39 protein-coding genes, 1 tRNA gene and 2 pseudogenes (1 of these 42 running past the window's edge) are annotated in these 57,671 nt (G+C 68.9%); 28 read left to right on the forward strand and 14 right to left on the reverse strand.

The genetic code is table 11. The features are described 5' to 3' along the window. The first annotated feature begins 228 nt into the window (after nt 1–228). From ABZW10_RS14310 to ABZW10_RS14320, 3 genes are all read left to right on the forward strand, one after another. A complete protein-coding gene (locus tag ABZW10_RS14310; protein WP_355364052.1) occupies nt 229–708 on the forward strand; it encodes a MarR family winged helix-turn-helix transcriptional regulator in 480 nt (159 codons plus the stop codon). 228 nt (nt 709–936) lie between these two features. Further along, on the forward strand, nt 937–2,142 hold the full coding sequence (locus ABZW10_RS14315; protein WP_355364423.1) for an MFS transporter: 1,206 nt from the start codon (nt 937–939) through the stop codon (nt 2,140–2,142). A gap of 136 nt (nt 2,143–2,278) precedes the next feature. Beyond that, nucleotides 2,279–2,352: transfer RNA gene (locus ABZW10_RS14320), tRNA-Pro, on the forward strand. 390 nt (nt 2,353–2,742) lie between these two features. Here the strand turns inward: ABZW10_RS14320 and ABZW10_RS14325 are convergent. Beyond that, nucleotides 2,743–3,729 (reverse strand): tyrosine-type recombinase/integrase, encoded by a 987-nt coding sequence (locus tag ABZW10_RS14325; RefSeq protein ID WP_355364055.1) that lies wholly within the window; start codon nt 3,727–3,729, stop codon nt 2,743–2,745. Between the two features lie 873 nt (nt 3,730–4,602). Here ABZW10_RS14325 and ABZW10_RS14330 point away from each other — a divergent pair. Beyond that, nucleotides 4,603–4,734 (forward strand): hypothetical protein, encoded by a 132-nt coding sequence (locus ABZW10_RS14330; RefSeq protein ID WP_355364058.1) that lies wholly within the window; start codon nt 4,603–4,605, stop codon nt 4,732–4,734. A 175-nt stretch (nt 4,735–4,909) separates the two neighbouring features. Here the strand turns inward: ABZW10_RS14330 and ABZW10_RS14335 are convergent, their stop codons facing one another. Beyond that, complete coding sequence (locus tag ABZW10_RS14335; RefSeq protein ID WP_355364061.1) at nt 4,910–8,461, reverse strand: ricin-type beta-trefoil lectin domain protein; 3,552 nt, start codon at nt 8,459–8,461, stop codon at nt 4,910–4,912. Nucleotides 8,462–9,246: 785 nt separating this feature from the next. Between ABZW10_RS14335 and ABZW10_RS14340 the strand changes: the two genes are divergently transcribed. The 5 genes and pseudogenes from ABZW10_RS14340 (at nt 9,247) to ABZW10_RS14360 (ending at nt 19,635) form a co-directional block, all read left to right on the forward strand. Further along, nucleotides 9,247–16,260 carry an RHS repeat-associated core domain-containing protein gene (locus ABZW10_RS14340; protein ID WP_355364064.1) on the forward strand — a complete coding sequence of 2,338 codons (7,014 nt, stop codon included), beginning with the start codon at nt 9,247–9,249 and terminating at the stop codon, nt 16,258–16,260. 12 nt (nt 16,261–16,272) lie between these two features. Next, nucleotides 16,273–16,593 carry a hypothetical protein gene (locus tag ABZW10_RS14345; protein WP_355364067.1) on the forward strand — a complete coding sequence of 107 codons (321 nt, stop codon included), beginning with the start codon at nt 16,273–16,275 and terminating at the stop codon, nt 16,591–16,593. 323 nt (nt 16,594–16,916) lie between these two features. Then, on the forward strand, nt 16,917–18,335 hold the full coding sequence (gene istA / locus ABZW10_RS14350; RefSeq protein ID WP_355364426.1) for an IS21 family transposase: 1,419 nt from the start codon (nt 16,917–16,919) through the stop codon (nt 18,333–18,335). Then, nucleotides 18,332–18,955, forward strand: a pseudogene (istB, locus tag ABZW10_RS14355) (IS21-like element helper ATPase IstB); the annotation flags it as partial. The gene istA and the pseudogene istB, both read left to right, overlap by 4 nt. A 152-nt stretch (nt 18,956–19,107) precedes the next feature. Next, nucleotides 19,108–19,635 carry a hypothetical protein gene (locus tag ABZW10_RS14360; RefSeq protein ID WP_355364070.1) on the forward strand — a complete coding sequence of 176 codons (528 nt, stop codon included), beginning with the start codon at nt 19,108–19,110 and terminating at the stop codon, nt 19,633–19,635. A gap of 1 nt (nt 19,636) precedes the next feature. On the opposite strand, the gene ABZW10_RS14365 is transcribed toward ABZW10_RS14360, so the two are convergent. The 3 genes from ABZW10_RS14365 to ABZW10_RS14375 all read right to left on the reverse strand — a co-directional run bounded on the left by ABZW10_RS14365 (nt 19,637) and on the right by ABZW10_RS14375 (nt 22,668). After that, on the reverse strand, nt 19,637–20,749 hold the full coding sequence (locus tag ABZW10_RS14365) for an integrase (protein ID WP_355364073.1): 1,113 nt from the start codon (nt 20,747–20,749) through the stop codon (nt 19,637–19,639). 540 nt (nt 20,750–21,289) lie between these two features. Further along, nucleotides 21,290–21,607: a helix-turn-helix transcriptional regulator gene (locus ABZW10_RS14370; RefSeq protein WP_355364076.1), complete on the reverse strand. Its 318-nt coding sequence runs from the start codon at nt 21,605–21,607 to the stop codon at nt 21,290–21,292. Next, nucleotides 21,604–22,668, reverse strand: a complete 1,065-nt coding sequence (locus ABZW10_RS14375; RefSeq protein WP_355364079.1) for a site-specific integrase — start codon at nt 22,666–22,668, stop codon at nt 21,604–21,606. Before ABZW10_RS14375 ends, ABZW10_RS14370 begins: the two co-directional genes overlap by 4 nt. Before the next feature lie 145 nt (nt 22,669–22,813). On the opposite strand from ABZW10_RS14375, the pseudogene ABZW10_RS14380 reads away from it, so the two are divergent. After that, nucleotides 22,814–22,963, forward strand: a pseudogene (locus tag ABZW10_RS14380) (ATP-binding protein); the annotation flags it as partial. A 60-nt stretch (nt 22,964–23,023) separates the two neighbouring features. Here the strand turns inward: ABZW10_RS14380 and ABZW10_RS14385 are convergent. Continuing rightward, a complete protein-coding gene (locus tag ABZW10_RS14385; protein ID WP_355364082.1) occupies nt 23,024–23,467 on the reverse strand; it encodes a hypothetical protein in 444 nt (147 codons plus the stop codon). Nucleotides 23,468–24,293: 826 nt separating this feature from the next. Between ABZW10_RS14385 and ABZW10_RS14390 the strand changes: the two genes are divergently transcribed. The 6 genes from ABZW10_RS14390 to ABZW10_RS14415 all read left to right on the forward strand — a co-directional run bounded on the left by ABZW10_RS14390 (nt 24,294) and on the right by ABZW10_RS14415 (nt 35,282). Beyond that, a complete protein-coding gene (locus ABZW10_RS14390) occupies nt 24,294–30,125 on the forward strand; it encodes a SpaA isopeptide-forming pilin-related protein (RefSeq protein WP_355364085.1) in 5,832 nt (1,943 codons plus the stop codon). Nucleotides 30,126–30,549: 424 nt separating this feature from the next. Beyond that, nucleotides 30,550–31,416: an SDR family NAD(P)-dependent oxidoreductase gene (locus tag ABZW10_RS14395; protein ID WP_355364088.1), complete on the forward strand. Its 867-nt coding sequence runs from the start codon at nt 30,550–30,552 to the stop codon at nt 31,414–31,416. Beyond that, nucleotides 31,413–32,135, forward strand: a complete 723-nt coding sequence (locus ABZW10_RS14400) for an HAD-IB family phosphatase (RefSeq protein WP_355364091.1) — start codon at nt 31,413–31,415, stop codon at nt 32,133–32,135. The genes ABZW10_RS14395 and ABZW10_RS14400 overlap by 4 nt, the downstream gene beginning before the upstream one ends. Next, nucleotides 32,135–33,640, forward strand: coding sequence for an NAD(P)/FAD-dependent oxidoreductase (locus tag ABZW10_RS14405; protein WP_355364094.1), 1,506 nt, complete (start codon nt 32,135–32,137; stop codon nt 33,638–33,640). Before ABZW10_RS14400 ends, ABZW10_RS14405 begins: the two co-directional genes overlap by 1 nt. Then, nucleotides 33,637–34,476: an alpha/beta hydrolase gene (locus ABZW10_RS14410; protein ID WP_355364097.1), complete on the forward strand. Its 840-nt coding sequence runs from the start codon at nt 33,637–33,639 to the stop codon at nt 34,474–34,476. The genes ABZW10_RS14405 and ABZW10_RS14410 overlap by 4 nt, the downstream gene beginning before the upstream one ends. Then, nucleotides 34,473–35,282: a methyltransferase domain-containing protein gene (locus ABZW10_RS14415; protein ID WP_355364100.1), complete on the forward strand. Its 810-nt coding sequence runs from the start codon at nt 34,473–34,475 to the stop codon at nt 35,280–35,282. Before ABZW10_RS14410 ends, ABZW10_RS14415 begins: the two co-directional genes overlap by 4 nt. A 358-nt stretch (nt 35,283–35,640) precedes the next feature. On the opposite strand, the gene ABZW10_RS14420 is transcribed toward ABZW10_RS14415, so the two are convergent. Beyond that, nucleotides 35,641–35,856 carry a hypothetical protein gene (locus tag ABZW10_RS14420; RefSeq protein WP_355364103.1) on the reverse strand — a complete coding sequence of 72 codons (216 nt, stop codon included), beginning with the start codon at nt 35,854–35,856 and terminating at the stop codon, nt 35,641–35,643. A 680-nt stretch (nt 35,857–36,536) separates the two neighbouring features. On the opposite strand from ABZW10_RS14420, the gene ABZW10_RS14425 reads away from it, so the two are divergent. The 5 genes from ABZW10_RS14425 (at nt 36,537) to ABZW10_RS14445 (ending at nt 43,663) form a co-directional block, all read left to right on the forward strand. After that, nucleotides 36,537–36,851 carry a DUF6083 domain-containing protein gene (locus ABZW10_RS14425; protein WP_355364106.1) on the forward strand — a complete coding sequence of 105 codons (315 nt, stop codon included), beginning with the start codon at nt 36,537–36,539 and terminating at the stop codon, nt 36,849–36,851. 27 nt (nt 36,852–36,878) lie between these two features. Then, nucleotides 36,879–37,313 carry a hypothetical protein gene (locus tag ABZW10_RS14430; protein WP_355364109.1) on the forward strand — a complete coding sequence of 145 codons (435 nt, stop codon included), beginning with the start codon at nt 36,879–36,881 and terminating at the stop codon, nt 37,311–37,313. A gap of 955 nt (nt 37,314–38,268) precedes the next feature. After that, nucleotides 38,269–40,494 (forward strand): hypothetical protein, encoded by a 2,226-nt coding sequence (locus tag ABZW10_RS14435; protein WP_355364112.1) that lies wholly within the window; start codon nt 38,269–38,271, stop codon nt 40,492–40,494. Nucleotides 40,495–40,715: 221 nt separating this feature from the next. Continuing rightward, complete coding sequence (locus tag ABZW10_RS14440; RefSeq protein ID WP_355364115.1) at nt 40,716–41,720, forward strand: hypothetical protein; 1,005 nt, start codon at nt 40,716–40,718, stop codon at nt 41,718–41,720. Between the two features lie 497 nt (nt 41,721–42,217). Beyond that, nucleotides 42,218–43,663, forward strand: coding sequence for a hypothetical protein (locus tag ABZW10_RS14445; RefSeq protein WP_355364118.1), 1,446 nt, complete (start codon nt 42,218–42,220; stop codon nt 43,661–43,663). Between the two features lie 366 nt (nt 43,664–44,029). Here ABZW10_RS14445 and ABZW10_RS14450 read toward each other — a convergent pair whose 3' ends face one another. The 4 genes from ABZW10_RS14450 to ABZW10_RS14465 form a co-directional block, all read right to left on the reverse strand. After that, nucleotides 44,030–45,631 carry a restriction endonuclease gene (locus tag ABZW10_RS14450; RefSeq protein WP_355364121.1) on the reverse strand — a complete coding sequence of 534 codons (1,602 nt, stop codon included), beginning with the start codon at nt 45,629–45,631 and terminating at the stop codon, nt 44,030–44,032. 383 nt (nt 45,632–46,014) lie between these two features. Then, on the reverse strand, nt 46,015–46,710 hold the full coding sequence (locus tag ABZW10_RS14455; RefSeq protein ID WP_355364124.1) for a restriction endonuclease: 696 nt from the start codon (nt 46,708–46,710) through the stop codon (nt 46,015–46,017). Between the two features lie 222 nt (nt 46,711–46,932). Beyond that, complete coding sequence (locus ABZW10_RS14460) at nt 46,933–47,382, reverse strand: restriction endonuclease (protein WP_355364127.1); 450 nt, start codon at nt 47,380–47,382, stop codon at nt 46,933–46,935. A gap of 53 nt (nt 47,383–47,435) precedes the next feature. Next, nucleotides 47,436–47,642 carry a hypothetical protein gene (locus tag ABZW10_RS14465; RefSeq protein ID WP_355364130.1) on the reverse strand — a complete coding sequence of 69 codons (207 nt, stop codon included), beginning with the start codon at nt 47,640–47,642 and terminating at the stop codon, nt 47,436–47,438. Between the two features lie 512 nt (nt 47,643–48,154). Between ABZW10_RS14465 and ABZW10_RS14470 the strand changes: the two genes are divergently transcribed. The 5 genes from ABZW10_RS14470 to ABZW10_RS14490 all read left to right on the forward strand — a co-directional run bounded on the left by ABZW10_RS14470 (nt 48,155) and on the right by ABZW10_RS14490 (nt 52,951). Then, nucleotides 48,155–48,976, forward strand: coding sequence for a restriction endonuclease (locus ABZW10_RS14470; RefSeq protein ID WP_355364132.1), 822 nt, complete (start codon nt 48,155–48,157; stop codon nt 48,974–48,976). Between the two features lie 182 nt (nt 48,977–49,158). Then, nucleotides 49,159–49,737, forward strand: coding sequence for a hypothetical protein (locus ABZW10_RS14475; protein WP_355364135.1), 579 nt, complete (start codon nt 49,159–49,161; stop codon nt 49,735–49,737). A 20-nt stretch (nt 49,738–49,757) separates the two neighbouring features. Then, entirely contained in the window at nt 49,758–50,639 is an 882-nt protein-coding gene (locus tag ABZW10_RS14480; protein WP_355364138.1) for a hypothetical protein, read from the forward strand. A 213-nt stretch (nt 50,640–50,852) separates the two neighbouring features. Continuing rightward, nucleotides 50,853–52,211, forward strand: coding sequence for an AAA family ATPase (locus ABZW10_RS14485; protein ID WP_355364141.1), 1,359 nt, complete (start codon nt 50,853–50,855; stop codon nt 52,209–52,211). Nucleotides 52,212–52,255: 44 nt separating this feature from the next. Next, nucleotides 52,256–52,951 (forward strand): HNH endonuclease, encoded by a 696-nt coding sequence (locus ABZW10_RS14490; RefSeq protein WP_355364144.1) that lies wholly within the window; start codon nt 52,256–52,258, stop codon nt 52,949–52,951. Between the two features lie 258 nt (nt 52,952–53,209). Here the strand turns inward: ABZW10_RS14490 and ABZW10_RS14495 are convergent, their stop codons facing one another. The 3 genes from ABZW10_RS14495 to ABZW10_RS14505 are packed head-to-tail and all read right to left on the reverse strand — an operon-like array spanning nt 53,210 to nt 53,977. Continuing rightward, on the reverse strand, nt 53,210–53,371 hold the full coding sequence (locus ABZW10_RS14495; protein WP_355364429.1) for a restriction endonuclease: 162 nt from the start codon (nt 53,369–53,371) through the stop codon (nt 53,210–53,212). Between the two features lie 7 nt (nt 53,372–53,378). Continuing rightward, nucleotides 53,379–53,630, reverse strand: coding sequence for a hypothetical protein (locus ABZW10_RS14500; RefSeq protein ID WP_355364147.1), 252 nt, complete (start codon nt 53,628–53,630; stop codon nt 53,379–53,381). 41 nt (nt 53,631–53,671) lie between these two features. Beyond that, nucleotides 53,672–53,977, reverse strand: coding sequence for a hypothetical protein (locus tag ABZW10_RS14505; protein WP_355364150.1), 306 nt, complete (start codon nt 53,975–53,977; stop codon nt 53,672–53,674). Nucleotides 53,978–54,376: 399 nt separating this feature from the next. Between ABZW10_RS14505 and ABZW10_RS14510 the strand changes: the two genes are divergently transcribed. Continuing rightward, a complete protein-coding gene (locus ABZW10_RS14510) occupies nt 54,377–56,623 on the forward strand; it encodes a hypothetical protein (RefSeq protein ID WP_355364153.1) in 2,247 nt (748 codons plus the stop codon). 10 nt (nt 56,624–56,633) lie between these two features. Continuing rightward, a protein-coding gene (locus ABZW10_RS14515) for a hypothetical protein (RefSeq protein WP_355364156.1) crosses the window boundary here: on the forward strand, nt 56,634–57,671 show its 5' portion. Its footprint extends 237 nt past the window's final position; 1,038 of the gene's 1,275 nt are visible here — the first part of the coding sequence; its start codon is at nt 56,634–56,636; its stop codon lies off the right edge, out of view.

Consider the following 57,671-nt stretch of genomic DNA (forward strand, 5'->3'; position numbering starts at 1 on the left):
GGGCCCGCACCCGCACCAGCCACTTCGCAGCACTTCGCCCCGCCGACCACAAGGTCGACGGGGCGAAACAGAGCCCGAATTAGCCAACAGCATCCGTGCGACCACGGTGCGGGCCCCTTCTGCGTGGGGCGGTGACCGGGGTTCGGCGGGGGCCACCGCCCGGGGCTGGTCGAGACACCGGTCGGCGCTACGCTTCGCAGAGGATTTCGTGACGAATGGGAGGTTCGGATGCCCGGCCGGCAGAGCGAAGAACGGGTCGCTGCCGAGGCGGACGCCGGTCCGACGTGGCTGCGGAGCAGCGTCGCGCCGAAACTGCACCTGACCGCGAAGTCCTGCCGGGCGTTCTTCGAGGAGCGCCTCGCGGAGTCGGGGGCGACCTTCGCGGCATGGACGGTGCTGGCCGCCCTGAAGCTGGAGGGTCCGATGATCCAGCGCGCACTCGCCCAGTACCTGAGCATCGAGGGCCCGACACTCTCCCGTCACCTGGAGTCGATGGAGCGGCGCGGCCTGGTCGTGCGCAAGCGCACCGGCGCCGACCGCCGGGCTGCGACCGTGGAGATCGCGCCCGACGGGGAGGAGATGTACAACCGGATCTCCTCCGTCGCGGTCAAGAGCCAGCAGGAGATGCTCAAGGGCCTCAGCGACGGGGAGGTCGCCCGGCTCGCGACGCTGCTGGACCGGATCCTGGAGAACGTCGGACCGCGCTGACGGGACGGGCGGCGGCGGAGTCGCGATCAAGCCGCCGCAAACGCACCCCGGTGTCCGCGGCGCGGGCGGGCGGCGCGACGATGGAGCACTGTGTCGACCAATCATCCTGCCAATTCCGCGGCCGACGGGGACGCACCGCCCACCCCCTCCGACGCCCCCTCCACCGGCCCCTCCGTCGCCCCCTCCCCGGCCTGGTACCGACGGTTTGCCCGTGGTGCCTTCGCCGACCTGAGCCCGCTGCGCGACCACGCCGACTACCGGCGGGTCTGGTTCGGGCAGTCCGTCTCCTCGATCGGCCAGCAGATGACGGCCGTCGCCGTCTCCGTCCAGGTCTACGACCTGACCGGTTCCACCTTCGCGACCGGCCTGGTCGGCCTCTTCTCCCTCGTCCCGCTGGTCGCCTTCGGCCTCTACGGCGGTGCGATCGCCGACACCGCCGACCGTCGCCGCCTCGGCCTGATCGGCGCGGCCGGCCTCGCCGCCGTCTCCGCCGTCCTGGCCGCCCAGGCGCTCGCGGGCCTCGGCCTCGTCGCGGTCCTCTACGCGGCCGTCGCCCTCCAAGCCGGCTTCTTCGCACTCGCCTCGCCCGCCCGCTCGGCGATGATCCCGCGCCTCGTCCCTGCCCGCCAGCTCCCCGCCGCCAACGCCCTGAACACCGTCAGCATGAACCTCGGCCTCACCGTCGGCCCCATGCTCGGCGGCGTCCTCATCGGCGCCTACGGCGTCCAGGTCGCCTACCTCGTCGACACCGTCGCCTTCGGCGCCACGATCTACGCCATGTGGCGCCTGCCCACCATGCTGCCGCTCGGCGAGCGCAAGGGCCGCGCCTCCGTCCTCGACGGCCTCCGCTTCCTGCGCGACCAGCCCAACCTGCGCACCAGCTTCCTCGCCGACCTGGCCGCGATGATCTTCGGCATGCCGCGCGCCCTCTTCCCGGCCCTCGCTGTCACCTTCTACGGCGGCGACGCCCGCACCGTCGGCCTGCTCGCCGCCGCCCCCGCCGTGGGCGCCCTGACCGGCGCCCTCTTCTCCGGCTGGGTCGGCCGCATCAACCGCCAGGGCGCCGCCGTCCTGGCCGCCGTGATCGCCTGGGGCCTGGCCATCGCCGCCTTCGGCCTGGTCCGCAACCTCTGGCTCGGCCTCCTCCTGCTCGCCGCCGCCGGCTGTGCCGACACCATCAGCATGATCTTCCGCAACACGATGATGCAGGTCGCCGCCCCGGACGAGATGCGCGGCCGCCTCCAGGGCGTCTTCATCGTGATCGTCGCCGGCGGCCCCCGCCTCGGCGACTTCGAGTCCGGCGCCATCGCCTCCCTCACCAGCCCGGCCGTCTCCGTCGTCAGCGGCGGCCTCGCCTGCGTCGCCGCCATCCTCCTCCTCGCCGCCCGCCGCCCCGCCTTCCTCCGCTACGACGCCCGCCACCCCACCCCCTGACCCCCACCCCCACAACCCTGCAGCGAGCACCCCCCGACGTGCTGTATTGTTTTCCTCGTCGCCGGGACAACCGGCCGACAAGGTCGAGAAACCCAAAGGCCGAGCCCCCCAGGCTCTGCCCAGGGCCACGAGACCACGGGACGTGGCGCAGCTTGGTAGCGCACTTGACTGGGGGTCAAGGGGTCGCAGGTTCAAATCCTGTCGTCCCGACCGGCTTTTTCGCAGGTCGGAAGCCACTTCTATCAAAACGATAGGAGTGGCTTTTTTCCTTTGGTGGTCGCAATGTGGTCGTGAACGCTCGTTCACATCGCCTCGCCGGGCACGTTTCCGCAGGCCTGGCCCCTCCGACCTGGTCGTGACGGGGCATTTGTTCATTCATCTGGGAACCCGCGTGCCGTCGATCGTGGACTGGTCGACTCTTCGGCGCGGAAACGGTCCCGGATTCGTGGGAAACAGGCATGCCGACGGAACCTGCGGCGTCATCTGTTTCGACGGGCCGCACGTTTATCGGGTGTCAGTTATGAGCCGGGAATACGGTTGCTTGTCGGCCTGGTGGTCGGAGCGCCCAGGAGCGCTGAGCCGTCTGCAGCGGTGGGGCCGTCAGGCCGCTTGGTGGAACGGCGGGTTCGGCAGGCCGGCGTCGTGGGCGGGGGCGTCCGGGTCGTGCCGGGTGTGGGCTTCGACGAGGTGGAGCCTTGCCTCGATGGTGTTCACGGCGGCCCTGGCGACGTCCCAGGTCAGGTGGCTGTAGATGTTCGCGGTGGTCGACAGGGTGGAGTGCCGCAATGTTTTGGAGATGACGGCCATGGAGACGTTGCCCTCCAGGGCGAGGGTGGCGGCGAGGTGGCGCAGGTCGTGGATGGTGACGTGGGGCAGTGCGGCCTGTTCGCGCAGCTCGTGGAAGCGCCGGCGGACGGCGGCGGGGTGGAGGGGCTGGCCGTCGGGGCCCTGGAAGACGTGGCCGTTGACGGTGGCGGTGCTCCGGTCCATGGCGCGCTGGAGGGCTGCGGCGACGCGCTCGGACAGGGGTACCCAGTTGCGGCTCTTCCTGGTCTTGGGCGGGGTGAGGACGAGTTCGTGGTTGTCGACCGCGGAGAGGGTGTGGCGGATGTACATGACGCGGTCATCCAGCCGCACGCACGGGCGCTGGAGGCCGAGTGCCTCGCCCTTGCGCAGTCCGGTGCCGATGATGACCTCGAAGAGGTCGGCGAAGGCGGGGTCGACGTTTCGGCAGTGGGAGAGGAAGGCAACGGCCTGCTCCGCGGTCCAGGGGATGCGTTCGTCGGGGCGGGGCCGGCGCATGGGCAGGGGCTGGGCGGCGTTGAAGGGCAGGCGGTGGGTGCGCACGGCGGTGCCGAGGGCGCTGGAGAGGGTCGCGAGGCAGTGGTAGACGGCCTGGCGTCCGCGGCCGGCGTCGAGCTGCTCGTGGGCGTAGGCGGAGATGTGGTCGTGGGCGAGGTCCTCCAGGCGAAGCTTGCCGAAGACGGGTATCAACTCGCAGAGCACGTAGGTGCGGTAGCGGGCGTAGGTGGTGCGCTTGAGCAGGAACTCCATGCCCTTGAGCCACTTCGTGAGATAGGCGGCCACCGTCTCGTGCGGTCGGCGTCGAACCCCAGCTGCCGCCCTTCGAGGAAGCGCCGCAGCGCCGTCTCGGCATACCACTCGTCCTCGAAACCGCCGCGACGTATCGTGCGCCGTCGGCCCGTGAGAGAGGGGATGTCGACGGCGAACGTCCATGTGCCGTGCCCCTCTTCGGCCAGGCGCGGACACGCTGCTCCGAGCTGGCGCCGGTCGGCGTCCCGACACCCGCAGCGGCGGTAGACCCGCCCTGGCCGTCCTGACGTGCGCACTTCCTGTTCCTCCAGCGGTCATTGGCTCTTGATCGGCTCGCGGAGGCTACCGGTGCAACGGTCCGGAGGGTTGTCTGCGACCACCATGCGATCACCAACGCCGAATCAGGCCCCTGACCTGTGGCTCGCGGTGAGGACCCGCACCTGGGCGGGCCAATGAACGGGAGACGGTCTCGTCATTTCGGACGGACGGTGTGAGTACCCGGAAATTACTACCGTGCGTAACCGAGAGTCCCGAGGCGTGCCCCGAAGGGGGCCGAAGCCGGGGTCGTGCCAGCGGAAAGCCTGTGGCGCTTGCTATTGACGGTGGCTCACGCAAGTGATATGGAAAGTTTCGCGACCTCGATTCGGCTACGCAGTGCCACTGAGAAGCGGCTCGGATGGGCGGGTCGCCACTGGCTCCGGGGCGAGGTTGGTGGGCGTGCCGACGTCGGAGGCACGGCGTCGGCGGGTCCCGTGTGCGGACGTGTCCTCGCGGAGGTTGTGGGTGGGTCGGAGGTGCTACTCGTGCGGTCGAGCCGGACGGACAGATGAGCCGGTCGCGGTTGGCGGCTGAGGCTTCGCGGACGAGACGGGCGAATCGGCTGTTGCCTATGCCGGGCTGTCCGGTGTGCTCGTCATCGTCCTGGTCTTCATCGTCGCCGAAGCCGTCCTCGTCGTCGAGTTCGTTCGCCTGTTCTCCAGCCGGTGGATAGCCCGCATCAGTCGAAAGCGACGCTGCGACGGGTGGTGGTGGAGCTGACCAACGGTCTACGGACGTGCTGGCCGGGGCGATGGCTTCCATTCTCGTGGCCCTGGTTGGCAGCCGCAGTCTTCGCGCAGGGGATCCGAGGAATATGGAAGGGGCCCTGGCCGAAGCCAGGGCCCCCATGTCTGCAAGAACGGCTCACTTCACCGCTTTTTGCCTGTCGATCACGTCAGGGCGTTCGTTCGGGCTGGAGGGTCCAGCGCTGGTTGTCCTGGAGTCCGGGGCAGTCCCAGATACCCAGTCGAGTTCCTTGGTCGGTTGCCCACGCCGGCAGTTCGAGGCATTTGCCTCCGGGGCTGTCGTTGTTGACGGTGCCGGGAATGAACAGTCGGCCGTCGGGTCGCATGCTCCACTTCTGTCCGGCGCCTCCCGTGCAGAGGCCGAGGACCACGCGCGTGCCGTTGGTCAGTGCGTTGTCCTTGGCGGACAGGCAGAAGCTGCCGCTGCGGACGGTGCCGTCGCTAGCGAAGTTGAAGCGTTGGTTGGCCGTCTGCCAGCAGGCGAAGACGGCGAGTTCGGCTCCGGGGCGTGGGCCGCCGACGGCGTCGGCGCAGAGCCAGTCGGCGAGTCCGGAGTGGATGGACACGCTCGCGTCGGCGTAGCCGGCGAATGCCCAGGGGCCGAAGCTGTCGACCTTGCCCGCTGTGCTGGTAGTGCCGGTTCCGGGGAAGATCGCGAGAGCGTTGGTGTTGTCGATCACCCAGAGGTCGGAGTAGCCGTCGTTGTTGAGGTCGCCCGCACCGATGCGCGGGTGGGAGCCGCCCTTGAGTCCGGCCCCGGTGAGGAGCGGGATGCCCTCGTCGGGCTTGGTCAGTGCGGAGAAGTTGACCGTCCGGTCGGCGTTCCAGCCGAGCGGATAGGCGGTGATGGCGCCGGTGGAGCGGCTACGGGCCCACAGGGTGGGCTGGTTGGCGGGCTTGTTGGTGCCGGGCTTGGTCGTCGGGCCGTTGGCGGAACCGGGGTTGATGAGTTCGAGGTCCGTCCAGCTGCCGGACGTGGTGGGAATGAGCGTCGCGGTGGCGACATTGTCGGACAGACCGTTGGCCTCGAAGAGGTAGAGCTTCCCGTCTTCGAGGGTCAGGATCGAGGTCTGGGTCGTGAAGACGGGCTCGTGGTTGCCGCTGGGCTTGGGCGCGACGGCTTCACCTGAGGGCGTGCCGAAAGCGAGGACCTGGGACGCGTGGCTCCATGTACCGTGGTAGGCATCGCACGGTGCGTTGGTGCCGTACGTCGTGCAGGTGTCGGGACGCTTGATCTCGCCGGAGACGAGCCTGTCGAACTGCCCTGAGCCGTCATTGTGGATGAGGTAGAGCGCGTCCGCGAGCTTGTTCTCGTTGGTGACCGGCCCGTTGTAGTGGGCGATGATCTGATCGACGGAGTCCCCGATGCTCAGGCTCCCTCGGTGGCTGAGCTGGAAGTCGGACCACGTGGCGCCGTGGTCGTTGGCGCCGGGAGCCGCCATCGAGGTTGCGGCGATCGAGCTGACCGGATCGGCGGTGCCGCCGATTACACGGAGGTTGCCGTTCTGGTCGGCACTGACGATGTCGGGCTTCTGGTCGTTGTCCACATCACCGAACAGCGGCTGGGTGCCGGGACGCCAGGGGACGTAGAAGTTGTAGAGGGCGGTCTGGCTGTAGTTGCCCGCGATGTCCATGGCCCAGGCGTAGACGGTGTTGATACCCCACTTGCGTGCCTGGTAGTAGTACGGCTCTCCCGGAGCGTAGGTTCCGCTGTCACCGCACCGCCAGCCGACGACGGGCGTCGGGTCGGTGCTGACGCGCAGGCAGGCGAGGCCGGAGGCCTGGAGTCCGGGGGCGGGAGCGGGGTCGTCGGCGTAGATCCACAGAGCACCCCAGTCGTTCATGTACTTGGACGGATTGGGGTTGGGAGTGCCGGCCGGCGGGAAGTCGTCGGAGCGGATGCTGACGCGCGGGTTGGTGCGGTCGATGCGGAAGTAGCACAAGGCGCTCGTCTGAGAGCTGAGCAGGGTGTCGGTGGACTGGGCGTACCACCCGTACTGGTGGCCGTCGCTGAGCGGTCCTGGCGAGACCGGTTCGGCGGGGTTGTTGTAGGCGCCCCCCCAACGGCCGTCGTTGAAGCGGAAATCGGAATTGTCGTCCCAGAGCTCGTAGATGGTGCGGAGGGGGAGGCCGCTCGGGGAGAAGCTGTTGGCGTAGAGGTAGATGTTCTGGTTGCTGCCGATCCATCCGGGGTTGTCCCAGGGGTGGGTTCCACCGCTGGTGCATTCGGCGCCGCCGGCGTTGGCGAAGCCAGGGGTCGGGCTGGTCCGCGGGTGCCAGATCGTCGGCGCGATGTCATAGGTGGTGGTGACGCTCGGCTTGCTGTCGAGGTGGTGCCGGTAGAGCTTCTCCATCTCGCTGGCCCTGGGGGCGATGCCGACGGTCCAGGCAGCCCACTTGCCGGCGGCGGCTTGCTTCATCATGTTGGTGACGTCGACAGCCAGTGGACCACCGTTGCCCGTGATGACCTGGCTGCCGACGAATGCGCAGCCTTCCATGACAGCGCTCTTGTTCGCGTACCCGCAGGGCTGGTCGGTCCACTTGCTGTGATCGTGGATCGCCGTGGGAGCCCAGTAGACCCCGAGCTCCGTTTGAGTGCTGGGACTGGCGGCACTGGTGACAGAACCGTTGAGGGTCGAGCTGAAGAGAACGGGCGGAGAGTCGGCGCCGCCGACGGTGGTGTAGATGGCGGGATTGACCGCGAACTGGAAGTACGCGCGCTGACGGCCTTCGTCACCACAGTCCTGGTTCGGGTCGGGACTGTGGTATCCGCAGAAGCCAGTCGCGAGGTTGGTCTTCTTGTTGTAGTACTCGTAGCCCTTGTGGTTCTCCTGCACCTCGACCGAGCCCTGGATCCCGCTCGTGACCGCGGTGAGCGACGGGTCCAGGTACCAGGGCCCGCTACCGGCACCCAGCGCCTGCTCGTTGGGCGTCAACTCGATGGCCCCGCCGGTGACCTTCGTGCCCATGACGGCGACGTTGGCGCCGTCCCCCGGCCCCTCGGCGCTGGACGGCGTGCCTGCGGGCTGGAGGTCAGCACCTCCTGCGGCAGCTGCCGCCGCGAAGCCGGAGGACTTGGCGGCCGGAGCCGAAGGGGCAGCGGCCGACCGGGTGGAGTCCCACTGCAGTGACGCGGGCGAGCGGAACCGGGCGGCACCCGACTCGTCCTTGACCTCGATCTGCCCCTGGTCGTCAGCGGCGACGGTCAGGCCCTTGCCGCTGATCGGGAAGCGCAGGCTCTTCAACGCGGGGCTGGCGGCGGCCTCGGGGGTGTGAACGACGATCACGTCCCGCCAGCCGCCGACCTCGAGCGCGGTCAGCTGCAGGTCGACGCCCGGCAGCACGTTCGCGTAGGTGGCGGTGCCACCGTCCACGGACGGCTTGGGCAGGACGAAGGGCGCCCCGACGGAGAGTTCCTTACCGTCCGCGGTCGCCACGGTCGCCATCGCCCCCGAGCCGCCTCCCGAGAAGGTCACGGCGGTGGGGGATGCGGCCGGGCTGAGACTGCCATCGGGGTTGGCCCTCAGACTCGCGTCGATGTCGGTCCACGCGCCGTCGCGCTTGAGGCGTACAGGCTGGGCGTTGTCCGTGGTACTCAAGGTGCCGTCGGGGTTCGCCACGGTCTTCGACGACTCGGTCGTCATGAAGTCCACCACGGCGGGCTTGCCGGTCGCCTTGGCCCTTGAGATGGCGTCGAACACGGCCTGCTGCGCAGGCGTGCGGGCCGGCTCCGGCTGGGCTGGCGCGGCGGGCGTAGCGGTACCACCGGACGCAGATGCGGGCCCGGGGCCCGCCGCGAGGGCGGCGGGGGCTCCGAGAAGACCGGCACCCAGCAAGCAGGTGGCTGCGAGAGCGGTCAGTCGAGTCGTTCGCCTGTGCAATGATCGGGCAGGTGGCGTGTGCACAATTGTGCTTGATGTGGCGGACATGTCTCTTTTGTGTTCCCCTCCCGGACTGCGACCCAACTCCGAGGATCGCGTTCGGGTGGGAACGATGGTACCCAGACTGCGAATTGGTCAACTCGGGTTCGGCTTCGCACCGGCATGTCCGGGTTGATACCGGCGCCAAGGTCAAGACTCCATAAACATCGCGTGCATGGTGGTCGAACGACCTGCCGAGTGTCGGACCCCTCACCTATCGTCACTTCGACCGTGGCGTAGCTGTGTCCACTTGACGCCACCTTGCTACAGACCGAGGAGATGCTGCGGTGGGGGTTTTGCCTGCCCGGATACGGGCTGGGAGTTCGACAGGACGCCGATGGCGTTCACCAGTGGTGGCGGCGATGGTCGCCCTGGCACTGACGGGGGTGTCCGTGCCGCCGGCGGTGGCGTGGACCTATCCCGAACCGGAGGGGCAGGTCTGGAGCCCGCCCAACGCTCCGTTGGAGGGCGCGGCGGTATCGGTGGAGGGGCACGACGCGCCATCGCCGGACCAGGCGCCCACCGCCCGGACGCCTGACCGGAAGCCCGAGGTCGCGCCGCCGGTCGTGACCGGGACCGAGACCGTCACCATCGGCGCCGACAGCGCCGGGGCGAAGGCCGCCCGTGCGGCCACCGGGGGCGCCTCGCCCGCCTCCAGCGGTGCCTCCGGCGCCAAGGCCGGCGACCTCGCCGTCCGGGTCGCCCCCGGCAGCGGGACCGGCGAGAGCGCCCGCACGGTCCACGTCCAGGTGACCGCTCCCGAGGCGGGCAAGGCAGCGGGCGCCGTCGGCCCGCTCATCGCCGTGTCCGACGCCGACGCGTCGACGACCAGCGACGGCCACAGCGCCAAGGTCTCCCTGGACCTCAAGGCACTGCAGGCCGGCGGGTGGTCCGACCGCGCCGTGCTGGTCGCGCTGCCCGCCTGCGCCCTGACCACGCCGGAACGGGCGGAGTGTCGGACCCAGACGCCGGTCCCCGCCCAGGCCGACGGCCGCGGGTCGGTCAGCGCCGAGGTGACGCTGCCCGCTGCCATCGAAGCCGACCGGGCCCAGGGGCCCCAGGACGCGGTCAAGACATCGTTCGCCGCCGGAGCCGGATCGGCCTCCGTGGCGGGCGGCCCCGTGGTGCTCACCGCGCTGCCAGCTCCGTTCGGCGCCGGCGGAAACTACACGGCGACACCACTCTCGCCATCCGCCGGCTGGCACGCCGGTTCCAACTCGGGGAGCTTCTCCTACAGCTATCCGATCTCCGTCCCAGCGGCCCTCGGCGGCGAAGCCCCCACCGTCGCGCTCAGCTACAACTCGTCGGCGGTGGACGGCAAGACATCGGCAACGAACTCCCAGTCCTCCTGGATCGGCGACGGCTGGGCCTACGAGCCCGGCTTCATCGAGCGCTCCTACAAGGGCTGCAACAAGTCGGGCATCACTGATTCCGCCGACCAGTGCTGGGGCGGCCAGAACGCCACCCTGGCGCTCGGCGACCGGTCCGGCACCATCGTGCGCGACGACACCACCGGCACCTGGCACCTGCAGGACGACGACGGCTCCAAGATCGAGCAGCTCACGGGCGCGCCGCGCAGCGGCAACGACATCAGCTACCGGGACATGGAGTACTGGCGGATCACCACGCCGGACGGCACCCAGTACTACTTCGGCCTCAACCACCTGCCCGGCGGTGACGGCACCGACCCCGCCGCCAACTCGGTCCTGACGACGCCGGTGTACTCACCGAAGAACGGCGACCCCTGCTACAGCCCGTCGACCGGGAACGGCTCCTGGTGCCAGATGGCGTGGCGCTGGCAACTCGACTTCGTCGTCGACAGCAACGGCAACCTGACGACGTACAAGTACGCGGCCGAGGTCAACAACTACAGCCGCGGCGGCGCCCCGGACAGCAGCAAGGGCGTACTCACCGCCTACCAGCGGGCCGCCTACCTGCGCGAGATCGGCTACGGCCAGCGGCTCGACGAGCAGAAGGCCGCCAAGGGCGCCCTCAACCCCGCGGCGAAGGTCGTCTTCACGGTCGCGGAGCGCTGCCTCGCCTCGGGTGCGATCACGTGCGCCGAGGACCAGCGCGTCCCCGCCAACGCAGACTTCTGGCCCGACGTCCCGATCGACCAGATCTGTGCCGGCTCCGGTACCTGCACGAACTACGCACCGACGTTCTTCACCACCAAGCGGCTGACCTCCATCGCCACCCAGGCCCTCGTCGGCGGCGCCTACCGCACCGTGGACACCTGGGCACTCACCCAGTCGCTCGCCGAGCCCGGCGACGCCACCAAGAAGACCCTGCAACTGGACTCCGTCCAGCGGACCGGATCCAACGGCCAGACACCGATCACCCTTCCGCCCGTCACCTTCACCTACCGGATGATGGCCAACCGCGTCGACGGCCTGGTCCCGCCGGAGCACATGTTCATGCGCCCCCGGATCCAGGGCATCACCACCGAGGCCGGCGGCCGGATCAACGTCGTCTACACCGACCCTGAATGCTCCCGGGTCAACAACCGCATGCCCGCCTCCGAGGTCGACAACTCGATGGCGTGCATGCCGGTCAAGTGGTACCTGCCCTACTCGGGCATGCCCGGCCAGGACCCGGTCCCGGTCAACGACTGGTTCAACAAACCGCTCGTCAAGGTCGTCACCGAGCAGGACCTCGTCAGCACCCCGGCGGTCGGCAAGACCACGGAGTACACGTACAACGGCGGCGCCGCCTGGCACCGCAACGACGCGGAGTTCACCGACCCCAAAACCCGCACCTGGGACCAGTTCCGCGGCTACCAGTCAGTGACCACCACCACGGGCAGCGGCTCCTCCAGCGAGGCCCCCAAGACCCAGCAGACGACCACCTACCTGCGCGGCATGCACGGCGACTACCTCGCCAACGGCACCAACAAGCGCAACGTCCAGGTCACCAGCCCCCTCGGCGGCACCATCACCGACGAGGACTGGCTCGCCGGCCGCGTCGTGGCCACCGAGGACTACGACCGAGCCGGCGGCACTGTCCAGTCGGTGGCGGGAAAGCTGTACAACGGCCAGCAGATCACGGCCACGCACGCACAGAGCGCCGGGGCACCGCAGATCTTCGCCCGCTACTCGGACTCCCAGACCACGTCGCTCACCAAGGCGAAGCTCGCCAACGGAAGCTGGCGAACCGCCACCACGGTCACCACGACGGACCCGGCGCACGGGAACCGGGTCATCTCCGTCAACGACAAGGGCGACGGTAGCGCCGCCACCCCGGAGATCTGCAAGACCACCAGCTACGCCACCAGCGACAACCCGCTGCTCCTCACCCTGGCCTCGGAGGAGATCACCGTCCAGGGTGGTTGCTCCACCAAGCCGACCGCCGTGACGGCCATCAGCGGTAGTCGCACCCTGTACGACGGCAAGCCGTTCGGGCACGCCGGCGCAACGGGAGACCTCACCAGTACCCAGGCCCTCGACCACTTCGACCAGGCCGGCAACCCGGTCTACGCCCACGCCTCGAGCACGACCTTTGACGCCTACGGCCGCAGTGTGGCCAGCGCGTCGGCCAACGGCTCGACGTACGACCGCGATGGCACCCAGCTCAGCGGACCCACGATCACCCCGGCGACCACGACAGTGGCGATCACTCCGGCGACGGGTGCCCTGCCCACCGAGGTGCGGACGACCGGCCCCATGGGGGCGGGCTGGACCACCACCGTCGTCCAGGACCCCGCCCGGGGCCTGCCGCTCACCAGCACCGACATGAACGGCCGCGTCACCACGTCGACGTACGACGCGATCGGGCGCATCACTGCGGTCTGGGCACCGGACCGTCCGACTGACGCACTCCCGAGCAAGAAGTTCGCCTACTCCGTCAAGGGAACGGCGGGCCCGTCCGCCATCACGACCAAGTCGATCAACGACGACGCCGCCACCTATCTGACGACCATCGAGATCCTCGACGGGCTCGGCCGGGCCCGGCAGACCCAGAGCATGAGCACGGCCTACCCGACCGGGCGTCTGATCACGGACACCGTCTACGACACCCACGGCTGGGTGATCAAGACGTCCAACCCGTACTACGAGAAGACCTCGTTCCCCACCGAATCCGTCTTCCTCCCGGTCGGTGACGGCCAGATCCCAGGCCAGACCTGGAACACCTACGACGGCGCCGGACACCTGGTGCGCTCGGAGTTCCGCTCGAACGGCAACCTCCAGTGGGCCACCACGACGGCCTACCCCGGTGCGGACCGGACCGACACCACCCCACCCGCCGGAGCAACGCCGACCTCGATCGTCACCGACGCCCGGGGCCGGACCACGGCGGCCTGGGAGTACCGCACCAGCACGGCAACCGGGAACCCCGCCGACGCCGACATCACGACCTTCGCCTACACGGCCGGCGGCCAGTCCGCCGGGCGTACCGACAGCAGTGGCAACACCTGGAGCTTCACCTACGACCTGAGGGGCCGGAAGGTCTCCGCGACCGACCCGGACACCGGTACGAGCACGACGTTCTACGACGCGGACTCGCAGGTCGACCACACGGTCGACGCCAAGGGCCAGACGCTCTCGTACACGTACGACCTGCTGGGGCGGAAGACCGGGAGCTACAGCGGCAGTGTCGCCCCGGCGAACCAGCTGGCGTCCTGGAGCTACGACACTCTGGCCAAGGGCCTGCCGACCGCCTCCACCCGCTATGTCGGCGGATCCGGCGGAGCGGCCTACACCACGGCCGTCACCGGCTACGACACGGGCTACCGGGTCCTCGGTACGTCCGTCATCATCCCCGGTGCCGAGGGCGCTCTCGCGGGCACCTACACGACCACCAACACCTACAGCAAGGGTCTGGGCTTCCTCAAGGCGAAGAGCGTTCCGGCCGCCGGCGGCCTGCCCGCCGAAACCGTTTCCTACGGTACGACCATCACCGGACTGCTCACCTCGGCCGCCAGCCTGGGACAGGCAGTCATCCCGAGGGTCACCTACGATCCGATGGCCAGGCCCCTGGAGACCACCGTCGGGGCCTACGGGTCGCAGGTCGTCTCGGTGCAGCAGTACGACTGGGCCACCGGACGGGTCATCAACTCCTTCGTGTCCCGCCAGACCGGCACCGTCGCCACCGACCAGACCAGCTACACCTACACGCCGTCCGGGCGCATCACCTCGGTCAGCACCATCCAGGACGCCACGGACACCGACACCCAGTGCTTCACCTACGACCACCTGGGCCGGCTGACCAACGCCTGGACGGACACCCAGGGCGTACACAGCGTCTCCGACTGGACGGACTCCTCGGGCGCCGTCCACGGCACCGGCGGCTCGACCAGCGTGCCCGGCATCGGCGGCTGCAACAACGCAGGCGGCCCGGCACAGGTCGGCCCCGGCGGCCGCAGCATCGGCGGTCCCGCCCCCTACTGGAACACCTACAGCTATGACGCCAGCGGCAACCGCACCGGCCTCGTCCGGCACGACATCTCCGGCAACAGCCTCAACGACACCACCACCACCCAGACCTTCGGAGCCGCCAAGAGCCGCAACACCCCCACCACCGCATCCAACACCGGCGGTGGAACCGGCGGGCCGCACGCCCTCCTGACCTCCACCACCACCGGACCGGGCGGAACCAAGGCCGTCGGCTACCAGTACGACGCCAAGGGCAACACCACCGCCATCACCGACACCGCCGGCACCACCACCCTGACCTGGAACGGCGAGGACAGGCTCGACTCCCTCACCCAGACAGCCGGCGGCACGACCAACTACCTCTACGACGCCGACGGCAACCAGCTCATCCGCCGCAACCCCGGCAAGACGACGCTCAACCTCCCCACGGACGAGCTCACACTCGACACCGCCACAGGCTCGATGAACAACGTCCGGACCGTCGCCTCTGCCGGCGGCCTGACCTACCTCCGGGTCACCGCCCTGATCGGCGGCGGCGACATCCTCATCCAGGCCACCGACCCGCACGGCACCAGCGGCCTGCAGATCAACACCACCGACGGCCAGCCCGTCACCCGCCGCCCCACCGACCCGTTCGGCAACCCCCGCGGCAACCAGCCCGCAGCGTCCGACTGGGCGGGCGGCAAGGGGTTCGTCGGCGGTACCAAGGACGAGACCACCGGCCTCACCAACCTGGGAGCCCGTCAGTACGATCCCACCACCGGCCGCTTCATCAGCCCCGACCCGATTCTCGACGAGGGCAACCCGCAGCAGTGGAACGGCTACGCCTACAGCGAGAACGACCCGGTCAACCGCAGCGACCCCAGCGGCCTCGCCACTCCCGAGTGCGGCACGCTCTACAAGTGCACCGGCACCGGCGGCACCATCACCATGAAGAACGCGGAGCAGGCGACCGCGGAACACGTCTCTGACGCCGCACTCAATCGACTGGTCGACAGTGCTCCCGGCTACAAGCCCGTGGTCCCCATCGGTCCGCCGCCCAAGAAGAAGACCTTCTTCGGCGGCGTCAAGGACACCATCGTCGGCACTGCGAAGGGCATGGCCCAGCCGTACAAGGATCTGAAGAACTGCGTCTTCGGCCGGAGCGGCAGCGCCTGCAAGGCGACCGCGATAGCACTCAATCCCGTTGCGATGTCGATCAAGACTGTCAGCGGAAGCATCGACGGCATCAAGCAGATGGCCGACCAGGTCAAGAACGGCGAATACGCCTACACCAGCGGCCAGGCCACAACCCTGATCCTCCTGGCAGTCGTCGGCAAGAAGATCGCCAAGGGATGCCACAGCTTCCTGCCGAACACACTCGTACTCATGGCCGACGGCACCGCCAAACCGATCGGCGCCCTCCAGGCCGGCGACTCCGTCACCACAACCGACCCACAGACCGGCGAGACCACCTCGAAGCCGGTCACGGCAACGATCATCACCCCCGACGACTCCGAATTCACCGAACTCACCCTGGCCCTGCCCGCCGCCACCGGCGAGCAGACCACCACGATCGTCTCCACATCCACCCACCCCTACTGGGATGAAACCACCCAGCGCTGGACCCAAGCAGCCGCCATCCAGCCCGGCCACCAGCTCACCGGAACCGACCAGAACACACTGACTGTGGTCGGAATCCGCAACTACACCACACAACCCCAGCAGGCCAACGACCTGACGGTCGCCGACCTTCACACGTACTATGTGCTGGCGGGGACCGTGCCAGTTCTCGTGCATAACTGCCCCAGCGGCGTTAATGCTGCTGGCAGCAAGTGCAAGTGCTCTGCGGGCCCTAATGCCTATTCATCGGCATTTGAGATGACCTTGGATGCGACAGACTTCGGGCGCTCACGGGGCACACATTTTCGGCGAGCCAATGCGGCCCTGGACGCTTCACTGAGGTCCGATTCGGCATTTGCCGCAGACATGGAGTCGTTGATTCCAGGAGTGGGTGCCGCCGTATCCTCGCGAGGGGGGCGCAAGACGCCATCTGGATGGACATGGCAGCATGAGCCCACGAGCAATACTGGCGGTGTTCCAGGCGTGATGAGACTTGTTCCTGAGCCTCAGCATCGACCCGGCTCCGTGTGGCAGGATTTGCTCCATCCTGGCGGAGCAGGAGGATACGCCGAGTGGGCGATCCCCAACGGTGCGCCGCCGAACTGAAGCGAGGAGAGAATGTCCTTCACCATCATGCACAGGGGCGGAGAAATGGAAGAGGGGGACGAGTTGATGATCCCTCGCCTCCTCGAAGAGCTTGACGGTCCCCGCGACGATGAACACCCGGATGTTTCCGTGTGCGACGACGAGAGCGCATGGTCAATTTCAGCTTTCCAGGGAGGGTCTCTGATCTTCGAGAATCTCGATTCCAGCGAATTTGCACCCCGCCACATCGTCAATGTTCCGCGATCCGAAATGACCCGTGCGATGGTTCTGCTGGCACGGGGACGCCTGGACGAGCTGGAGCTGATGAACTGGGAGCCTGGATATCAGTCATAGGCTCGGGCGTGTCTGAGTAGCCAGCTTCGGCCCCGCCGACCCCCTTGAGTTCTAGAACGCTGATGAAGATGTTGGGTTCTGGCCCCACCGTATGAGCGGTGGGGCCAGACTCGTTTCTGTGGCGATGGGGGAATGGGCCGGGGAGACGGTCGGGCCGGACGTGTGGGAGACGTGCAGGGAGCTGATCCCGGCGGGGAGTGTCGGCGTACGAGTCAACATGCACCACCTCGTACGAGTGACTGTGCACCAGAGTTGATGCGGTGACCGGCTGTTGTCCGTGAACCTGCTGTCGTCGGTTTCGAGCGGCAGGGAGGCGGTTGGCAGTGGTCTTGGACCCGCATCGCTGGCTGGAGTTGAGGCGATATCGCGCGCTGTACGACTCCGGCGCGATGAGTCAGCGGCAGATCGCGAAGGCGACCGGGCTGAATCGCCGCACGGTCGCGAAGTACCTGTCCGGTCAGGTCCCGGCGGCGCCTCCGCAGCGGGCCCCGGGCGCCCTGCCTCGGCCGCGGACGGTCGACGAGGTCGCCCCGCTGATCGACGCGATGCTGCGCTCCGAGGTCCTCCTCAAGGGGACGGTGATCCACGAACGGCTGCTCCAGGAGTACGGGATGGCCATCAACTACCAGCGGATCAAGATCTACCTGCAGGAGGCCAGGCCCCGGATTGCCGAGGAACTCGGCATCAACCCCGGCGAACTGGCGGGCCTGCACCGGCGCTTCGAGGTCGTGCCCGGCGCCCAGGCCCAGGTGGACTGGGGCGATGAGGGCAGAATCCTCGCCCACGTCGGCATCCCGAAAGTCTACTCCTTCCACATGACGCTGTCGTACTCGCGCGACCCGTTCTGCTGCTTCACCACCAGCCAGGACCTCGCGACGTTCTTCGACTGCCACCGGCAGGCGTTCGCCCACTTCGGCGGAGTGCCGATGAGCATCGTCTACGACCGCACCAAGACCGTGGTCCGCCGGCACGTCGCCCCCGGCGAGGCGGTTCCGCTCCACCCGGAGGCGGTCGCGTTCGCCGGTCACGACGACTTCGACATCGACGTGCTGGCCGCCTACCGTCCCACCGGCAAGGGCCGGGTCGAGCGCCAAGTGCTGATCGTCCGCGACCACGTGCTCGCCGGGAGGGCGTTCTCCTCGATCGAGGAGCTCGACGCCGCGTTCACGGCCTGGGTGCCACTACGGCGCGCGCGGGTCCACGGTACCCACGGCGAGGTCATCGGCCTGCGCGCGATCCGCGACCACGTTGCCCTGCGGCCGCTGCCTCGAACCCCGTACGTGGTCGCGCAACGCCACCTGCGGCACGTCGGCAAGGACTGCCTGGTCGCCTTCGACGCGAACCTCTACTCGGTCCCCGCCCGCCGGGTCCGCCCCCGCCAGCTGGTCGAGATCCGGGCCACGAAGTCCCAGGTCGTACTGCGCTCGACCATCCCCGACTCGTCCGGCACCACCCTGCTCGCCGTCCACTCAAGGGCGGTCGGCCACGGCGCCCGCATCGTCGACGAGCGCCACTGGGACGGCCTGCCCAAGGGCGACACCAGACGCGTCACGACGGGCGACGTCGTGCCCCGGCCCCGCCACGAACAGCCCCTGGCCGACGAAGCCGGCCCACTTCGGGCCCTGCCCAACCGGGCCGCCGCCGCCCGCGTCGAGGTCGGCCGCCGACCGCTGTCCGTCTATGACGAGCTGACCGGCACCCGCCCGTTCACCGCCAACTCCCCTACGAATGACGCCCGTTGAGCCAGCTGGTCAGTAACCGAATCCGCACCATGGCCATCAAGCTGGGCCTGCCCCACCTCGCCGAGAGCCTGAACCAGTACGCCAAGCGGGCAGACGAAGCGAAGATGGGCTACCTCGACTTCCTCGATCTCCTCCTCGCCGAGGAACTGGCCGTCCGCGATGACCGCCGCTTCCGCCAGGGCCTGCGGCTGTCGAAGCTGCCGCACCACAAGACTCTGGACGACTACGACTTCTCGTTCCAGCCCGAGCTCGACCCGCGCAAGGTCAAGGACCTCGCCACGCTCTCGTTCGTCGAGGCCAAGGCGAACGCCGCCCTGCTGGGGCCGCCCGGCGTGGGCAAGACCCACCTGGCCGTCGCCCTCGCGGTCGCCGCCTGCCGGGCCGGCTACTCGATCTACTTCACCAGCCTCGACGACATGGTCAGACACCTCAAGGCCGCCGAGGCCACCGGGCGCCTGACCAGCAAGCTCCGCACCTACCTGCGGCCGAGCGTTCTCGTGGTCGATGAGGTCGGCTACCAGCCCCTTGAACGCGCCGAGGCGAACCTGGTCTTCCAGGTGATCTCCAAGCGTTACGAAAAGGGCTCGATCATCCTGACCTCGAACAAGACCTTCAGCAAAGCGCACATGTTCCGGCGAACCTGTGCCAGGTAGCGCCGAAACGGGGCAGGTTCCGGCTCGCGCCAGGCCTGTGGGTTTTGGCGGGCCGCGTGGGGCACCGACCGTGAATACTCGGTGTCCGCAGAACTCGCTGACATGGGACTCTGTCCCTCATGAGTGAGTCCACCCCGTATGACCACGACCGAGCCGCCTACTCGCGCGAAGGGCTCGCCCGACTCGTACTGGCCGACAGCGCCACGGAGGTGGCTGACGGCGCCTCGGGGCTGGTGAGCACTCGCAACGATGCCGACACCGGATTTGGCGGTCGGGTCAGCCAAGCCCGGCAGCTGGTCGACCTGGCCGAACGAACTCTGGAATCGGCCGTCATCTACGAAGTCGAACGTGGCAGCTCCTGGGCACAGATCGCGGCCTACCTTGAGATCAGCGCCGAGGAGGCCGAACAGCGGTATACCCCCGCGGTCCAGGCATGGACCCATGCGTTTGAGGAGCCGTACCGACTGGATGAAACCGGTCGCAAGCGCATTCCGCAGCTGCCCACCGCGGCATACGACCCCAACTGGGCATGTACTCAGCTGGATCGGTGGGCATACCTCCGGCACGTCGGAATCGACGACAGGCAGGCCGTCAGCGCCAGCCTCGTCATGGCCGAGGCCGCGGACGAGCAGGCCCCCGCACCCTGACCTAGGGTGTCCGTTCATGCTGCTCCAGCAGTCGGCTGGCGTCGACGTGGTCAGCAAGGTAGATGAGGGTGGCCTGCGGATCCATGCCGAAGGCGGCGGCGACGAGCTTGGGGTCCATGGTGTTGACGAGGTCGACCAGGCGGGTGCCGCGGACCGTCCGTGGTGGGTAGCCGCTGCCGTCAAGGACGTGGGAGAGGTAGGCAGTTGACGCCGGGATCCGGCCGCCCTTGGTTCCCTTGGTGACCACGACGTGGGGGTTCTGCGTCGGCCAGGCCGCCCGGTGGGCGAGGCATCGTTGCAGCACGGCCCAGGAAGCGGGGTCGAGTGGGACCGGGTGCGGTCGTTTGCCGAGCCGGACTATTTGCGTGGCTGGGTCGACGTCGGTGACCTGCAGCATGCGGACCTCGGCGCTGGAGGCTCCGTGCAGCAGGGCGAGCATGCCGAGCAGGGCTTCGTGCGGATGGACCTCGTCGTCGCAGGTCCAACGGCGGAACAGGTGACGCTGTTGGTCGAGTGTGAGGGTTCGGCCTCGGTATCCGCTTCCTTCTTTTGCGGTCAGTCCGCGGGTCGGATCGACGAGGATCACGCGCTGCGAGCGGGCGAAGCCGAAGAACTGCCGCAGCACGGTGAGGCGGCGCTTGCGGGCCTTGGGCAACGTGGCCAGGAAGGCTTCGATGTCGTGGATGTCGACCAGAGCCCAGTCGCCCTTGCCACGCTGATCCGTGAGGAACACCGCCAGATCGCGCATGGTGGCGAGGGCGGCCTCCAAGGTGAGATTGCTGCGCGGGCGGGTGCCGGCCGGGCGGGCCCGGTCCTGGGCTCGCATGCGCGAGGCGTCGAAGGCGGCGACCGCCGGTCGGAGGGATTTGGGGACGGCGTCGACGCGGCGCTTGCGGCGTCCCGCCGCGAGTCGCTCGGCCTGGTCGGTGGGCAGCGCCAGGCCCTGCAGGGTGAAGAAGTCCTCCAACGTGCGGGCGAAGGTGCCCATGGAGCGGCCCGGGCGGCGCGACCTTTCCAGCAGGGCCTGGGGCGAGTTGGAGAGTTCGTCCTGCAGGAGCCGGCCCACCTCGGTGATGAAGCTGCAGGCCCGGGCGACGCAGTGCCGGACGGCCACGTGAGCGACGAAGTTGTCGAGCCAGCCGGGCGGGTCGGTGAGCCGGTCGCGTAGGTGCTCGCCGCGGATGAAGGGCCGCCCAGGGTGTCGTTGCCAGCAGGCCGAGCACAGTCCCAGGCCGGCATGGCGACGCAGTTGGCCGCACTCGTCGCAGACCCGTGGCGGCTGTTTCTGCTGCCGGGGCCGGGAGCACGAGCCGCACCAGCCTGTCGCCTCGCGCAGAAGACCGGGCCGGCAGCAGCGCGGACACAGCGTCCTCGCGGCCTCGCGCTCCGCCCGGCGGCGGCAGTCACGGCACAGACGGTTCCCAGCGACGCGGACCGGATGGCCGCACTCCTCGCAGACGCGCGAGCAAACGACACATCGACCGGTGTCCGCTTGGAGCACTCGGTCCTTGCCGCAGGACGGACAACTCGCCTTCGCCGCCTGTTCCTTCAACGACCGCCAGCACCGACAGCAGTGCTCGCGGTCGAGATAACCGACCGGGGCACCACAGGTGACGCAGTCCTGTTGCTTCTTACCCATCACAAAGTCCGCAGGTCACAGAGGCGGCATCGACCGGCCCCGGGCAGCCGCCGCGACCTTGGGCTGGGCTGCCGCCAGCCGAGGCGGGGCCGCTGGCCGCTCGACCGGGGTGGTGTCGACTTCGATGAGGTCGTTCGGGGTGCACTCCAGCGCGGTGCACAACGCGGCCAGCGTCGACATCTTCACCTGCGAGGGCTCCTTGGTGAACAGCGCGGACACCGACGCGGAGGACAGTTCCAGACCCGCCTTCTCAGCCAGCAGTCGCCGCAGATCGGTCCCGGTCCAGACCTCGCGCTGGGCCGCGGCCATCCGCAGCCGCCATCGGATCTTCATGCCGTGGTGTCCTTCCCGGTCAGCTCGGCCAGAGTGTTGGCGACCGCGCGCTGGTAGGCATCCTCGATAAAAGTCGCGGAGGGCCGGACATAACGCATGGTTGAGCTGACCGTCCAATGGCCGAGTAGTTGCTGGATCGCGACCAGGTCGACGCCGCGCTCGTAGTTGTGGGTCGCACATGCCCTTCGCAGGGCATGTGGGCTGAACCGCTCCGCCGGAGGTCGCCCTTCGAGTTCCATGAGATAGCGGAGCCGGTTGCGGATCGTCCCGCGATGCAGTGGCCCGCCGGACTCGTCCGCGAACAGCACGGGAGAGTCGGGGAACTTGCCCCGCACGTCCTCGAGGAACCACCGCAGCACCAGGTCCAGGCCGTCGAGCATCGGCACCCAGCGCGGACGCGGGCCGGAGGTGTGGGCGCCCTTGCCGAAGCGGACGTGGAGCTTTCCAAACGGGCCGCGGGTGAAGTGCAGGTCCGGCTTCTCCAGCAGCGAGGCCTCCTCGGAGCGGAGCCCGGCGTGATACAGCGTCCGGAACAGTGCGTAGTCGCGGGCGGCGGGTCCGTACTTCCTCGCGGTCGCGATCCGCTGCTTCATGAAGTCGAAGAACTCGTTCACGCGCTCTGGGGTGGGCGGCGGCAGCAGGGCCGGGGAGTCGTCACCGACATGCCGTGAGGCGTTGAACTCGTCGACGGGGCAGACCAGTCGGACCCCGAATGCGGCCTCGATCTCTGCAGCCTTGCGGGCCTGGAGGAAACGGTGGAAACCCTTGAAGATCTGCACGTACTCGCGGCGGGTCGACGTCGCCCGGCCCTTGACCGCGAGGTCACCGACGACGCGGTCGATGTCTTCCGGCGTCACCTCCCACGCTGGCCGACCCAGCGCGACGAGCGTCCGTTCCAGTAGGCCGATGTCGTTGTCGATCGTCACCGGGCTGAACCCGCGGGCTCGCCACGAGGCGACGAACGCCTCCACACACACGGCCTGGAACTGCCATGGGTCCGTCACCAACGGCCCTTGCGGGACGCCACCGCCCGCGATGACCTGCAGCAGCGCGTCGGCCACCGCCACACCTTCCTCGCACCTGAATGGTCAAGGCAGCACCTTGAGAACCTGGGCGCTACCGCGAGAACCAACGAGGACCGCGGGAGGAGGAAACGGCCAGGTGGCAGCGGCAACTCGTGTGAGGGAACAAGGACCAGCCCCAGATGAATGGGGCCAGGTCTTCGGCGACGAGGTCCTCGCCACCGCCATCCTCGACCGACTCCTGCACCACTGCGACGTCATCTCGATCAACGGCAACAGCTACCGCCTCAAGAACCGCCTTCAGGCCATCGACCGGGAAACCGACGTAGCTTGAGCGGTTGACCGTCTCGCCGATATTTGGCTGCTGCCTGAGCTGTCAAGCAGCTTCAGACTGTCACTGGAGCACGGAGGCCGCATCGTCGCTCTTGGCCTGGTAGACGGTCACGACCGAGGCGACAGCGTCGACTTCGATGGGTCCGGTGATCCTCAACCAGATCAGTTCGGGCAGATCATCGGAGCGGTCGAGTCGGCCGACGGCCTCGGCAGGCCAGGGCGACGGCAGCTTCGGCAGGTGGATCACGGAGATCCCGTCAATGAAGATGGGGGCCAGTTCGGGTTCCCACGGACGGACCGAGTAGAGATTGGACAGCGAGATCACTACGTCGGGCTTCCGCGGTCCCTCGCGCAGCCACACGTCCAGCGTATTCTCCTTGCGGTCTTCGTTGGGCTCGTTCAACGAGATTCGCTCGATGAAGTAGCTGATGCAGGACTCCAACGTCCGCGCCGCATTCATGCATCGGTTCTTGAAGGCGTCGGTTGCCCCATGTCCGTCGACCACGGCACAAGACTACGGTGAGCCCCGCCGGGCCGGCTCGATTCCGTTCGCGGAGACCGGCCGCCAGGGCCCCCGCGTCACCGGCCTGCCCTGGCGCCGGGCCCTGCAACTCGGCGCCCTGCTCAACGCCGTAGCCTGACCGAACTGATCGTCCTCAACATCGGCTGCCTCAGCCTCGGGATACGGAGGCGATCTTGCCGCATGCGGGAGGACCTCCATGGTCTGTCGCGCGCCGGCGGAACCGTGGGGTGGGGGCCCTGGCAGTACACGGGGCCGCCGCAGCCCACCAGACCTGCCTGCTGCCCTGTCATGCAAACGCGCGTATGGCAGGAACCGCTTCGCCGTGTCCGACGAATTTCAGCGAGCCCCCAGGTCGAACCACCCGCCGAGGAGCGGCCCGCCACGCCACCAGGGGAACGTGGTCTCCTTCCCGCACCACGCGCCCGGAAGACCCCGACATACGCCCTGAGTGGGAATGTCCCGCAAACATCCTACTTTGGTCATGTATCAGGAATTTTGTAGTCAAGTGATCTACATGGGTAACAAATGTAGTCCTTTCGGGTGATATTTCCTCGTCCGCCTGTGCGAGTGCCTCAGGGTGGTGTGGATCACTTCATAACTTGATCCCAAGTGTTCGCCAGGTCACTCAGGTCGGGGACCCACTGTGGACGGAGGGTCCCCGTCCTGTGCTTGTGCCCTGGTCAAGGGGCAGGGACAGAGCAAGGGGAGAGGGGTTTCGATGCACATACCCACGCGTGCCTCCGGGCGGCGCTTGTGGATGACGTCGCGGGAAAGGAGACGGGGTCGCCGGCGCACGGTGCTGAGGTCGGTGCTCGCGTTGCTGCTCGTCGTGCCGTTCTTCCTCGCCGCCGTGCCGGCGCAGGCCGCCGGCGGCTCGCTGAACGTGTCGGTGGAGGCGGTCCCGGGGACGGTGAAGTCCGGTGAGGGCGCGTCATTCCGGGTGCAGTGGACGTGCAGCGGCAGCGGAACGTGCGACGACGCGAAGATCTCGGTTCCGGTACCGACGGCGCTGGCGTCGTCGAACGCGTTCCCAGACGGTGTTCCTCTGGCGGTGACGAGCCAGAGCTCGCTCCAGATCAACGGGGCCGTCGTGCCGGGGGCGGCCACGATCGTCGGCACCGCTCCGAACCAGACGCTCGTGTGGACGTTCCCGGCGACCGTGGCGACCGGTACGTCCGACACCGTGTCCTTCACTCTCACCCCGCCGAACTCGGTCACCCCCGACGGGGCGACGATCACCCCGGTCGTGACCTTCTCGGCCACCGGCACGGCGGCGGTCACGGCTTCGGCCACCACGACCGTGACCTCGGACGTCTCCCTGAAGGTCTCCAAGGCCAAGTTCGACCCCACCAGCGTCCCGTACGTCAATCAGCAGGTGACCTATGCGATCCTGGTCGGCTACGACTCCCAGTTCCCCACCACGGGTGCTCCCACCCAGTACGCCCGCACGATGGAGAACGTCTGCTCCGGGCTCGGAACGCAGGCGCTTGAGAACCTGACCGTCGTCGACACTCTTCCCGCCGGGGCGCAGTTCGTGAGCGCCACGCACGGCGGTGTGTACAACTCGGCGACGGGCACCATCACCTGGAGCCTCGGCTCGTCGATCAACGACACCGCGCCCTATGCCTGCAAGCCGTACTCCGGCAGCACGACCTGGACGGGTGTGCCGCTGAAGGCGACCATCGTCTACCCCGACGGAGTGTTCAGCGCCAACCCGGACCCGAGCGCGGTCACGAACTCGGTCGTGGCCACCGCGAACGCGTGGGGCCAGCCCTCCGAAAAGCTCTCGTCGAACGGTTCCGCCTCCCACGCCCTGCGCGAGGGCTCCGCCGGTGCGAGTGTCGAGAAGAGGCCCGGCTACGACTGGGCGATCGGATCGCCCCTCTACCGCACCGTGCACACCCAGAACAACAGCATCTACGACCTGAGCGGCACCTCGAACGAGCCGACCACGGGCCGGTGGACGTTCACCGACATGATGCCGTGCGCGCTGACCTCGCCGACCGATGACAAAGACATCGGCTGCGCCACCCCCGCGTTCGTGGATCTGCAGTTCTCCGCGGACCGGTACCTTCCCGCGTTGCAGGTGAACTGGACGACGAACGCCGGCAGCACCGGATCGTGCAAGATCGCCGCGGGCACGTCGATGAGCGACACCGCCAGGCGCTACTGCGACGGCACCAACGGCACCACGCCCACCCCGGTGCCCGCGGGCGAGTGGATCACGAAGATCGAGGTGGACACCCCGATCCCTCCGTTCGGTGGCGGCAGCCTCTTCATCCACGGCCGGGTCTCCCAGCACGTGCCGTTCAGCAACGTCGGCACGGTGTACACCAACCCGAACCTCCACGTGGACCGCTCCGACGTCCACCCCTGGTACGTCACGGTGGAGAACTGCCCGGTCAAGAACGTGATCACCTTCGAAGGCGGGCGCCAGTACCTTCCGCGCGAACCACAGACGGCGGACAGCGCCGCCGGTATCTGCGGCTACCGGCAGGTCATGACCAACCCGTTCACGCTGCGACCGGTCAAGTCGATGTACGATCCCGCGATCCCCGAAGGCTCCCGCCCCACCACCCCCGCGGTGCAGACCGGCGACCGACTCACCGTCGATCTCGCGATGAACCGGGCACAGTGGAGCGCGGACCAGGCGGTCCTCGACGCGTCGACCTTCACCCCGACCGTGACCGAGTACCTCCCGGCCGCGCTCACCATGGTCGAGGACTCGCTCCAGATCGCGGGAGACGCGACGTTCGCGGCCGCGCTCGGCGCACCGCACATCGCCGTCGAGACGGTCGACTACCTGGGTGAGCAGCGGCAACGGGTCACGGTGACATTCCCGGACGCCCAGATCACTTCGAAGGCGACCCTGGGCCGGACCGCCTACGTGCGGTTCCAGGTTCGCGTCAAGCAGGGTGTCCCCGCGGGCGTCTACGCGAACAACTACCTCCTCACCGGCGCCGAAGGCGGGCCTCGCGTGCCCGACACCTACCTGCAGTGCGCGTCCGGGACGATGGTCGACGCCGGCCTCCGGCCGACCACCGACCACGCCGCCGCCATCGGGTGCCTGGCCTCCGCGAGCTTCAACGTCCTCCCCGTGTCCGGCGTGAACACGAGCAAGACGGTGAAGGGCGCCTACGACGCCGACGCGATCGGTGCCCCCGGTGTCGGAAGTACCGACCTGTCCGGCAAGGCCGAGTACACCATCCGCGTCGCGAACTCGGGATCGGTGGACATCCGCAACGTGGTCGCCTACGACATGCTGCCGCGGATCGGTGACTCGCTGATCCTGCCCGGCGCCCAGGACGCCCGGGGCTCGGCGTTCCCGGTGCACCTGACCGGACCGGTCACGGCGCCCGCGGGCGCGACCGTGCGGTACTCCACCAGCGCCAACCCCTGCCGCGGCGACCTCGCCGGAACCGGCGGCGGCGCCGTGGACAGCGCACCCGCCGGCTGCGAGAACGACTGGGCGGCCACGCCACCCGGTGGCGACTACGGAGCGGTCACCGCCCTGCGTATCGACTTCGGGTCCCGGGTCTTCGCCCCTGGAGATGCCGAGAACACCGTGCTCGCCGTCAAGGCCACGGGCCCGAACACGACCACGAGTGCCGCCCTCGACGGCATCGCGTGGAACAACACCGCCGTCGCCGGTGTCGAAGCGTCATCGGGAAAGCCGATCCTGCCGACCGAGGCATCGGCCGTCGGGCTGCGGCTCCTGCCGGATGTCGTCTGGCAGAAGACCGACAGCCGCACCGGGGCCCTGCTCGCGGGCTCCGAGTGGACCCTCGCCCCGGTGCTCAAGGACGGCGAGGCGATGCCCGACGGGTGGCCCCGGACGATCACGGACTGCACCGACGCGGGGTGTTCGGGCGCCGATCAGGACCCGGCCGCAGGGCAGTTCCGTCTGGCCGGCATCCCGTGGGGCGCGTACACGCTCACGGAGACCAAGGCACCGTCGGGACATCTGCCCCTCAAGGACCCGATCGCGGTGAACATCGTTCCCGCCGAGGTCGACCGCGGCACCTACCTGTTCGACCTGGGGAAGATCAAGAACGACCCGGGTCAGGGCGAGTGGACGCTGTCCAAGACCTCGGACCCGCCCTCCGGCACCACCGTGAGAGCCGGGGACACGATCACCTACACCCTGACCGTTGCCAACGGCTCGCAGTACCCGGTCCACGGCATCGCGCTGACCGACGACCTGGGCGATGTCCTCGACGACGCCACGTTCGGCTCCCTCACCGCCGACGACGGAGGCCGGGCGGTCCGGGCATCGGATGACACGATCACCTGGAACGTGGACGAACTGGCCGCCGGCGCCACACACACGGTCAGCTACACCGTGAAGGTGCTGCCGGACGGGCAACGGGGGAACAACCGCCTGGGCAACGTCCTCGCGCCCACCGGCACGACCGACCCCGACTGCGAGGACGCGCGCGTCTCCTGCACCGGGCACCCGGTACCGCAGCTGAACTCCTGGAAGACGGTCGAGGCCGGCCGGACTCCGGTGGCCGCCGGGACGGTACTGACGTACACGCTGTTCTTCGAGAACACGGGTGCGGCACCCGCGACCGTGGCGAGCGTCGATCTGCTCGACCACGTGATCGACGACGCGGACATCACCACCGAACCCACCAGTTCGGACGGTCTCACGGTCGCCCGTGACGGGAACCGCATCACCATCACCGGTGAGGTCCCCGCAGGAAAGACCCACAAGGTCACCTACCAGGTCACGGTCAAGGCGGACGGCGAGCGCGGCGATGACATCGCGGCGAACTTCCTGCTCCCCGACGACCCGAAGAACCCGCCGGTCACGCCGACCTACCCGGTGTGCCAGCCGGACGACGTGGAGCGTCCTGACTGCACCGTCACCCCGATCGGGCGGCTCCTGACCGGCAAGACGGTCTCCGCCGACACCACCCCGGTCGGGACCGGGACGGTGCTGACCTACACCCTCACCTTCGACAACCAGGGCGGAGCACCGTCGGCCGTCGACCACACCGACCTCCTTGCCGACGTGCTCGACGACACCGACCTGACCAGCGCCCCGAAGGCATCCGACGGCGCGCTGCGCGTATCGCCGGTGACCGACGGCTCGTTCACGGTCACCGGAGAACTCAAGCCGGGCCAGACCGTCACCGTCACCTACCAGGTGACGGTCAAGGAGGAGGCCGGCCGGGGCAACAACACCGCCGACAACTTCCTGGTCCCCGCCGGTGGACAGCCGCCGTCGAAGTGCGTCGAGGGGAGTGCGGACTGCACGGTCACGCCGCTGCCGAACGTGGCCGCCGTGAAGTCCTCCAACCCCGAGTCCGGCGCGACGGTCGTCGCGGGCCAGGAGGTCACCTACACGTTGACGTTCACCAACACCGGCAAGGCGGCGGGCCCGGTCGACCACTCCGACCGCCTGGAGAAGGTGCTCGACGACGCAGACCTCACCGGAGCCCCGACCTCCTCGGACCCCGCCCTGTCGGCGACGTCCGGCAAGGACGGGACCATCCGGGTCACCGGCACGCTCGCACCCGGACAGACGGTGACCGTGAAGTACACGGTCACCGTGAAGCCCGACGGGAAGCGTGGCGACAACCGGCTCGGGAACGTCCTCGCGAAGACCGCGAACACCACTCCGCAGTGTGGTGCCGACGGGGTGTCCTGCACCGAGCACCCGGTCCCGGAGATCGTCGGAACCAAGTCGGTCAACCCCGCCTCCGGAACCCCCGTGGTCCCGGGCCAGGAGCTGACCTACACGCTGACGTTCACCAACACCGGCCAAGCCGCCGGCGCCGTGGACAAGGCCGACGACCTGACCCATGTGCTCGACGACGCCACCGTGACCAGCGAACCGGCCGCCTCCGACGACGCCCTCTCCGTGTCCAGGGATGGCAAGCGGATCCGGATCACCGGTGAGATCGGGCCCGGGCAGACCATCACGGTGTCCTACACCGTCAAGGTCAACCCGACCGGCGAGCGCGGCGACAACGTGCTCGCGAACTACCTGCTCAACCCGTCGCAGGAGCCGCCCACCGAGCCGGTGTGCCGACCGGGCAGGACGAGCCCGCCCGACTGCACCACCAACCCCGTCGGAGACGTCGCCCCGGCCAAGTCGGTCGACCCCACGACGGGCACGACCGTGGACGACGGGCAAGTCCTCACCTACACCCTGTCGTTCACCAACACCGGACACGGCCCCGCCCCGGTCGACTACACCGATCACCTCGCCGGTGTGCTCGACGACGCCGAGTGGACAGGAAACGTCACCGCCGGTGACGGGCTCACCGTGACCGGACCGGCCGACGGCACCCTGCTCATCAAGGGGACCGTCGCTCCCGACCGGACCGCGACCGTGACGTATCAGGTCAAGGTCAAGGCCCACGGCGACCAGGGCGACCACCGCCTCGGGAACTTCCTCGCCCCGGCCGGCCAGCAGCCGCCGACCGAGTGCGTCCCGCAGAACCCCCTGTGCACCGAGAACCCGACCCGCCCGTCGGCCACGCCGGGATCCGAGGGGCCGGGTGGGATCCTGCCCAAGACCGGTGCCCAGATCTCGGCCACCGTACTCGCCGCAGCCCTGCTGCTCGGGCTCGGCGCCTGGATGGTCGTGCGCAGCCGCCGCTCCCGTGACGGTGCCGGCCTGCACTGACACACACGGCCTGCCCCAGGCCCCAACCCCCTCGGGTTGGGGCCTGGGGCGGGGTGCACGCACACCATCCCCGTGCCATCCCCATGCGCCGGGTGGATACCGGCGCTCCTCATCGCCCGCCGGGGCGACCGGAATGTCCTGCCACAGGGCCGAGACCGCGCTGGAGGCCGGCCAGGCAGGGGCTGATATGACGTCAAGAGGTAGTAAATTCCATCAAATCGGTCATATGCGACTAACCATCTCATTTCTCTTGACAATCACCATCCGGGCCAGAAGGATCAATGCCAATCCCTCCACGGAGCCGACGTCCCATACCGGCTCCGTCTCCGATCGTCGACCGGTCGAGCCACCATCACCAGCCGTGAAGGCAGTGGCGGCCAGGAACCCGACCATCCGCCGTCAAAGGCCCACTGAAGGAGCGGAGATGACATTTCGGCAGTACAAGACCCTGCGCGACCGCCTGACCGGCACGGTATGCCTCGTCACCGGAGGTGCCCAGGGCATCGGTTGGGCCGTGGCACGCCTCCTGGCCGGGCACGGCGCGACCGTCCATGTCTGTGACATTTCGAGGAGCGACATCGAGGCCGCGCGCTCCAGGGCGTCGTCCGGCTCCCTCCACTTCGAGCAGGTGGACGTCACCGACCGGCACGCCCTGGAGGCGTGGATATCCGCCGCTCACAGCCGCCACGGGCGCGTTGACGTACTCGTGAACAATGCGGCGTACAGCCGCTGGGTGGACGACGCAGACATGAGCGATGACGACATCGAACGCACCATGCGGACCAGCTTCGACGCCATGGTCCACGCGACCCGCGCGGTGGTGCCCCTGATGCTGGCCGGCGCGGGCGGGCAGATCATCACCATGGGATCGCTGGCAGGGAGCGTCTACGTCCGCGGTCCCGCCGCCGCCTACGCCGCGGCCAAGGCGGCGGCGGAGGCGTACAGCCAGATACTGCGCCTGGAACTCGCGCACACCTCCGTCGATGTGACGCTGGTGCGCCCCGGAGCGGTGGCCGGTACGAACTTCTTCCGCCAGGTGTCGTCCCGGAGGATGTCGAGGCTCAGCGACCTCTTCCCGGCGGCGACACCGGAGCAGGTCGCGGCGGGCATCGCCAGGTCACTGGTTCGACCGCGCCCCGTGGTGAACGTCCCCGCCTATGTGCCGTACGTCGCGGCCTTCCACACACTGGCGCCGGAGAAGCTGAGGCGGCTCGCCGAGCTCAGCGGTGAGTCGAGACGTGACTATGCGACGGCGAGGGGCCGCCGAGCCGGGAGGCGGGTAGGCCGGTGAAGATCGCGCTACTGGACATGGACGGCACACTCACGCCCAGCGCGCTGGGGATGGCCATGCTCGGATCCCGACCCGCCGCGAGGCTGATAGACCCCGTGGCGATGAAGGACCTCGGGCGGCTCTACCGGGATTCCCAAGGCTCCGTCACAAGCATGTACGCGCTCCACGAGAAATACGCCCAGACGCTGGCCGGCCTGCCCGAGTCGGCGATACAGGAGCTGGCGGAGGAGGTGTGGCAGAGCGAGAGGATCTCCATCTACCCCCACACCAAGCCACTGATCGACCTGCTCCATCTGGCCGGGTACCGCACGGTCCTGGTCTCCGGGAGTCCGGACGAGATCGTCCGTTTGGTCGCCCGGGACCTCGGCGCCCACGCCGGGTGCGGAACCCGGCTCGTTCGCTCCGGGGGCCAGTACACCGGCCGTCTCGAACAGGCTCCCGCGCTGCCGGGAGGGAAGAGAGCGGTGCTGGAGGAGGTGGTGCAGCCCGGGGCGGTGGATTGGAACGTCGCGTACGCGCTGGGAAACTCCTGGCCGGACATCGAGGTGCTGAACCGCGCCGGATTCTCGCTGCTGTTCGAGCCGGACCCCCATATTCGCGAGGCCGCTGAATGGTTCGGGATCCGGCAGGCGACTCGCCGCACCGTGCTGGAGCAGACTCGGGAACTGCTGTCGGCCTCACTGGCCGCGGCGGCGGGCGACGTTGGAAGGCGAAACTGATGGGAGGCCGACGAAAGGCCCGCATAGCCATCATCGGCGCCGGCGTATCCGGGATCTGCCTGGCGGTCAAGCTCAAACTGTCCGGAAACGACGACTTCGTCGTCTTCGACAGGGGAGGGACAGTGGGGGGAGTGTGGCGGGAGAACGTCTATCCGGGTGTTTCCTGCGACGTCCCGAGCAGGATCTACTCCTTCTCGTTCGCGCCAAACCCTGACTGGGATGCGTATTTCGCCCGAGGTGACGAGATTCGCTCCTACCTCGATCGTGTGGTGGAGAGATACGGGATCGGTCCTCATCTGAGACTGGGTGAAGAGGTGGTGGAGGCCCGGTTCGTCGCGGGGGAGTGGAGAGTTCTGACGGCGCGGGGGGTGGAGTCGCGCTGGGACTTCCTGATAGCGGCCACCGGCCTGCTCGTCCAGCCCGCCCTGCCCGAGCTGGAGGGGAGGAACGCCTACCGGGGAGTCGCGATGCACTCCGCCCAATGGGAAAGCGGCGTCGACGTACGGGGGAAGCGCGTCGCGATCATCGGCACGGGGGCGACAGGAACGCAGATGACCTGCGCACTCGCCGAGGAGACCGAGCACCTCTACCTGTTCCAGCGCACCGCGCAGTGGGTCTTCCCGAAGCCCGCGCGACGGTACTCCGTGACCACGAAGGGACTCCATCGCCTGGTGCCGGGCTTCAGCCGGCTCGCGGACCGCTTCTGGCGGGTGGCCTTCCAGGGCACCATAAGCGCGGCAGCGGTCAGCGCGGGATGGCAGCGGAGACTGATCGGAGGGATCTGCCGGCTGTCCCTCAGGCAGGTCCGCTCCAAGGAGCTGCGGCGGCTGCTCACCCCTGTGGACGATCCGATGTGCAAACGCCTGGTGGCGGCTTCCGGGTTCTACCGGGCCGTGCAGCAGCAGAACGTCACGGTAGTCGGTGAGGAGATCGAGAGGATCACGGAGCGGGGGATCCTGACCCGTGACGGCAGGGAAAGGGAAGTGGATGTCATGGTCTTCGCCACGGGGTTCCGGGCGGATACCTTCATGCGCTCGGTGAACGTGGTCGGAAGAGCCGGAAGAACCATCGAGGACGTCTGGTCCGACGGCCCCAGGGCCTATCGCACGGTTGCACTGCCGGGCTTCCCCAACTTCTTCATGATGGTCGGCCCGAACAGTCCGTTCTCAAGCGAGTCGGTCATGCGTATCGCCGAGACGCAGTCGGACTATGTCCTCCGGTGGATCGAGCTCTTCGAATCCGGTGCCGTTGCGGAGATGTCCCCCACCCAGGAAGCCGCGGACAGGTTCAATGAACTGCTGCGAAGTGCCATGCCCGGCACGGTCTTCTCGTCCGGATGCGCCTCCTGGTACCACGATTCCCGGGGAAGTCTGATGGTCTGGCCCTGGACGGTGAGATCGCATCACAGGATGCTGTCACGGATCCAGCTTTCACACTTCGACATCCGGCAGCGCGAGGAAGCCGGCCGGTCCGGGCCGGGAAGCGAGAGTGGCGCGTGCCCGTGAAACCATCCCTGCTCTTCGTTCACGGACTCGGCGCCGACGGGACGTACTGGGGCGACGTGCGCAGTCTCCTCACCCGGTACGAGTCGTACGCCTATGACCAACGCGGACACGGGCGAAGCCCGTTGGGAGACGAGACACTCACACTCGATCTGCTCGCGCGAGACCTGGGTGCAGCCGTCCGGAATTCCCCCGTGCCGGGCCCGGTGGTCCTGGTCGGACACTCGGCCGGAGGCGCCGCCATTCTCCGGCTCGCCGCTCTGGAGCCGGCGCTGTTCGGCCCGGAGTCGGAGATCGTCGGCGCGGTCCTGGTCAGTGCGTCCCGGCTGGACTTCCGCTGCTCGGTGAGCGGATATCCGGGGCGCCTTCTGGAGCGGTCCCTGCTCTCTCTGCCCCGCGCCGCTCTGCGGTACGAGCACGGCGGACCCGTCGGCCGGTTGACGGCACGCGGTGCGATGGGGGCGATAAGGGTGATCAGTGGCCGGTCCTGGCCCCTCTACGGGCCCAAGGCCTCGGCGGGTGCCCGGCGCGAGTTCTCGACCCTGCTTGCGAGAACTCCGCCCCACACGTTGAGCGTCATGCTCGAACTGCTCTCCGACTTCTCGCTGCCGGATCTCGCCGCCCTGCGGAGGGTTCCGGTCCTGACAGTGACCGGGGAGCGCGACAGAATAGCTTCGCATGAATACCTGAGGAAACTCTCCGAAGAGCTCCCGTCCGCCCGGTCGGCCGTGATCCCGCGCGCCGGCCACGTCCTTCCGCTCGAATGCCCGGCGGATTTGAGCGGCGAGATCCGGAAATTCCTCGAAACGTCGACGACTCCCAAGGAGCACGGCCAATGACGATCGCCAGTCAGTCGCAGAACCCCTCGCACGGATACAACGAGAGTTCGATCGGCCACAAGGTGCACAGTGAACTCGAAAGGCTTCGCCGCCTTGAGGGGGCGCTGGATCCCGACACCATCGGCCTGCTCTCCGACTGCGGGGTACGGCCGGACTGGCGCTGTCTGGAACTGGGCGCGGGCGCCGGGTCGATCGCGTACTGGCTCGCCGGGATGTGCCCCGAGGGAAGTACCACCGCCGTGGACCTGGACACCCGCTTCCTCGACCCGGGCATGGCCCGCAACCTCACGATCAGTGAACAGGACGTCCTCGACTGCGACTTCGCTCCGCAGTCCTTCGACCTGATCCACACGCGCGCGCTGCTGCTTCACCTCCCCCAGCGGGACGAGATCTATCGGCGCGCCGCTCAGTGGCTCGCTCCTGGTGGATGGCTGGTGACCGAGGAACCCGTGATCATCGATGACCGCGAATCGCCCTATCCGGAGTTCAGCAAGATGACCCGTGCCGTCAGAACTCTCTGGGGAATGCACGGGGCGGACTTGCGGTGGTCGAGGTCCCTGCCCGGTCTGGCCCTGCGGAACGGTCTGACCGATCTGTCCGTCTCCACCCGGATCATGCAGTGCGGGCAGGGCGGCGCGGGTGACCGCCACTGGACGTTCATGATCAATCAGATGCGCGATCCGTTGATAGCCACCGGACTCCTCTCGCCGGGGGAGTGGCAGGCGGGCATCGACTCATTCGACGATCCGGCCTTCATCGACATCAGTCTGGTCATGATCTCCGTCCGGGCCCGTCGCCCTGTCTGACGGTACGCCACACGGGGCAGGCCCGGCTGGCCTCGCCATCGCAGGTGTAGGGCTCCTCGTTGCGGCGGGAGCCGATGGGAGGCCCGGCCAGGCTGTTGAGCTGCCGGCCCTGGAGCCCGAGGCCGTGTCGTGCCGTGAGGCGCCTACCTCGACAGCACCGTCCGCCGAGGACTCGGTGCGGATGACGGCGATGTTCAGGGCGCTGGCCGTCGGTGCGCCTGCGGCTGTTCTCGAAGGTCCCCTCGCACGAGGGCGGGGAGGCGTGCGCATGCGACATCCATCCGTGGGGGTGTCCCAGCCGGCCGTCTGCCACCACCCGTCACCGCGGCCCGCGCCAACATCGCCGCGACTCGCGCCGTCACGGCCACGTCCATCCTGAGAGCGTCGACTGCCGGCCGTACGCCTTGCCCTCACCGCACCCGCCTGCCGACTCCCCGACGGCCAGGCCCTCGCCGACATCCTCGAAGAAGGATGGATACCCGTCCTCGCCTCCATCCACCGCCAGATCGGCCTCTGGCAGCGAGCCGATGAGGTGCTCGGCCCCGAAACGGTCCTTCGCATGCTCACCCTGCACGGCTCCCGCACCGAATCCGTCGGCGAATGGTGGGGATCCGGCTGGTACGGGACCGCCACCCGCCGCGCGATCGCCCGCGCGGTGGGCGACAGCACCCTGCCTGCTGCGGTCTCCGCCGTCTTCCCGGACACTGAGCACCCGGCCCGACGTGGGGGTCTGCCACCCCGACCTGCTTGACGACGACACCTTCGCCTGGATCACCGAAGCCGTCTTCAAAGAGGGAATGCTGCGGCGCGAAGCCGGGCTTCCGGCCCCGTCGGCCGTGATCCTCCTGGGCTGGGCGGCTCAGGACCCCGGCGACATCCGCCGCCAGGACATTGGGGGAGGCGAGACTTCTGCCACCGACGCGAGTGCGGACTGTCCCTGACCGGATCTCCGGTCCAAGTTGGCCCACCCTGCGGTTCCGGTAGGCAGTCCCGAGGACGTCCGACGCGTGGCTTCGCCGATCGCTGGAGGACCCTCGCCAGGTTTGAGGATCGTGTCTCCGCCTGCGGGCGGAGACACGGTCGGGACGCCCGAGCGCGTCAGCCGGGCTTCAGAAGGCCGCTCCAGGTCGGCAACGCCTCGGCGTACCAGGTGCTGCTCCGGATGGTCCAGCGGTCCTACCCGGGGCGTCAGCGGTCTGTGCGAGCCGCGACCAGCCGCGGTACGGTCGCTATCCTTCTTATGAAAAGTTTTTGATGACACGTCAGAACTGCGAGGGGCTTCCGAAAGTGGCTGGGAATAATGACGGTGGCGATGCCCGCAGGCAGGCCCTGGAGACCTGGGCCAGCGCGATCGGCAAGCCGGTGGGAGAGAACTACACTCCCTACTCGCGCTGCAAGGAATGCTTGACCACGGTCGAGTGGAAGATGTCCACCGGAGGCAAGTGGATTCCCTTGCAGCCCAAGGACCTGCCCAGTTCTCGAGTCCCAGCCAGGGTCGCCTGGCACGAGGATGACGATGGGTTGGTGCGTCCTGGCCGGAGGGCGGGACGGTGTCGGGTGATCCACTAGGCCGTGTGTCCCGCCAGGGTTGGCACCTTGGAGCCCGAACTCGACGAGGTGCGAAGGATGCTCGGAGTCCGGGGCCGCAGCTATCGGATCGTTACCGGCGAGGACACGCCGCTGAACCTTGCCCCTAACGAGTACGGCATCTCGCTGGCTGCGGAGCAGGAGGGCGCGCTCTTCACTGAGAAGGAGGTCGATGATCGTGATGTCGCGCCTGCGGATGTGTCGCGGTGGGACGACTGGCTCCGGGTCCAGGCCGCCGATCCTGGTGAGTTGACCAATCCGGTCTACGTTGCGCTCAACCGGATGGGTGAGCGCGTCGAAGGAACCTGGCTGATTCCCCGAACCCCGAAGAACGAAGGCCAACTGCGACGGCTCGCAGACCAGAACGGCTGGAGCTGGACCGACCTTCCCGGGTCCGGGCCGGATGTACTCCCCTTGCCGCACCCCCGCACCGGGGACAGTTGATGTGGGTCGGCCTTTGCGTCGCGAGTGCATGGAGGCGGGCGGGGCAAGTCGAGCTGCGAGGAGCTGTTTGAACGGCTGAGGGCGCAATTCGGTATCGCCGACCGCTGTCACCACGGCGGAGCACGGCGTTGGCCGTGGGCCGTGTGTCCTCCACGAGCTGCGGGCGAAGGTCGAAGCAGGCTGCCGCGACAGCTCCGCCCGCCAGGGTGGGGCTCGCGTTCGAGGACGGTCACCGGCCGACCGGCGCGCTACAGCCGGAAGGCGACGACCAGGTTGGCGAGGCCCGCGCCGACGACGATGACACGGTGGCGGTCCGAGGGACTGGTCATCGGCGGACTGCCGAAGTTGACAGACCCGTGGGTGCGTGGTGGAGCCGGAGGTCGGCGACGTAGAGCGCGGCGCCCCGACCAGTGGGGCCAGGGGAGGCGTAGCGGCTGACCTCGAAGTGCCAGTCGACGTTCCCCCGGGAGTGGGCCCGGTACGGCCTGGCGAGGGCCGCCGCCTGCGCCCCGCAGGGCCGGGCCCGCGCACGCCACCGCGAGCAGTTCCTGCTTCGCCGCCAGGAACTCCTCGACGCATCCTGTCAGCAGCCCGTTCATCGCCGCGCACGCCCCAGCCAGCGACAGCCGATCGCTAAGGCGGACCAGGGTCATCGGTTGTGGAAGTAGCCGATCGGCTGTTCCTTGGCGACGGACAGGACGTCGTTGAACAGCCACTGACACTGGGTGGAGGCGCTGCGCATACGCCGCAGTCGGCAGGCGGTGGATCCACTCAGACAGGTCGATCCCGGCGCCCAGTTCGGAGGGTGCGAAGAACAGGTGCTCGCGGGCCCTCGGTAAGGATGGCCGTCACGAGGTTGGAGTCGTCGAGCTGTCGCGTACCTCTTCGCGGGAACCGGCCGATGTTGTCGGTGTCGGGAACTACGCTTCCGAGAGCGCCATCGACTGGGGGTTTCGTGTACGACAACTCGCTGACAGTGGACGTCCCGCTCGGCCCATTCGAGGGGACACCGGTCACCGTTCACTCGGCCAGGGGCAGGAACGCCAAGCTGCACACCACGACGGACTGCTCCCAGCTCCGGACCTCGGCGGTCACGACAGTGCGGGTCCCGCTGGACGCCGCGACGGTCGGACGGCTGTGCGCCCAGTGCTGGTCCTGGGGGCCGTGGACGAGGCCGGGGAGTGGGCTGGGCGTCTTCCTGCGGGCGCTCGGCGGGGTCGGATTGCTGTTCCAATTGCAGTGCTACGCGGGGCCGGACGAGGACATCGACTGGGACAGTGAGGAACTTCAAGCCGCAGCCGGTCTCCTTCGCTTGGTGATCGCGCATCAGGCGGACGAGGAGGACGACGAAGCCTTTGACGAGGACGCCTATCAGGACGCCAGGTGGCTGCGGGACCGCGTCTTCGGCCTGTGGCGCTCCGCCGCCCAGAGCCTGCACGAGGCCGAGAGCACCGCGGCGATGTTCCCCTGGCTCGCGGACTGGGTGAGGCCGAAGCTGGCGGCGAAGATGCACCACCTGGAGGAACTCCGCGGCCAGGCGGCGCTGTTCGTTGACCCGACAGGGATCCTCGCTGGCGCGGCCGCGGCCGGCATGAGTGAACCCGACCTGCCGGTGAGCGATCCGGCGTTTGGTGCGCTCGGCAAGAGCGGCGACATCGGCAAGGGCCTCAAAGCGCTCTGGCACGGCTGGCAGCACGACGCCGCCCGCAGCAGGAACGGTTCCACTCGGCCGTCCTACGCCGTGGCGAGCCTTATGCGTGGAATCCGGAGCAACCGCAAGGGCTATGACCAGGCCCGCGAGGCCGCCGAGCTGCTCGTCGCCTCCTGGGCGGAGCACGCGCGCGCCGCCGCCGCGGCGGACCCCGTACCCACGCAGTTGGTGACGGCGACGCTGTCGGAGATCAAGGAGAAGACCCCGCACCGACCCGAGCACGGCTTCCTCCATGACCTCGACTCGTGGACGCTTGGCGTCCTGGTCACCCATCTCACCGAGGCCGACTGGGGCCGCCGAACCCTCACTCTCCACGTCCCCGCACTCGTCGCGGAACGCCTCCTCGCCACATCCTGGCCGCTCGCCTGCAAGCCCCTCGCCGACGACACCGAGCCCCCGAACGGCGACGAGCACAGCACCACGAGCCACGTCCAGCCCGGGGTGTTCGACGACACCCCGGTCCTCGAACGTAGGCCGGTCTCCGTCGAGCACCTGCGTGCCCTTCGAACCTTCACACCCGACGTCGACCCGCTGTTCATCGTCTTCTCGACGAGCGGCGGCGCCGAAGTCCTGCCGCTGACCGTGATCGAGAAGCGTCTGGCCGACGGCTGGCAGGGCGTGATCGTCGCCGGCGCATCCGACCTTCCGGCCAGCCTGATCAAGCCCTGGGCCGAACGCATCGGAACCGAGCCCGAGACGGGCACGTCCCTGTGGCCCCAACCCGCCCTGGACGCCGACGACCCGCGTTTCGGCGCTGAACTCGGCCTGGAGGACGGCGGACCGCTGGCTGCCTGGCTCGCCTTCGACGACCGGGACCGCGAACGCAACCTGCGGCTCCTCGCCATCGCCCGCGGTGTGCACGACCTGCGCACCCTGGACGGCGGCCACGACCGCGACGGCCGCGGAAGGGCGGTGCCCTGGGAGGTCTGGCACGGCCTGCTCGCCGAAAGAGCCCTCGACCTCGAACCGTTCGAGTCCCCGAGCGGCGACTGGCGGCGAAGGGGAAGCGGCATCCCGCTTGGTGCCCTCACGGACGTCCAGATCTACACCACGAACGCCAACCCGCAGATCCAGGGCAAGGGCCACTCGCCCATGTGCCGGCACTCCAACGAGCGCGGTGCCGCGGACGACGACCTCCTGACCCCCGCAGACCTCCTCGGCCGCGACGACCTCCGCAACCACTGGTGCAGAAAATGCGGCGGCTACGCCGTCCGCAGGCTCACCGACACCCAGCTCTCGTACTACCGCGCGGCACATCGCCTCCATAACCTTGCCCAGGATCTCGACCGGCAAGGGGCAGGCCACCACCACACCGACCTCGAGACCACCGCCGCAGAGCTGGCTTCGCTCGCCGACTGGCACCCGATCGGCGAGCGCCACTGGTCGGGGCGCGGCTCCGGGAAGTGGCGCAGAATCGTCTGCGACCTGCAGAACAAGGTCCAGGCCCTACACCGTCGTGACGCGCCCTGACCGCCGCGCCGTCGGCAGTAGCCGCGGCGAGGTGCTCGGCCCCGGGATCACTTCGAGGCCGCAGACGATGAGTACTCGCGGGCGCCGACAGGTTTGCTGCAGGTGGCCGCCAGTGATGCAACAGTCTCGGAGGTGGGTGCGGTCCTTGGCTTCCCGGGTGCTTGTCATAGATCGCCCATATGCTCATTGCGAGGTGCAGCGGAGATCATCTAGGAGCGGCCGTGAAGCCCGGAGACATCACCATCCCCGAGCGCCTGGGGCATCTCAGTCGTGACCCTCGTGGGTATCCGGTGATCGCGACGGTGGACCGCGGCAGCGACGGCGTCGACTTCGGCTCGATCGACGAGCACCGCAAGCTGGTCCTCGCAACCTTCGACTGGTGCGCGGTCTGCGGTTTGCCGTTCCGCGACGAGGCGCGGTGGCAGTTCGTCATGCATATGCCGGAAGGGGGCAGTGTCGACGCCATCTGGAGCGGCGAGGCCCCGGTGCACGAGATCTGTGGTGTCTACGCGGCACAGGTCTGTCCGTTCCTGTCGTCTCCGGGCGCGCGTCTGGGCGACGACGGCCGCCGAGGGCAGCGTCGACCGGCCAGCGTGCTCGCGGCCAGCTACACTGGCACGGATGCGGTGGAGATCAAGTCCTCCGGACTGCAGGACGACATGCACGTCGTGCACTTCTCCCATACCTCTGTCGTCGACAGGTTCACGTACTCCGACCGCAGCGAACTGCACGACCGCTACCGGGAGTTGCTGACGACGGAGACGCGCATCGAGCTCTCTCCCGGCGAGAAGACCCTGGTGGACCGTTTCAACGCCACCAGTACGCCGCCAGGCGAGGACGACCCCGGTGCGACGGTCACCGGCGCGGCCGTGATGGTGGGGGCGGGATACGCCCGCAACGTCTTCCGCCTGAGTGGGATGAAGACCTTCCAGGGGTCCTCGTACGCCACCATCGCGGCGGCGTTCCTCGCCGACGGCGGACTGCGCAATGCGGCGGAGACGTTTCCCGATGAGTCCGGTCGAGCGGCGGCGCAGTGGCTGCTTGAGCAAGGTGACCGCCTTCCGGCGGCGCTTGCTCGCTGGCGGGCGGACGGCATGGCGCAGACGACCGGCCGTACGGCTCCCAAGGCCAGGCCCACGGGGCCGGGGCGTGCGGTCCCGAAGAACGCCGCGGGTCCCTGTGGCTCCGGCCGGAAGGCCGGCCGTTGCCACCCGGCGGGGTTGTGAGGAGCTGAGTACGCCGGGAGTGGCGGCGGATCCTCTGCGGCACGTCGACCGGGCTCAGAGACACCGGCCGCCCCGGCATGCCATGACCGCGGAGTGCACACGCACGACACCTGATCAAGCCTTCGGAGTCGTCCACCGGTGGACCGTTTCCAGATCGCCGCTCGCTCTCGGCGCGTCGCTCGGTCCGCGACCGGTCAGCGGCGGCGACCTGGACGGCGGAGACGTCCGTGCAGCTCGACAGGACAGCCTGCTGGGCAGCGGGCGGCCAGCCAGGTTTCTGAGTTCGAGGCGTATCCGGCTTTCGAGGCGGACACGAGTGCTGCTGTCGGGTACGGTGATCGGCAGACGCAGGTCCGGACCGCCGACAGCATCGGCGGAACCAGCCACGGTCGATCGCCTTCACCGCCGTCCGGGGACGCGTCAGCAGCGCGTCCACCAGCGGAACTCCACGCCTGTGCGGCAGCACCTGGCCAGCCCCTTCCTCCGGAGTCCTCCGCATGCCCCTGCACCATCCCACCGCCGTGCCCCGCGACTTCTTCTGCGAGCACACAGCCAGCAAGAGCCGCGTCCTGGCGCTCGTCGGCCACCAGGACGGACCGGACTCGCTCCAGGCCGTCCTCACCTGCCGAGAGCCCGAACTTGCGCAACGGGCGGCCGAACTGCTCCGCGCTCTGCGTTCAAAGTCCGGCGCCTCGGAGGAACACGTCGAGCAATTGTGCCGACAGCTTCCTGATGCGCCCGCGGCCTCCCTCCGGCAGGCGGTGGCCCACACACGCGCCGGAACCTGGCCGTCCGCCGCAGGATCACTCTTCAACTGGCCCGCACACTCGGACGGCTTCGGCGACAGGAGGCCCTTCGACGACCCGGAGGTCGACCTGGACGGCGCGGAGGAGGAAGGAACCGATGGTCGGGTCGTCCGGACACCCCACCACGCCCGGCTGAGCGATCTCGCCGGGCCGGTCGTCCGCCTCGCCGTCCTGCGGGAATTCCACGTCCACGACCGGAAGGCTCTGCTGGACGCCGCCACCGACCGAGGCTGGAGTCCGCTGCCGGCCTCGGAGCTGGACGAGGACGACCCGCACGACGTGGTCGGAGCGGTGATGTGGCTCGCCGACTCCGGATCCGAGGTCGAAGGCGCCGACAGCCTCCTCGACCTCGGCAAGGCGCGCCGGCTGCGGTCGGACGAGGGCCATGAAGTGGCCCAATGGAGCCCAAAGCCCGTTGTGGAGGACTTCGGAAGGGGCTGGCTGCACCGGGCATCGGAACAGCCCGGCGACAGCGACCCGACCGAGGAGTGCGTGGACTTCGCGGCGCTGTTCGCGTCGGAGCCGCTCCACTGCGACGACCCTGAGTGCGAGGACGAGAGCTGCCTGTGGCAGCTGACCCCCCGCACCGCGGACCTGCTCCACACCGCGCTCGCAGTCCTCGCCGATGAGGCGTACGACGACGCCGCGGAACTCGGCGACGAGCGCCTGGTGGAAGGCGCGCACGAGGGCAACTGGGGCGTGTTCGCGCGGATGCCGAAGCTGACGTTCGCCGCGGACCTCCAGTGGCGCCGCCGGTTCGCCCGCGCCGCCGACGACCTCGCCGACGACCTTGAACACGGCGGGTGGCCGCAGCCGACCTGCACCGCCGAAGAACTCGCCCTCCACTTCGCCCTCGACGACGCCCGCGACCTGCACGACGAACTCGGTGAAACGGACGATCCCGACCACACCGCGCTGCCGGTGCACCGCGACGACTACGACTTCGACGCCTGCACGGACATGTTCTTCCAGGACACCGACGTCCTCATGCTCTACAACGCCCGCTTTGACGGCATTGAGGACCCGGACGGCGAAACCAACCAGCAGATTGGTATGGGCGACCTACGCGCGGCAGCCTGGTTCAACCCGTTCGGGAACGTGAAGATCCGCGACCCGCACCGCGGCTTCCGCCGCTGAACGATCCCTGCGCCGCACAGGGTGGTGGGGCCAGGGACGAGGGGCGGCTTCCAGCGGTCAACACACGGCCAGCGTGATGTGCGATGGCCCCTGCCTGCGCACCCACACATGCAGGGGCCATGCAACCGCTGGTTCTGCGGCGAGAGCCGCGATCAGGGCGGCATCCATGCTGGCGGTGTCGACAGAGAGGTCACTCTCAATGAAGCGGACTTCGGTGCCTGCACCGGAGCCGGCGCTGCGTACCGCCGCACCTACGACGGGCGCTCTCCGAGCATCATCGAATACATCCTCACCCGGCCGCGCGCGAGTCAGCCCTCAAACTCCCGCCCCGCCGAGCGCTCGCCCGGAGTGGAGCGAACGGCGCCTCTAGGTTCGACGCTTGGGGGGAACTGGGCCGGGGATGACGTCGAGATTCAGGTGCTCCTTGAAGAGGTGGACCAGGTTGGCTCCGTCGAGGAGCTCGAGTCGGCCGTGGTCCTGGGCGAATGCCTGGCTGGCTCTGCCGAACCAGGAGGTGGTGACCAGGATGCCCTTCGCCGCTCGCTTGTGCTCGACGACGCCGGCCAGGGCCGAGACGGTCTCGAAGGGCACCACGTTGCGGCTGCGCTTGGCCTGGATGACACACAGCCCTTTCATCACCGGGTCGGTGTTCATCACGACGGCGTCCACCCCCTCGTCCTTGGAAGGCTGCGTGTTCCACCCTTCCATGCCGATGGCTTCGAAGAGCTGACGGACCAAGTGCTCGAACTCGAGGGGCGAAAGGTCGATCAGCACCGGTCGGCTGTCAAGGCCGGCAACCACGTCCATGCTGTCCATCAGCCTGAACTTCGACAGGTCGAACGTCACCAGCGGGCGCACCGGTTCCAACTCGTAGGGGTTCGGGGAGACGAGAGCCCGAAGCCGCTGGAGACACAACCGGGGTTCCACCTGCGTCAGAACGAGGGCCTCGAACTCCTCCCTGCTCGCTTGCAGGGTGATCAGGCACGGATGAACACCGCGTCCCGTGGCACGGTCGATAGTGTCGACGTGGCAGTTGAGGGCGATGGACCGGATGACCCGGTCCGGGTCGGAGACGAATACGTCGTTCAGAGTGCGAAGTGCGCTCTGGGCGAGCACCGACGCGTACAGTTCCTTGCGCTCCTTCTCGGGCCGCGGCACAGGAACGATCTCGTCCCGCGTCTTCACGTACTTGAAGGAACGGGCCGGCGGCACCACGTCCTCCAGCGGCAGGTCCAACTGCACAAGGAGATCACCGGTGTCGGCCTGGTAGGACACCTGGTGCCGCTTTGGGAAACCGAGGGGATAGACAGACGCAGCCAGCACCTGGTCGACGAACCATTCCACGGCCTCGACGTCTCCGGCCCGGTATGCCGCTTCCCGCTCTGCTAACGCGGCGTTGAACGCGTGGACCCGCTCGGCAGCCTCTCGGACCTTCGAGTTGTGCGCAGCCCGGCGCTCCGCGAGCTTGGCCACCCGCTTCTTCTCTCCTCGGGCGTGCTCGCCGAGCGCTTCGTCGAAGCGCCGCCGGGCTTCCTCGACCGCAGCCTCGTAGCGCGGGCTGGCGAATCCCAGCGAGGCCAGCAGGCCACGCCGAGCGGGCGGTTCGAAGTCCTCCCACCGTGGTGCCGCCACCGCACGGTCCAACTTGCCGGCCACGAATACAGCAGGCGTGAACTGCTGGCGAAGCGCGCTGAACGACAACGGAGTCGCGTGTCGGACCGACCGGGTGAGAAGCGTCCGCAGCTTCTCGGCATCGTCCTCCGCCACGGTCGTGAGGTCCACCGCCTCCTGGGCCCGCGCCACCGCGTAGGCAGCACGCTGCTCCCGCTCAGCCTGCTTGGCACGGGCCTCCGCGGCCTTGCGCTCACGCTCCGCCTGCTGCTGGAACCTGCGCTGCTCGGCTTCGGCCCGCCGTGCCTGCGCCGCATAGTCCGGCTGCCGCTTCGGACGCGCCGACCCTCCCGCCACTGGCCCTCCTCATGCTCATACATCTTGTGCCGCTACCACCTTGCCCTAACCGACCCGGCGCCATACGGCAAAGTCGACTAAACGGTGATCCAACGACTGGCCGTCCGGATGCCGGCTGATCCGCTGGCATTCGCCACAGCCGACGAGCCCTACGGGGGGTGAGTCGAAGGATCCAGAAGGTAAGGAACTCGCCGTCCCCGGAGGAGTACTTCCTGTTCCCGGGCCCCGTTCGGCTTCGGCGATGGCGTCGCCAAGGGCCACGGCTCGGTGATGTCGTACTGGGTCGTCCCGTGCCCGTGATGATGTGCTCAGCCTCGGCTTGGGTGGCTTCAGTGGGCGGGGGCGAGGACGGGTTTCCTCGCCGACCGGGCGCCGGCGGGGGTTCAGGCTGCGGCGCGATCCGCTTCGTCGTCGATGGCGTCGTAGAGGTAGGTGCCCTGGGCCCAGTCGCGGAGGATCTGCCGGTTGACGAGGATGAGGTCGTGGCGGGCGGCGAAGGCGCGGGCGTCCCGGGTGAAGCCGTTGAGTCCGATCATGATGGGTACGTCGGCGTGGTGTTCGGGTCGGGCGGTGCCGTTGAAGGTCTGGACGTCCCGGGAGCCGACCGGTTTGCCGTAGTGCTTGCACTGCACGACCACCTTGCGGCCGAGGTGGTCCCAGGCGATGACGTCCGCGCCGAGGTCCCCGGCGCGGCCCGAGTGCTGGACCCGGGTGAAGCCGTCGCGGACGAGCAAGGCTGCGCACGCCCGCTCGAACTCCGTGGCATCCATTGTGTCCAGGTGATGCATCCCGTATGTCAGGACGGCCGGGGCCTCGTCGTCGAAGTCGTCGTCCAGGTAACGGACGTACCCGCGCGGGGGGAGGAGGCGGGCCACGAGCAGGGCAGGAACCAGCGCGAGCGGGGCGGCGATAAGGGCCGACCACCAGGGGTGGTCGGCGATCCAGCCCCAGATGTCCACGCTGAGCCAGCGCCAGAAGGTGGTGCTCAGCCACTGCCAGACCACCTTGGCGACGGCGATGGCGAGTACCGCCCCGGCGATGGCCTTCAGCAGCGGATCGAAGGTGCCGTCATGGCGCACTGTGCGGCCTCTCGTGTGTCATCTCGGGGTGCTGGCGCCGGTGCCGGACCGGCCGGCTTGCGGGGCGGCGAACTCGTCGCCGGGGCCTTCGGGTCGGCAGGTGTAACAGTTCGTGGAGGGCGACGCCGTGCTCGGCCCACAGGTGGAGCCGGTCGCGGTCGACCCAACGCACCTGGTGCTTGTCGCCCCAGGACTTGGCGTCGCGGGTGAAGGAGCCGTTGGTCACCACGACGGCGATGTCGGCACCTGAACGGTCCCGGCGGCGCCTTTGACCTGGTACATCACTGGGGAGCTGATTCTTGCGCCAACCGTGGTGTGCTTCGCCTGCAGCACGATCCGGCCCAGCGCCGGATGCCGGCCGGTCACGTCGGCGGCCTGGTCGCCCTGCCGGCCGACGTGCCGCGCCGTCCAGCCGTCGCGGACCGGCAGATCCCGCAGCGCGAACTCGAACCCCTGGTCGTCCAGTGCGTCGATGCCGCTCAGGCTCAGCGGTAGGCCGGCCCCCCGTGCTGCGCGGGCCCGATCGGCGGAGCGGCGCCGCACCCAGCACACCGCCGCGACGACGAGGGCGGTGGCGGCAAGAACGACGAGGACGGGCCAGTACCGGGCACCGGCGATCGCGGCCTTGGCGAGCAACGTGGCCACCGCCAGGGCGGTGACACCGGCCGCCATGCGCTCGGTGGCTCCCCGGGGCCGACGCAGCCACCGGCGTCGACTGCGGGCCATCACGGCGCCGTTGGGGCGGAGGTGGCCGTCGGCGCCGGACTGTTCGGTGGAGCCGCGCCGGTATCGCCGAAGCCGATGAAATAGTTCCACAGCCACACCAGCGCGCAGATACCGACGACCGTCCAGCCGCTCACCTTCTTCACGCGCGGCCGCGGGTTGCGGCGGATGTGGCTACGGACGACGTGATATCCCTCGGGTACCGGCATCGGATGGGCCTCTCCCGTCGACGGCCCGCCCCTCGCGGCCCGTTCCGCTCTCTGATGTAGCAGCGCCCTCCGACACGAACTGACGGAACGTCGGCAATCGATCACGAGCCGTATCGGGATTCGGACACGGACCTCGTGCCCGCACCGGCTCCCCAGCAGGGCCTTGTCCACGGCAGCGGCCAAGGTCACCGGAACCTCGGCACAACGGCGCCCTTGATGAACGAGTCGGCAGCGGCGGCGGCAGTCACCCTGTGGACCGGTTGTCAGCTGGACGAACGCCCGGCTGTGGCGGCGCGGTGGCGTCGTCGATGCATCTGGCGAAAACCGGCGGCGTACGCCGGGGGAGCCCGAGTGGGCGTTCGCGCCGTGGTCCGGTCAGCGACCGCACGTCATCCACTGGCGCAACGAAGCCGCGAATGGGCCGTCGAATCGCGGAGATTCATCAGAAGCGTGAACCGGGACCGCGGGCGGGCCCTACCCTCTCGTCGGACGGGAAGGGAATGGTGACAGGTATGACTTCCGGCGAAGGACGCTCGCGCCGGCAGGACGGCACGGGTACCGACGACGGCGACAGCGGTCTCGCATTCCTGCTTGGCTTCGTTGCGCTCGGCGTCGTCGTGCAGACCGTAGCCTGGCTGTGGGGCCATCCGCTGGCCGCTGCCGCGGTGCTCGGCGGTGCCGCCACGGTGCTCGTCGCTCTGCGTGTGGCACTTCGGCGCACCGCCCTCGGCCCGCCGGTACGCCGATTCCTGCAACCGCTGTGGGCCCTGGTCCGCGCCGGCATTGCCGCGCGATTCACGCTCGCCCGAACCAGGGCCGCCGCGTCCGTCACCGGCCGCATCGAGCAGTGGGCCCATCGGCCGGTGCGTCAGACGACGCCCGCTGAACCCGCCGCGTCCTACACCCGGCGCTCCCTCGTTCACACGCTGGAGGCGTTCGAGGCCGCCACACCGACCGGCTTCGAGGAGATGTGCCGCGAACTGCTGGAACGCGCCGGGTTCACCGACGCCGTACGGACCGGCGGCGCCGGGGACCTCGGTGCCGACGTCGTCGCCGTGGACGGCCTCGGGCGGCGGGTGGTGCTGCAGTGCAAGCGGTACGCGGCCCCGCTGGGGTCGGAGGCCGTCCAGACGTTCAACGGGACCGCCCGGCCCGTCCACGGCGCCGCGGTCCCGGTCGTCGTGGCGCTCAACGGCTTCACCGAACCCGCTGCCGCCTTCGCCACCCAGCAGCGCCTCCACCTCGTCGACCGCGAACGCCTCGCTCGCTGGGGCGCCGGCCAGCACCTCTACCAGGTCCTCGACATCGATCCCGGAGCAGGCCGTCACACCTGACAGCCGAGACCTGGCAAGGAGGCTCCCTGCCCGGTATCCGCAGCATCTGGGGCGCGGGGACTCCGGCGAACGGCGACAAGCCACAGATCCGTGAGATCACATCTCCGCACGATCTTCCGACCAGGTGGCCACCGCCGGCCGATCTGCGGCTAAGGTCACTCCACGACCGGTAAGGGGGGCCCGTGCTGCCAGACTTCAACGACCGCGGGCACCTGCCGCCCGGCCGCTACCGGCTGACCATCACGCAGGCTGCCGAAGCCTTCGTCCACGCGGAGCGCTTCCGGGCCTCCACGAGCCGGGTCCAGGTCTGGCAGGGCTTCCAGGAGTACCTCTACCAGTTCATCCATCTGGAGGAGCAGTTCGCGCCGCTGCTTCAGGGCCGCCAACTCATCCACAGCGTGTGGCTGGGAGGCAGCTTCGTGAGCGCCAAGCTGGATCCTCACAACGTGGACGCCACGTTGCTGATGAACCCGGACGCCGAGCGGGCCATTCGAGGCAATCCCGGCTCGAAATGGCTGACGACCGCCTTCAAGAGCTGGAAGGCTATGCAGGACCGGTACGGCGTGGCCCCGCTGCGGATCCCGTACGTGCCGGTGGCCAGAGTGTTCCAGCCCCAGGACTTCGCAGCCGAGGAGCTGGAGTACTTCCGCGACCGCGGTCGCTGGGACGATTGGTGGCAGCGATGCCGCCTTCCCGGGGAGGGCGAGCCGAGCGTGCAGAGCGCCGCACCGGTACGAGGCTACGTGGAGGTGACCCTGTGACGGCCGAATGGCGTGAGCAGATGCGCCGACTCCACGGCGAGAACACCGCCCGCCGTCTGGAAGAGGAAGGCACGGAGGACCGGGACGACGACCTCGTCGAGAGCGACCTGCGCCGCGCCAACCTCGACCACCTTCAACGCTACGACCCCCACGCCCAGGCCGAGGAAGAGCTGCAGATCCGACTCACCGGAGACCACGCCGCCACCGGCGCTCTCCAGTTCGACTGGGGCAACGCCCTGCTGCGCCCGCTCCAGGACAGCGTCTCGGCGGCAGCCCACCGCCAGGTCCCCCTGGAACTGACGGGCCTGTCCCGCGGCAGCACCGTCATGCACGTACGCCCCCGGCCGGCCCCCGATCCCGAACCGGACGACGACGGCCTGCCGCTGGACATCTCACCGGCCGACGCCGGCGTGCGCACACTCGTCAACCTCCTGCGCGCCCTCGAAGACGAGCAGGACGTCCGGGCCTGGAGCGAGATCCTCGACCCGGTCGACGCGGTCGTCAAAGCCCTCGACAAATTCGACCTCGGCATGAGCATGAAATGGCTCGCATCCGACGGCGACGTCCGCACCGCCACCCTGACATCCCGCGGCCGGGCGTACGTCGCCCGCCTTCGCGAGACCCACACGGCCACCGACGTCCAACGCCTGTCCGGCCGGATCACCGAACTGCGCAGCTCCGGCGTGGTACGGATCAAGACCGGCACCTCGAAGAAGTCACCGGCCTGGGACGTGAAGTTCGACGACCCCGAGCAACTCTTCGCCATGCGCCTGGCCCTCGGCGACCAGGTCCGCTTCGTCGTCGAGCAACGCCGCACCTTCGACGCGATGAGCCGCACCCGAGCGACCGAGTACCGCTTCCTCGACGTCGACCACGGCCCGGAAGCCCTGCCTGACAGCTGACCGAGATCCGCTGCCGCGCGGATTTCGCAGCCCGATCCTCGGGAGCCTGATCCAGGGATGCGCCTGCGGAGCCGGTCAAGGCCCCACCGGACCGTAGCGGCGTACCACCAGCGGCAGGACGGAAGCCCTCCGCCGACGCAGGGCACGGATAGAGTCGACGCAGCGGCCCACGACCGGGACGTGCGACGGAGGAAAAGGGCTGGAGGACGGGGCATGTACCTCAAGAACGTGCGGGTGCGGAACGTCCGCGGCTTCCACGGCGCCCGTGAGGTGGACCTCGACCTGACCCGGCCCGACGGCTCCTACGCCGGATGGACGGTGCTGGCCGGCCGCAACGGCTCCGGCAAGTCCACCCTGCTGCGCGCCGTCGCCCTGGCCGTCAGCGGCCCGAGCGCGGCGCGGGGACTGGTGACCGATTTCGACTCGTGGATCAGCGACGAGCAGTCGCAGGCCGTCGCGGAGGTGTGCCTGCACCCGGACCCGTCGGAGGACCGGTTCGACAAGGGGCGGCCACCGGCGAATGTGTTCTGGGCGGGCCTGCAGTGGACCGCGCCGGACACCGCCGTCATGTCCGGCAGGCACGCCCAGCCCGCCCTGAGCACGGTGACCTATAGCAAGGCACCGACCGCTGCCCAGCGCGGACCGTGGGCGGACAACCCGGTGGGCTGGTTCTGCGCGGGCTACGGGCCGTTCCGTCGGCTCGTCGGAGGCTCGGGGGAGGTCCAGCGGCGCATGGCCGGGGCGGGCGCCGTGGCCCGGTTGACCAGCCTCTTCCACGAGGACGCCTCGCTGGCCGAGGGCGTCAGCTGGCTCATCGAGCAGCACCTGCGGTCCCTGGAAAACCGCCCGGGGGCCGCCGAGCTGAAGCGCACCGCCCTGGAGATCCTCGGCGACGAGCTCCTGCCCGACGACTACACCATCGGGAACGTGGACTCCGACGGCCTGTGGGTCGCGCACGGCGGCCGCTCCTTCCCCCTGCGGGAGATGAGCGACGGCTACCGCACCGTTGCCGCGCTCGTGGTCGACATCCTCAAGCAGCTCCACGACACCTATGGTGCCCTGCGCGTCGAACGCGACAGTGGCCATCCCGTCGTGACCGTCCCCGGCGTCGTGATCATCGACGAGATCGACGCGCACCTGCACGTGTCCTGGCAGAAGCGCATCGGGGGCTGGCTCAAGCAGCACTTCCCGCTGGTGCAGTTCCTCGTCACCACCCACAGCCCCTACATCTGCCAGGCCGCAGACCCCGCCGGGCTGATCCGATTGCCCGGACCCGATGTCGACGAAGCCCCCGAGGTCGTCGGGACGGACCTGTACGACCGGGTGGTGTTCGGCAGCGGCGACGACGCGGTGCTGTCCGAGCTCTTCGGCCTCGACACCCCGTACTCGCAGCGCGCGGACGAAGCTCGGGCGCTCCTGGTCGCACTGGAGATGAAGATTGTGGCCGGCGGGGCGAGCGAGGAGGAGCGGGAGCGCTACCGGCAGCTGAAGCGGACGCTGACCAGCTCGCTGGCCGCCCGGGTCGACGAGGTCGCCGCCCGCCTGCACTCCCTGACCGGGCACGTCGCGTGATCCGGATCCACCGGGTCCCCCTGACGGAGCCACCGCGCTCCCGCATGGCCGAATGCACCTGCGACATCGTGCTCGCCGAGAAGCCCGCGACGCGGGCGCGAGAGCTCTGGAAGCACACCACGGTGCGACGAAACGTGCACGCGCCGCTTCGGGACGTCCTCGCGGACATGGCGGCCGGGCGAGAGCGGTGCATGTACTGCGGAGACAACCAGGGCACCGACATTGACCACTTCGAGCCGATCGACCGGCACCCGATGCGCGCCTTCGACTGGACCAACCACGTCCTCGCCTGCTCGCTGTGCAACAGCCACCTGAAGGGCGCCGCGTTCCCCCTCGACGACGGCGGGAAGCCGCTGCTCATCGACCCCACGGCCGAGGACCCGACACCGCACCTGCGCCTGGTCCTCGCGGTCGGCCAGTACCACCCGCTAACCCCCAGAGGCGAGGCCACCATCGACCTGTTCGACCTGAACCGAGGCCTGCTGGCCAAGGGCCGGGTGAACGCCTACCACGTCACCAAGGCCTGTGTCGCCCAGTGGGCCGGTGCCACCGCGAAGGGCGACCACGACGACGCCGCTCACTGGGCCGCGGTCGTCAACGAACAGCCGATGGCCGACGTCGTCCAGGCCATGCTGCGCCAGGCCCTCGACCCCGCGGCCGAGATCGTCTTTGACGACGACCCCCAACTCCTCGCCCACCTCCGCGAACCCGCACTCCGAGCGGCACTGCTCATCCGGTAGGACGCCGCGGGCAGACCGGTCACTGTTCGGACGCGAGTACGGCGTTGCGCGCCCGCACGGCCGCGGGGCTGGTCGTTGAACCCGGCCGGGAGCCGGTCAGTTCGCCGTGTTCGCCTGCCAGCCGCGAGGAGGATTCGGCAGGCCGATCAAGGTGTCCAGTCCCAGGTACTCCAGGAGGAGGGACTTCAGCTCACGGCCGTCGACCAGATGAAGGCGCTTGCCCTTGCCGGCCGCAGTGTCGTAGCTCGCCTTCCCGAATCACGAGGTGGTCACCAGGACACCGCGAGACGCGTTGGTGAGATCCACGGCGCCGAGCAGGGCGCGCACGGTCTCCACCTGGACGGCGTTCTTGGTGCGCTTGGCCTGGACGGCGACGGCGGTCACCCCGCCGCCGTCGCGCTTGACCGTGACCGCGTCCAGGCCGTCGTCACGCGAGTTCTGGGTCCGCGAGGTTCTCGTAGCTCATGGCCTCGGAGAGCTCATGTACGAGCCGCTTGAACGCGTACGGGTCCATCTGCAGCAGGTCGGGCCGGCTGTCGAGCGGGCCGACGACGGCGGTGTCTGCGGCGATCTTGAACCGGGCCGGGGCGAAGTCGACGATCGGCAGCACGGGCTCCAGGTCGTGCGGGTGCCGGGAGACCACCGCGCTCAGGTTGTGCAGGCAGCGCTGCGGGTCCAACCTCGGTTAGTCCAGGACGGGCTCGGCGAAGTCCGCGCGCTCTACCACCATGCTCCCCACACACGGGCGCACGACCCGCCCCGTGGCGGGGTCTGTTGTGGCGACGTGCCCATTTGAGGACGAACTGTGCCCACCAGCCGTGCTGGCGTCACCGAGAACGCCTCGTCCAGCGCCCGCAGGGCCAGCCGCGCCAGCAGTCGTCGGTAGGTCTCCTGGAGGTCGGCTTCCTTGACCGGCTGCGGGACGACCTCCCCTCGCTGGGCGACGAACCGGTACCCGGCGACGGCCGACACCACGTCCTGCGAGGGCAGTGCCACGTCGACGAGCAACTGCCCGGCTTCCGGCACGCACCCCATCGCGGCATCCTCCCGGCGCCTGCGGGCACCGGCTAGCGGCGGCAGAGACTGCTCCCGCAAGACCGGATCGGGCAGAGCGTAGATCCGTCCATGACTCTCAGCCTGGCTGGCCTGCTGAGCGTCTGCCCCCCGATCCCGATGAGAGTTGGGGGCAGCAGGAGGGCGAGGCAGCCGCCGCCCCACTGCATACCGAGCCCGTCGATCTCGAAGGCGACGAAGAGTAGGAGGCAGACGACGCGCGACGCTGGATCGGGTCCTCTTCGGAGCGAACGTGCTGGGGTACCACGGACGCGCTCCCGCTGTGGTGCAGTTCGCCCGGAACAGGCGCTGTCGGGGCCGTTGTCCGAGCTGCCGGATAGGCTCCTTGGTCGAGACTGATAGGGGAGTTGAGTGCGCGACTCTGTACTGACTGCTGATGTTCCGCTCGGCCCGTTCGACGGCCATCTCGTGCCTGTCTTCGCGGCGAAGGGCAAAGCCTCCAAGCTGCACGCACATCTGCGGTGCCCCCGGCTTCGCGCGGACGGGGCGGTGGCCTTCGAGGCGCCGCTGAACGCCGTGACGATCGCCCGGATGTGCTCCGTCTGCGCGTACCAAGGGGATTGGGCCCGGCCGGACAGCGGCGTCGGCCTCTTCCTGCGCGCGCTCGGCGGCTACCGAGGGCTGCTCTCCCAACTGCAGGAGTACACGGAGGCGGATCCGGACGACGAGGTGACGCAAGAGGAAGCCGAAGGCGCGGCGGAGGTTCTGCGCGCCGAGCCGGTTTCCGAGGAGGACGAGACCTACGACGAGAACCGGGATGCCCACGACGACGCGGAGCACCTGCGGGGCCAGGTGCTGTCCAGGTGGCGTGATGCCGCGGACAGCCTTCACCTCGCCGAGAGCGTCGTCGCGAAGTTCCCCTGGCTCACCGACTGGGCTCGGCCGAAGGCGGCACTGAAGGAGGAGTACCTCCAGACGCTGCGCGAACGAGCGGGACTGTTCGTCGACGCGGCCGCACTGGTGGAAGCAGCGGCGGCCATGAGCCTGGAAATTCCCGAACTCCCCACGAACGACGAAGCGTTCAGTGCCATTGGCGACAGGAGGGAGGTCGCCAGCCGGCTGCGGTCGATGTGGTCCCGCTGGCAGGGGGCAGCGGCGGACGCATGGGGGCTGCCAGGCGACCGCCTGGTCACGCATCAGGCCATCGGGGGAGTCAATTCACGGCGCAAGGGGTACGACGAAGCCCGCCGTGCGGCAGACCGGCTGCTGGTTTCCTGGGAGGAGGAGGCGCGCCGGGTCGCGGGCGCGTCGGACCCGGGCGTGACGGTGACGCTGACCGCACACCTGCAGGAACCCCGGGATGAGGGCCCCTACTCGCAGCAGCGTGAGCGGGGGCTGCTGGGCAGCCTCGACAACTGGACGATCGGCGTCCTGCTCACCTACCTGACCAGCGCCGATTGGGGGCGGCGCCGGCTCACTTTCCGCGCGCCCCAGCTGATCGTCGAGCAACTCCTGGCCCGCACCGCGCTCGTGCGGTGGGAGCCCGAGCCTCCCGGTGCCCCGACGGCTGCCGGCGAAGCGAGTCCCCTGGGGCCGGGAGTCTTCGACGACGCCCCCGTGCACCAGCGCCGTCCCCTCACCGTGGAGCACCTGCGGCTGCTCAGCACCGCGCCCGGTGCCGAGGACCAGCTGTACACCGTGTTTTCCACCGATGCCGGGACGGAGGTCGTGCCCTTCAAGGAGTTGGAGCGGCGTGCGGCCCGCGGCTGGCGAGGTGTCCTGCTTGCCAGCTCCGCCAACCTGCCCGCGGCACTGATCGATCCCTGGTCCGAGGCGATCGGCCAGCGCCCGGAGGAGCCCTCCGCCCTGTGGCGGGAGCGGATGCGCGAAGCCTGCGACCCGCTGTTCGGCGAGCGGCTGGGTCTGGCAGTCGGCGCCGAGCGCGCCGCCTGGCTGGTCTTCAGTGACAGGCCCTGGGCGCGGGAGTTCAACCTGCGGCTGCTCGCGGTGGCCCGCGGCGTGCCCGACCTGCGCAGTCTGGACTCCGGATATGACCGGGCCGGGCGTTCGCGCAGCCTTCCCAGCGCGGTGTGGCACGGACTCCTGGCCCACGGCCAGGACTTGGACCTCGAGCCGTTCGAAGCACCCGACGACAGCACCTGGAGGCGCAGCGGGAGCGGTATCCCGTTGGGGGTACTCGCGAAGGTCCAGGTCTACGCGGTCAACGCCGACCCCCGCTACCAGGGCAAGGGGCACTCGCCGTTCTGCTCCCATGTCCGCGAGCGCGGTGTCGTCGCAGACGACGACCTGCTCACCATCGCGGACTTGCTCGGTGACACGAAGTTCGACTGGTGCAGCAAATGCGGGGGCTTCGCGATCCGGCGTCTGACGGACACCCAGCTCGCCCACTACCGCGCCGCCCACCGGCTCCACGACCTCGCGCAGCAGTTGGACCCCGGCCGGGGCGGGTACGATCCCGGCCGCCTCGGACAGCTGGTGGAACAGCTCCTGGAACTCGAGAAGTGGGACCCTGACGCTGGCGACCACTCCTACAGCGAGGACTCCCGCCGGTGGCACCAGATCGTCCGCAAGCTGCTGCTCCGGGCCCGCTCCGCCCACGCCGGCCAGCCCTGCACCCTCCCCCGACCGACCGCCTGACGAGGCACCCATGGACAGCAGACCGGACAACCCCCTGTCCCCGCACGCCCTCGGGCCGCAGCTGCTCGAGCGGCTCACCGCCCCGCTGCGGCAAGCCGGATGGATGCGAGATGAGACCTGGTATGAGGACGAAGCGGACGACGATTCTGGTCACGACGCGCCGGCAACGGTTGAGCTGAGCCGCTCCAACTTCCACCTCTTCATCACTTGGTCTCCGACCACCGGCCGCCTCGTCATCGACGACCCCACCGACGACTGGGACTGGGACGGACACCTTCCTCCGCTGTTCGCGCTCGACGATCCGCTCACCATCGACCTGAGCCCGCACCTCACCCAGGTGGACAAGGCGGAGGCCGCACGCAGGGCCTTCGCCGCCGCCGGGCTGCTCGACACGACACGCATCCACCTGCCCGACGACGCGACACCGCTCCGCGGGACCTTGAACACCCTGTTCTGGAAAGAACACATCAGCCCCGCGATCCGTCGGCACCGCCGCGAGCACGACGGCCTGCAGGTACTCAGGGCGTTCGGCGAGGATTTCTCCTGGCGCATCGGAAGCGGGCTGCGTACCTACCCGGTGATCTGCCCCGACCTCGTGCCGTCGGCGGCAACGCGGGGCATCGCTGAATGGTGCTGGAGGCGCGAGAGCGACGTCGAGGACTGGCACTTCAAGATCGACGATATCGCGATGGCCCGGGCAAACATCGCCGCCACCCGGGCCGTCCTGCCCCACGTCCGCCCCGAGGCCATCGACTGGCACGCTGTGCGTCTCGCCCTCACAGCCCCCGCCCGCCGACTCGCGGACGGCCAAGCCCTGCGGGACATCTTCGAAGAAGGCTGGGAGCCGATCCTTGTATCCATCCACCGTGAGATCGACCTCTGGCAGAGGGTCGACGAAGACCTCGGCCCGGAGGCCACCATGCGCATGCTCTCCATGCACGGATCCCACACCGAGTCCGTTGGCGAGTGGTGGGGCTCAGGATGGTTCGAAACCGTGACCCGCCGCGCTATCGGCCGCGCCGCGGATGCCGACACCCTCCCCGCCTCG

The organism is Kitasatospora sp. NPDC004723 (assembly GCF_040609255.1).
In the GTDB taxonomy this organism is placed as follows: domain Bacteria; phylum Actinomycetota; class Actinomycetes; order Streptomycetales; family Streptomycetaceae; genus Kitasatospora.

What these genes read in the sequence shown, in the direction of transcription:
- ABZW10_RS14310 (WP_355364052.1), top strand. Translation starts at nt 229, where the DNA reads ATGCCCGGCCGGCAGAGCGAAGAACGGGTCGCTGCCGAGGCGGACGCC.
- ABZW10_RS14345 (WP_355364067.1), top strand. Translation starts at nt 16,273, where the DNA reads ATGTCCTTCACCATCATGCACAGGGGCGGAGAAATGGAAGAGGGGGAC.
- ABZW10_RS14360 (WP_355364070.1), top strand. Translation starts at nt 19,108, where the DNA reads ATGAGTGAGTCCACCCCGTATGACCACGACCGAGCCGCCTACTCGCGC.
- ABZW10_RS14370 (WP_355364076.1), bottom strand. Translation starts at nt 21,607, where the DNA reads ATGAAGATCCGATGGCGGCTGCGGATGGCCGCGGCCCAGCGCGAGGTC.
- ABZW10_RS14395 (WP_355364088.1), top strand. Translation starts at nt 30,550, where the DNA reads ATGACATTTCGGCAGTACAAGACCCTGCGCGACCGCCTGACCGGCACG.
- ABZW10_RS14405 (WP_355364094.1), top strand. Translation starts at nt 32,135, where the DNA reads ATGGGAGGCCGACGAAAGGCCCGCATAGCCATCATCGGCGCCGGCGTA.
- ABZW10_RS14415 (WP_355364100.1), top strand. Translation starts at nt 34,473, where the DNA reads ATGACGATCGCCAGTCAGTCGCAGAACCCCTCGCACGGATACAACGAG.
- ABZW10_RS14425 (WP_355364106.1), top strand. Translation starts at nt 36,537, where the DNA reads ATGACACGTCAGAACTGCGAGGGGCTTCCGAAAGTGGCTGGGAATAAT.
- ABZW10_RS14445 (WP_355364118.1), top strand. Translation starts at nt 42,218, where the DNA reads ATGCCCCTGCACCATCCCACCGCCGTGCCCCGCGACTTCTTCTGCGAG.
- ABZW10_RS14460 (WP_355364127.1), bottom strand. Translation starts at nt 47,382, where the DNA reads ATGGCGGCCGGTGTCACCGCCCTGGCGGTGGCCACGTTGCTCGCCAAG.
- ABZW10_RS14465 (WP_355364130.1), bottom strand. Translation starts at nt 47,642, where the DNA reads ATGCCGGTACCCGAGGGATATCACGTCGTCCGTAGCCACATCCGCCGC.
- ABZW10_RS14470 (WP_355364132.1), top strand. Translation starts at nt 48,155, where the DNA reads ATGACTTCCGGCGAAGGACGCTCGCGCCGGCAGGACGGCACGGGTACC.
- ABZW10_RS14480 (WP_355364138.1), top strand. Translation starts at nt 49,758, where the DNA reads ATGCGCCGACTCCACGGCGAGAACACCGCCCGCCGTCTGGAAGAGGAA.
- ABZW10_RS14485 (WP_355364141.1), top strand. Translation starts at nt 50,853, where the DNA reads ATGTACCTCAAGAACGTGCGGGTGCGGAACGTCCGCGGCTTCCACGGC.
- ABZW10_RS14490 (WP_355364144.1), top strand. Translation starts at nt 52,256, where the DNA reads ATGGCCGAATGCACCTGCGACATCGTGCTCGCCGAGAAGCCCGCGACG.